The 57,671-nt window shown below is 37.9% G+C and carries 49 protein-coding genes (1 of these 49 running past the window's edge); 16 read left to right on the top strand and 33 right to left on the bottom strand.

What is annotated here, in order from left to right:
* From fdnG to AB4J89_RS17835, 7 genes are all read left to right on the top strand, one after another.
* Positions 1–955, top strand: the final stretch of a protein-coding gene (gene fdnG / locus AB4J89_RS17865) for a formate dehydrogenase-N subunit alpha (RefSeq protein WP_311755672.1). Its footprint begins 2,093 nt before the window's first position; 955 of the gene's 3,048 nt are visible here — the last part of the coding sequence; the start codon falls outside the window, past its left edge; its stop codon occupies positions 953–955.
* 11 nt (positions 956–966) lie between these two features.
* On the top strand, positions 967–1,905 hold the full coding sequence (fdxH, locus tag AB4J89_RS17860; protein WP_194951522.1) for a formate dehydrogenase subunit beta: 939 nt from the start codon (positions 967–969) through the stop codon (positions 1,903–1,905).
* Positions 1,902–2,558, top strand: a complete 657-nt coding sequence (gene fdoI / locus AB4J89_RS17855; protein ID WP_072070496.1) for a formate dehydrogenase cytochrome b556 subunit — start codon at positions 1,902–1,904, stop codon at positions 2,556–2,558. The genes fdxH and fdoI overlap by 4 nt, the downstream gene beginning before the upstream one ends.
* A 208-nt stretch (positions 2,559–2,766) precedes the next feature.
* The gene (fdhE, locus tag AB4J89_RS17850; protein ID WP_088494160.1) at positions 2,767–3,687 is read left to right on the top strand and encodes a formate dehydrogenase accessory protein FdhE; all 921 of its coding nucleotides are present in this window, start codon (positions 2,767–2,769) and stop codon (positions 3,685–3,687) included.
* Between the two features lie 15 nt (positions 3,688–3,702).
* A complete protein-coding gene (gene selA / locus AB4J89_RS17845) occupies positions 3,703–5,094 on the top strand; it encodes an L-seryl-tRNA(Sec) selenium transferase (RefSeq protein ID WP_368470161.1) in 1,392 nt (463 codons plus the stop codon).
* The gene (gene selB / locus AB4J89_RS17840) at positions 5,091–6,953 is read left to right on the top strand and encodes a selenocysteine-specific translation elongation factor (protein ID WP_368470159.1); all 1,863 of its coding nucleotides are present in this window, start codon (positions 5,091–5,093) and stop codon (positions 6,951–6,953) included. The genes selA and selB overlap by 4 nt, the downstream gene beginning before the upstream one ends.
* 109 nt (positions 6,954–7,062) lie before the next feature.
* Positions 7,063–8,712 carry an LTA synthase family protein gene (locus tag AB4J89_RS17835; RefSeq protein WP_088494163.1) on the top strand — a complete coding sequence of 550 codons (1,650 nt, stop codon included), beginning with the start codon at positions 7,063–7,065 and terminating at the stop codon, positions 8,710–8,712.
* 117 nt (positions 8,713–8,829) lie between these two features.
* Here AB4J89_RS17835 and AB4J89_RS17830 read toward each other — a convergent pair whose 3' ends face one another.
* From AB4J89_RS17830 to AB4J89_RS17790, 9 genes are all read right to left on the bottom strand, one after another.
* Complete coding sequence (locus tag AB4J89_RS17830) at positions 8,830–9,258, bottom strand: molybdopterin-binding protein (RefSeq protein ID WP_088494164.1); 429 nt, start codon at positions 9,256–9,258, stop codon at positions 8,830–8,832.
* A 306-nt stretch (positions 9,259–9,564) separates the two neighbouring features.
* Positions 9,565–10,593, bottom strand: a complete 1,029-nt coding sequence (locus tag AB4J89_RS17825; protein WP_368470157.1) for a glycosyl hydrolase family 8 — start codon at positions 10,591–10,593, stop codon at positions 9,565–9,567.
* Positions 10,594–10,666: 73 nt separating this feature from the next.
* Entirely contained in the window at positions 10,667–11,626 is a 960-nt protein-coding gene (gene galU, locus AB4J89_RS17820) for a UTP--glucose-1-phosphate uridylyltransferase GalU (RefSeq protein WP_227718961.1), read from the bottom strand.
* 183 nt (positions 11,627–11,809) lie between these two features.
* A complete protein-coding gene (locus AB4J89_RS17815) occupies positions 11,810–12,721 on the bottom strand; it encodes a sensor domain-containing diguanylate cyclase (RefSeq protein WP_088494166.1) in 912 nt (303 codons plus the stop codon).
* A gap of 39 nt (positions 12,722–12,760) precedes the next feature.
* Entirely contained in the window at positions 12,761–13,231 is a 471-nt protein-coding gene (gene bcsD, locus AB4J89_RS17810; protein ID WP_088494167.1) for a cellulose biosynthesis protein BcsD, read from the bottom strand.
* A gap of 15 nt (positions 13,232–13,246) precedes the next feature.
* Positions 13,247–16,948 (bottom strand): cellulose synthase subunit BcsC-related outer membrane protein, encoded by a 3,702-nt coding sequence (locus tag AB4J89_RS17805; RefSeq protein WP_311755668.1) that lies wholly within the window; start codon positions 16,946–16,948, stop codon positions 13,247–13,249.
* Between the two features lie 13 nt (positions 16,949–16,961).
* Positions 16,962–19,313 (bottom strand): cellulose biosynthesis cyclic di-GMP-binding regulatory protein BcsB, encoded by a 2,352-nt coding sequence (gene bcsB / locus AB4J89_RS17800; RefSeq protein ID WP_088494169.1) that lies wholly within the window; start codon positions 19,311–19,313, stop codon positions 16,962–16,964.
* A gap of 2 nt (positions 19,314–19,315) precedes the next feature.
* Positions 19,316–21,436 (bottom strand): UDP-forming cellulose synthase catalytic subunit, encoded by a 2,121-nt coding sequence (bcsA, locus tag AB4J89_RS17795; RefSeq protein ID WP_088494170.1) that lies wholly within the window; start codon positions 21,434–21,436, stop codon positions 19,316–19,318.
* A gap of 171 nt (positions 21,437–21,607) precedes the next feature.
* A complete protein-coding gene (locus tag AB4J89_RS17790; protein WP_088494171.1) occupies positions 21,608–22,006 on the bottom strand; it encodes a hypothetical protein in 399 nt (132 codons plus the stop codon).
* 1,365 nt (positions 22,007–23,371) lie between these two features.
* Between AB4J89_RS17790 and AB4J89_RS17785 the strand changes: the two genes are divergently transcribed.
* The 3 genes from AB4J89_RS17785 to AB4J89_RS17775 all read left to right on the top strand — a co-directional run bounded on the left by AB4J89_RS17785 (position 23,372) and on the right by AB4J89_RS17775 (position 25,673).
* Positions 23,372–23,923: an NADAR family protein gene (locus tag AB4J89_RS17785; protein WP_194951513.1), complete on the top strand. Its 552-nt coding sequence runs from the start codon at positions 23,372–23,374 to the stop codon at positions 23,921–23,923.
* Positions 23,924–24,081: 158 nt separating this feature from the next.
* Entirely contained in the window at positions 24,082–24,993 is a 912-nt protein-coding gene (nagK, locus tag AB4J89_RS17780; RefSeq protein WP_088494173.1) for an N-acetylglucosamine kinase, read from the top strand.
* Positions 24,994–25,088: 95 nt separating this feature from the next.
* Positions 25,089–25,673: a rhomboid family intramembrane serine protease gene (locus tag AB4J89_RS17775; protein WP_088494174.1), complete on the top strand. Its 585-nt coding sequence runs from the start codon at positions 25,089–25,091 to the stop codon at positions 25,671–25,673.
* Between the two features lie 19 nt (positions 25,674–25,692).
* Here AB4J89_RS17775 and satP read toward each other — a convergent pair whose 3' ends face one another.
* A complete protein-coding gene (gene satP, locus AB4J89_RS17770; protein WP_072065220.1) occupies positions 25,693–26,256 on the bottom strand; it encodes an acetate uptake transporter in 564 nt (187 codons plus the stop codon).
* A gap of 361 nt (positions 26,257–26,617) precedes the next feature.
* Here satP and AB4J89_RS17765 point away from each other — a divergent pair, with 361 nt between their 5' ends.
* Complete coding sequence (locus AB4J89_RS17765; RefSeq protein ID WP_088494175.1) at positions 26,618–27,013, top strand: YgiW/YdeI family stress tolerance OB fold protein; 396 nt, start codon at positions 26,618–26,620, stop codon at positions 27,011–27,013.
* A 497-nt stretch (positions 27,014–27,510) separates the two neighbouring features.
* Entirely contained in the window at positions 27,511–27,960 is a 450-nt protein-coding gene (locus AB4J89_RS17760) for a DUF411 domain-containing protein (RefSeq protein ID WP_088494176.1), read from the top strand.
* A gap of 106 nt (positions 27,961–28,066) precedes the next feature.
* Here AB4J89_RS17760 and AB4J89_RS17755 read toward each other — a convergent pair whose 3' ends face one another.
* Both AB4J89_RS17755 and AB4J89_RS17750 read right to left on the bottom strand, forming a co-directional pair.
* Entirely contained in the window at positions 28,067–29,602 is a 1,536-nt protein-coding gene (locus AB4J89_RS17755) for an MFS transporter (RefSeq protein WP_368470150.1), read from the bottom strand.
* Positions 29,589–30,689, bottom strand: coding sequence for an HlyD family secretion protein (locus AB4J89_RS17750; RefSeq protein ID WP_088494178.1), 1,101 nt, complete (start codon positions 30,687–30,689; stop codon positions 29,589–29,591). The genes AB4J89_RS17755 and AB4J89_RS17750 overlap by 14 nt, the downstream gene beginning before the upstream one ends.
* Before the next feature lie 118 nt (positions 30,690–30,807).
* On the opposite strand from AB4J89_RS17750, the gene AB4J89_RS17745 reads away from it, so the two are divergent.
* On the top strand, positions 30,808–31,440 hold the full coding sequence (locus AB4J89_RS17745; RefSeq protein WP_368470147.1) for a TetR/AcrR family transcriptional regulator C-terminal domain-containing protein: 633 nt from the start codon (positions 30,808–30,810) through the stop codon (positions 31,438–31,440).
* 56 nt (positions 31,441–31,496) lie between these two features.
* Here the strand turns inward: AB4J89_RS17745 and AB4J89_RS17740 are convergent, their stop codons facing one another.
* The 17 genes from AB4J89_RS17740 to asnC form a co-directional block, all read right to left on the bottom strand.
* On the bottom strand, positions 31,497–32,903 hold the full coding sequence (locus tag AB4J89_RS17740; RefSeq protein ID WP_102949440.1) for a YfcC family protein: 1,407 nt from the start codon (positions 32,901–32,903) through the stop codon (positions 31,497–31,499).
* 9 nt (positions 32,904–32,912) lie between these two features.
* Complete coding sequence (locus AB4J89_RS17735; RefSeq protein ID WP_088494180.1) at positions 32,913–34,046, bottom strand: M20 family metallopeptidase; 1,134 nt, start codon at positions 34,044–34,046, stop codon at positions 32,913–32,915.
* A gap of 833 nt (positions 34,047–34,879) precedes the next feature.
* Positions 34,880–36,706 (bottom strand): glutamine--fructose-6-phosphate transaminase (isomerizing), encoded by a 1,827-nt coding sequence (glmS, locus tag AB4J89_RS17730; protein ID WP_088494181.1) that lies wholly within the window; start codon positions 36,704–36,706, stop codon positions 34,880–34,882.
* A gap of 159 nt (positions 36,707–36,865) precedes the next feature.
* Positions 36,866–38,239 (bottom strand): bifunctional UDP-N-acetylglucosamine diphosphorylase/glucosamine-1-phosphate N-acetyltransferase GlmU, encoded by a 1,374-nt coding sequence (gene glmU / locus AB4J89_RS17725; protein WP_088494182.1) that lies wholly within the window; start codon positions 38,237–38,239, stop codon positions 36,866–36,868.
* Between the two features lie 152 nt (positions 38,240–38,391).
* A complete protein-coding gene (locus tag AB4J89_RS17720) occupies positions 38,392–38,808 on the bottom strand; it encodes a F0F1 ATP synthase subunit epsilon (RefSeq protein WP_006534340.1) in 417 nt (138 codons plus the stop codon).
* A 21-nt stretch (positions 38,809–38,829) separates the two neighbouring features.
* On the bottom strand, positions 38,830–40,212 hold the full coding sequence (gene atpD / locus AB4J89_RS17715) for a F0F1 ATP synthase subunit beta (RefSeq protein WP_023583323.1): 1,383 nt from the start codon (positions 40,210–40,212) through the stop codon (positions 38,830–38,832).
* Positions 40,213–40,246: 34 nt separating this feature from the next.
* Complete coding sequence (atpG, locus tag AB4J89_RS17710; protein ID WP_006534342.1) at positions 40,247–41,110, bottom strand: F0F1 ATP synthase subunit gamma; 864 nt, start codon at positions 41,108–41,110, stop codon at positions 40,247–40,249.
* A gap of 58 nt (positions 41,111–41,168) precedes the next feature.
* Positions 41,169–42,710 carry a F0F1 ATP synthase subunit alpha gene (gene atpA / locus AB4J89_RS17705; RefSeq protein ID WP_006534343.1) on the bottom strand — a complete coding sequence of 514 codons (1,542 nt, stop codon included), beginning with the start codon at positions 42,708–42,710 and terminating at the stop codon, positions 41,169–41,171.
* 14 nt (positions 42,711–42,724) lie between these two features.
* Positions 42,725–43,258: a F0F1 ATP synthase subunit delta gene (atpH, locus tag AB4J89_RS17700; RefSeq protein ID WP_006534344.1), complete on the bottom strand. Its 534-nt coding sequence runs from the start codon at positions 43,256–43,258 to the stop codon at positions 42,725–42,727.
* Positions 43,259–43,270: 12 nt separating this feature from the next.
* Entirely contained in the window at positions 43,271–43,741 is a 471-nt protein-coding gene (atpF, locus tag AB4J89_RS17695; protein WP_036914499.1) for a F0F1 ATP synthase subunit B, read from the bottom strand.
* A 61-nt stretch (positions 43,742–43,802) separates the two neighbouring features.
* On the bottom strand, positions 43,803–44,042 hold the full coding sequence (gene atpE, locus AB4J89_RS17690) for a F0F1 ATP synthase subunit C (RefSeq protein WP_004246596.1): 240 nt from the start codon (positions 44,040–44,042) through the stop codon (positions 43,803–43,805).
* 45 nt (positions 44,043–44,087) lie between these two features.
* On the bottom strand, positions 44,088–44,912 hold the full coding sequence (gene atpB, locus AB4J89_RS17685) for a F0F1 ATP synthase subunit A (protein ID WP_072071088.1): 825 nt from the start codon (positions 44,910–44,912) through the stop codon (positions 44,088–44,090).
* A 31-nt stretch (positions 44,913–44,943) separates the two neighbouring features.
* Positions 44,944–45,321 (bottom strand): F0F1 ATP synthase subunit I, encoded by a 378-nt coding sequence (gene atpI, locus AB4J89_RS17680; protein ID WP_098941545.1) that lies wholly within the window; start codon positions 45,319–45,321, stop codon positions 44,944–44,946.
* A 613-nt stretch (positions 45,322–45,934) separates the two neighbouring features.
* Positions 45,935–46,561: a 16S rRNA (guanine(527)-N(7))-methyltransferase RsmG gene (gene rsmG, locus AB4J89_RS17675; protein WP_088494184.1), complete on the bottom strand. Its 627-nt coding sequence runs from the start codon at positions 46,559–46,561 to the stop codon at positions 45,935–45,937.
* Positions 46,558–48,456, bottom strand: coding sequence for a tRNA uridine-5-carboxymethylaminomethyl(34) synthesis enzyme MnmG (gene mnmG, locus AB4J89_RS17670; RefSeq protein WP_088494185.1), 1,899 nt, complete (start codon positions 48,454–48,456; stop codon positions 46,558–46,560). Before mnmG ends, rsmG begins: the two co-directional genes overlap by 4 nt.
* A 377-nt stretch (positions 48,457–48,833) precedes the next feature.
* Positions 48,834–49,274 carry an FMN-binding protein MioC gene (gene mioC / locus AB4J89_RS17665; RefSeq protein WP_088494186.1) on the bottom strand — a complete coding sequence of 147 codons (441 nt, stop codon included), beginning with the start codon at positions 49,272–49,274 and terminating at the stop codon, positions 48,834–48,836.
* A gap of 100 nt (positions 49,275–49,374) precedes the next feature.
* Positions 49,375–49,836 (bottom strand): transcriptional regulator AsnC, encoded by a 462-nt coding sequence (gene asnC / locus AB4J89_RS17660; protein WP_023583317.1) that lies wholly within the window; start codon positions 49,834–49,836, stop codon positions 49,375–49,377.
* 159 nt (positions 49,837–49,995) lie between these two features.
* Between asnC and asnA the strand changes: the two genes are divergently transcribed.
* Positions 49,996–50,988 (top strand): aspartate--ammonia ligase, encoded by a 993-nt coding sequence (gene asnA, locus AB4J89_RS17655; RefSeq protein ID WP_088494187.1) that lies wholly within the window; start codon positions 49,996–49,998, stop codon positions 50,986–50,988.
* Here the strand turns inward: asnA and viaA are convergent, their stop codons facing one another.
* Both viaA and ravA read right to left on the bottom strand, forming a co-directional pair.
* A complete protein-coding gene (gene viaA, locus AB4J89_RS17650; protein ID WP_088494188.1) occupies positions 50,989–52,446 on the bottom strand; it encodes an ATPase RavA stimulator ViaA in 1,458 nt (485 codons plus the stop codon).
* Between the two features lie 7 nt (positions 52,447–52,453).
* The gene (gene ravA / locus AB4J89_RS17645) at positions 52,454–53,953 is read right to left on the bottom strand and encodes an ATPase RavA (RefSeq protein WP_088494189.1); all 1,500 of its coding nucleotides are present in this window, start codon (positions 53,951–53,953) and stop codon (positions 52,454–52,456) included.
* Positions 53,954–54,234: 281 nt separating this feature from the next.
* Here ravA and rbsK point away from each other — a divergent pair, with 281 nt between their 5' ends.
* On the top strand, positions 54,235–55,164 hold the full coding sequence (gene rbsK, locus AB4J89_RS17640; protein WP_088494190.1) for a ribokinase: 930 nt from the start codon (positions 54,235–54,237) through the stop codon (positions 55,162–55,164).
* Between the two features lie 65 nt (positions 55,165–55,229).
* Here rbsK and mdtD read toward each other — a convergent pair whose 3' ends face one another.
* Positions 55,230–56,624, bottom strand: coding sequence for a multidrug transporter subunit MdtD (mdtD, locus tag AB4J89_RS17635; RefSeq protein ID WP_088494191.1), 1,395 nt, complete (start codon positions 56,622–56,624; stop codon positions 55,230–55,232).
* An 82-nt stretch (positions 56,625–56,706) separates the two neighbouring features.
* Complete coding sequence (locus AB4J89_RS17630; protein ID WP_023583311.1) at positions 56,707–57,393, bottom strand: FadR/GntR family transcriptional regulator; 687 nt, start codon at positions 57,391–57,393, stop codon at positions 56,707–56,709.
* A gap of 40 nt (positions 57,394–57,433) precedes the next feature.
* On the opposite strand from AB4J89_RS17630, the gene AB4J89_RS17625 reads away from it, so the two are divergent.
* A partial coding sequence (locus tag AB4J89_RS17625; protein ID WP_088494192.1) for a hypothetical protein occupies positions 57,434–57,671 on the top strand: 238 nt, incomplete at its 3' end.

The following is a 57,671-nucleotide window of genomic DNA, read 5'->3' as shown; positions in this document are numbered from 1 at the left end:
TGGTAGAGCATTAGTCGATTTAAAAGACGCTGATGGCAATATCATTCTGAAAAAAGGTCAACTGCTTAGCTCGTTCGCTCAGTTACGTGATGATGGTACCACAGCAAGTGGCTGTTGGATCTTCGCTGGTAGCTGGACAGAGAAAGGCAACCAAATGGCTAACCGTGATAACTCCGATCCATCAGGATTGGGTAATACATTAGGTTGGGCATGGGCATGGCCTCTTAACCGTCGCATTATTTATAACCGCGCATCGGCAGACCCACAAGGTCAACCATGGGACCCTAAACGTAAGTTAATCGAATGGGATGGCAGCAAATGGACTGGTATTGATGTACCTGACTATAGCAACGCTGCACCGGGTTCTGATGTTGGTCCATTTATTATGCAGCCGGAAGGTATGGGACGTCTGTTTGCTATCGATAAGATGGCAGAAGGTCCATTCCCTGAGCACTATGAGCCAATTGAAACACCATTGGGTACTAACCCACTACATCCAAATGTGGTTTCAAACCCAGCAGCGCGTATTTTTAAAGATGACTGGAAAGATATGGGTAAAGCAGAAGATTTCCCATATGTCGGTACAACTTATCGTCTGACAGAACATTTCCACTTCTGGACTAAACACGCGCGCTTAAATGCGATTATTCAGCCACAACAATTTATTGAAATTGGTGAGCGTTTAGCCGCAGAAAAAGGCATTGTTCAAGGCGATACCGTAAAAGTCAGCTCAAAACGTGGTTATATCAAAGCTAAAGCGGTGGTTACTAAACGTATTAGAACCCTTGATGTTGATGGGCGCAAAGTGGATACCATTGGTATTCCTATTCACTGGGGCTTTGAAGGTGTCGCAGTGAAAGGCTTTATTGCGAATACGTTAACGCCATTCGTTGGTGATGCGAATACACAAACGCCTGAGTTTAAAGCGTTCCTTGTTAATGTGGAAAAGGTGTAAGGAGATAAATTATGTCACTGCAATCCCAAGACATTATTCGTCGCTCTGCTACCAATTCCCTCACTCCCGCGCCTCAGGTGCGGGATTACAAGGAAGAAGTGGCAAAACTTATCGACGTAACAACCTGTATCGGCTGTAAAGCCTGTCAGGTTGCTTGTTCTGAATGGAACGATATTCGCGATAAAATTGGCACTAACGTCGGTGTTTACGATAACCCAACTGACCTAACTGCGAAATCATGGACAGTGATGCGTTTCTCTGAAGTGGAAGAGAACGGCAAACTGGAATGGTTAATTCGTAAAGATGGTTGTATGCACTGTGCTGATCCGGGCTGTTTAAAAGCTTGCCCAGCAGAAGGTGCCATCATTCAATACGCTAACGGTATTGTTGATTTCCAATCAGAACACTGTATTGGTTGTGGTTATTGTATTGCAGGTTGTCCTTTCGATGTGCCTCGCATTAATGAAGAAGATAACCGTGCTTACAAATGTACGTTATGTGTTGACCGTGTAGAAGTTGGTCAAGAGCCTGCATGTGTGAAAACTTGCCCAACAGGTGCGATTCATTTTGGTTCGAAAGAAGCCATGATCAATCTTGCTAGTGAGCGTGTTTCTGAACTGCAAACTCGTGGTTACGACAATGCTGGTCTTTACGATCCACAAGGTGTGGGTGGTACACACGTGATGTATGTTCTCCATCATGCTGACAAACCTAACCTGTATCATGGTTTACCAGAAAACCCAGAAATTAGCTCAACCGTTAAATTCTGGAAAGGTATTTGGAAACCATTAGCAGCCGTTGGTTTTGCCGCAACCTTCGCGGGTGCAATTTTCCACTATTTAGGTGTCGGTCCAAACCGTACAACTGAAGAAGATGAAGAAGAAGCGCTCAAAGAGATGGAAGCATCTTCTAAAACACAGACCTCTGTGAATAAGGAGGAGCAGAAATGATGAAGAAGAAAGGCGATAAAATTCTTCGCCACACCGCTTCTGAGCGTATTAACCATTGGTTAGTAGTGATTGTATTTCTGTTTACTGCTATCAGCGGATTGGGTTTCTTCTTCCCATCTCTGAACTGGTTCATGAATATTTTAGGTACACCAGAACTGTCGCGTCTGTTACACCCATTCGTGGGTAGCGTGATGGCGTTCCTCTTTCTCTTTATGTTCTTCAGATATCTGAAGCACAACTTTATCGATAAAGATGACTTAGTCTGGGCTAAAAATATTCATAAAGTGCTGCAAAATGAAGAAGCTGGCGATATTGGTCACTACAACCTTGGTCAGAAAGGGATCTACTGGACATTAAGTATCAGTCTGATCTTACTGACAGTTAGTGGTGTTATCATTTGGCGTCCTTATTTCGCAGAGTATTTCTCGATCCCAGTAATTAGAATTGCCTTATTAGTTCACTCATTATCAGCAATCTTACTGATAATCACCGTATTTGTTCATGCTTATGCGGCATTCTGGGTGAAAGGTTCAATTCGTAGCATGATTGAAGGCTGGGTAACTCGTGGTTGGGCTAAAAAGCACCACCCTCGTTGGTATCGTGAAATTCTCGAAGAAGAGAAAAAAGAAGCCGAAAAGCAGTCACAGAAATAATGCCCTAAAGTGTATTTCTGAACAAACGGAGGCTTGATCAGCCTCCGTTTTTTATTCAATTTACGCCCGTTTTTAAGACGTAAAAAAACAATAAAATCACGCTATTATTACCCACTGTCATGGCTTCATGTTTGCTTTTGATTTATTCTGAAGCCAAATCCTGTGGGTATTCACTATAAAATTTATGATAATAGGAAGATAGAACGTTATGAGTATTCGCATCGTTCCTAAAGAGCAATTAGGTAAAGAGCAATCAGAAAAAGGGATCAGTTTTATTCCACCCGTATTATTCCCTAATCTAAAAAACCTTTATCAACGTCGTGCTGAACGATTTCAAACACTAGCAAAAGATAATCCTTTCGCAGACTACCTTGAATTTGCAGCAGAAATTGTCAAGGCTCAAGAAAAAGCACTTCATGACAATCCACTTGTCATTGATCTTGCCCCACTCCTTGCACAACAAGCCGGCGTAGCGCCTTTAGATAGAAAAACATTCAAACGCAGTAAACATTGGCATGCTTTATTAGCCTCAATTATTGCTGAATTACGCCCAGTTGTGCCTGAAAGTGCCACTATCACTTTAGAAAACCTCTCTAAAGCTTCTGAAACTGAATTAGAAGAGATGGCAACAGCATTACTTAATGACGAATATTCAAAAGTTTCAGCTGATAAATCTGTCTTTATTTGGGCAGCACTGTCTCTTTACTGGGCACAATTAGCAGCAAATATTCCAGGTAAAGCTAAAACAGAATACGGTGAAAATCGTCAATTCTGCCCAGTTTGTAACAGTATGCCAGTGGCAAGCATGGTACAAATCGGCACAACACAAGGTTTACGCTATTTACACTGTAATTTATGTGAAACACAGTGGCATGTTGTACGCATTAAATGCACCAACTGTGAATTAACAGGTAAATTAAATTACTGGTCTTTAGACAGCGAAAATGCCCCAGTGAAAGCAGAAAGCTGCGGTGATTGTGGAAGCTATCTGAAAATTTTATATCAAGAAAAAGATGCCAATGTAGATGCTGTTGCTGATGATTTAGCGTCTATTGTTCTTGATGCAAAAATGGAAGAAGAAGGCTTTGCTCGTAGTAGCATTAATCCATTCCTGTTCCCAAATGAATAATAATTAGGTATTAGCATGACAAATGATACGCGCTCACTTTATAGCCAACTGCCGTCTATTGATAAGTTACTGCACCAAGCAGATATTCAAGCCCTTGTGGCTTCTTATGGTCAGACATTTATTGCAGAGCATTTACGAAAGTTACAAGAAGAAGCGCGTATCATTATTCGTCAAGAAAACGAGTTACCACAATGGCACAACCATTGGGCTAATGAATTAAAAAATCGCATTACACTACAACGAAAATCCTCAATTAAACCTGTTTTTAATTTAACAGGTACTGTTTTACACACCAATCTAGGGCGTGCATTAATGGCAGAATCCGCCATTGAAGCCGTTAGCCAAGTTATGCGCTCACCAGCAACCTTAGAGTATTCTCTTGATGGTGCTTCAAGAGGACACCGTGATCGCGCTATCGCTGACTTATTATGTGAATTAACAGGGGCAGAAGATGCCTGTATCGTGAATAACAACGCAGCCGCTGTTTTATTGATGCTCGCAACGGTAGCACCCAATAAAGAGGTTGTTGTTTCTCGCGGTGAATTAGTTGAGATTGGCGGTGCTTTTCGTATCCCCGATGTGATGACACAAGCAGGCTGTACACTCAAAGAAGTCGGAACAACAAACCGAACTCACCTTAAAGATTATCGTAACGCCATTAATGAGAATACGGGTTTGCTAATGAAAGTTCATACTAGCAACTATTGTATTCAAGGCTTTACCGCTGAAGTGCATGGCGACGAACTTGCAGCGCTTGGTAAAGAGATGAACTTACCAACCGCTATCGATTTAGGTAGTGGCTCAATGACTAATTTAGCCGCCTTAGGTTTACCTTCAGAGCCAATGCCACAAGATTATCTGCAACAAGGTATCGACCTTGTTACCTTCTCTGGCGATAAACTATTAGGTGGTCCACAAGCAGGGATAATCCTTGGTAAAAAAGTGTGGATTGAGGCTATTCAACGCCATCCTTTAAAGCGTGCATTACGTGTTGATAAAATGACATTAGCCGCTTTAGGTGCCACATTACACCTTTATCAGCAACCTGAAAAAATGGCTGTTGAAATTCCGACATTACGTTTGTTAACTCGGACACAAACAGAAATTAATGATATGGCGCAACGGTTATTGCCTCATTTTCAGGCATATTATGGGGATAACTACCATATCACGATATCCTCATGTGCTTCTCAAATAGGCAGTGGTTCGTTACCTATTGAAAGTTTACCGAGTGCAGCACTTACCTTTGAAGCCAAAGATGGAAAAGGTAGCCAGTTAGATACGCTAGCTGCGCATTGGCGTAATTTAGAAAAGCCGATTATTGGTCGAATTACTGATGGTCGCCTGTGGCTTGATCTGCGCTGTCTTGAGGATGAAAATGCATTAATACAGGCACTTTTACTATGATTTTTGCGACAGCAGGTCACGTAGACCACGGAAAGACCACACTTATACAGGCCATTACTGGGGTAGATACTACCCATTTACCTGAAGAGAAAAAACGCGGCATGACCATTGATTTAGGTTATGCCTATTGGCGTCAAGATAATGGTACCTCAATTGGTTTTGTGGATGTTCCCGGCCATGAGAAATTCCTTTCAAATATGCTCGCGGGTGTCGGTGGGATCTCTCATGCACTATTAATTGTGGCTTGTGACGATGGCGTTATGGCACAAACCATCGAACATATTTCTATTTTACGTCTTGCTGGTTGTCCTCAAGTTACCGTTATTCTCACTAAAGCAGATCGCGTTACACCTGAGCGAATTGAAGAAGTTCGTTCACAAACAATCGACGTATTAGCCAATTTAGGCTGGCAACAACCTGATATTTTTGTCACCGCAGCCCCTTCTGGTGAAGGTATTTCATCACTTCGTGACTACCTTGTTGAGTTGCATCAGCAAGAGCAACAACATCCTCAATGGCATAAGCGTTTTCGTTTAGCAATAGACCGTGTTTTTAGCATTAAAGGGGCAGGATTAGTTGTCACAGGTACCGCACTTGCAGGGCAAATTTCTGTTGGCGATACATTTTGGCTAACTGGCGCAGATAAACCAGTAAGAATAAGAGCCTTACATGCACAAAATCAGCCCGTAGAGCGTGCTGGTGCAGGTCATCGTATTGCAATTAACATCACAGGTGATGTCAGTAAAGAAAACGTCTCTCGTGGTGATTGGCTGCTTTCTCAAGCACCTAACTATCAATCTCATAAAATATTAGTCAGTTTAATTGCAGATGAACCTTTAAAGCATTGGCAGCCTGTACATATTCACCACGGTACACGCCATATTACGGGTCGTGTTGCTCTTTTAAATGATGCTAATGAAACACCACAGTTAGCTGAGCTTATTCTTGATGAACCCCTTTGGCTAGTGGATAACGATAGACTTATCTTGCGTGATATCAGCGCTCAACGCACTTTAGCCGCAGCGAAAGTCTTACATTTGCACTCGCCACGTAGAGGTAAACGACAAGCTGAGTTCTTAACTTGGCTACACCAACTTGATAGCGCAGACAGCGTTAGTGCCAATTTAGCGTTATGTTTACCAAAAGGTGAGCTATCTCTAAGTCAGTTTGCTTGGGCTCAGCAATTAACAGAGAGTGCACTAACTCAGTTATTAGAAACCTTTGACCTAGTCAGCGTTGCAGGCGTTATTCTTTCTAAAGAGAATGCTGATAACGCAAAACAGAAATTACTCGATACCCTTGAGGAATATCACCAACAACATAATGATCAAATGGGTGTGGGTCGTTCTCGTTTAAAACGAATGGCACTACCTACTTATCATGATGAATTGGTCTATCACTTAATTGATCAATTACGTAAAGAAGGTGCTATTAGCCAAAGTCGTGGTTGGCTTCATCTTCCAACACATGGTCTTGCCTTTTCTCCAGAACAAGATGCGTTATGGCAAAATGCCAAAGTCTACTTTGAGCAATCTGAACCTTGGTGGGTACGTGATCTCGCCAATGAAATGAAAAATGATGAGAAGGTGATCCGCTCATTATTACGTAAAGCGGCGCAATTAGGTTTAATTATTCCGATTATTGCTGATCGCTATTATACACACCAAGCAATAGAAAAATTTGCATCTATCATTGTGAAATATAATGAAAGCAATGGCAGTGTTACCGCAGCGGACTTCCGTGATGAATTATCCGTTGGGCGTAAATTAGCAGTGCAAATTTTAGAATATTTTGATCGCACAGGTTTTACTCGCCGCAAAAAAGATCTTCATATTTTACGAGACAAAGGGTTATTCTAAATACAGATGTTAACTTAGGCTAAATAAAGTTATTTAGCCTATTTAAGGTTATCGCCTACAATATTTGTAAAATACCCCTTTATTCTTTATCGCTATACTCGGAAGAGATATGAAAAAAATATTAGGAAGTGCTTATCTTGCACTTATTCTTATAGCCTCACTCTTTATTGTTTTTGAGAAAACAACATTTATTTATACGGCACTTCTTTCAGTTGGTGCTTATTTTATTCTTTTCTCTCTTTGCTTTATTTTATCTGCTCGTGTCTTATTTTCGGCTATTACCACCGGTACACTCTTCCTGATAACTAAGTTTATTAATCAGCTCAAAGTCCATTATTACAAAGAAACATTAATGTTCTCTGACTTTGATTTGGCTTTTGATAGCTCGAATTTAGGGACATTAGGTCATTATTGGGAAGCCGGTGTTGCATTGGTTGCGATGCTAATATGGCTTCTTATCAATATGTCTATTGCTTGGCGTTTTTCCCAAAAATCACGCCCAGCCTTGCGTATAAGTAGCTTACTCTTAATAGTCATCGGATTTACTACCATCCATTTCACCGTAGAAAAATGGCAAGCCGAATGGGAAGGTACACTTCCGGGAGGACGAGGCACTGTTACTAATTTAATCATGTCTGGCTACCAAACGGCTTATCATCCTCCTTATTTCAAGGAAGATGCGAATTACTTCCTTGAACAAGCCAATAAAACCGTATTACCAGAAACACAGACAGACATAAAACCTGACATTGTCGTTTTATTACAGGAATCGACAGTTAACCCTCATATTTATCAATTTGATACCGATGTTGCACTGCCTGATCTATTTATGTTCCAAAAAGATGAAAATGTCAGTGCACAAAGCCCTTTACGTGTACAAACCTTTGGTGGTGGTACTTGGCTTTCTGAATTTTCTGTATTAACAGGGCTAAATACGGATGATTTTGGTGCGCGTAAAAACTCTGTATTCTATTTTGTTGTCGATAATCTTAATGAAAGTTTATTCCGCCAACTAAAAGCTGAAGGTTATTACACCGTTTTACTCACCCCATTTAATCGTAGTGCTTACCATGCTGGTTACGCTTATGAAAAAATGGGAATTGATGAAATCATTCAACCTCAAGAGCTTGGCTACCCGGGAACATTAGAGGAAAACCTCTGGAAAATATCGACAGTAGATATGCTGGGTTATGTTGAAGAGGTACTGAAGAAACGCACAGATAAGCCCTTGTTCATATTCTCATTAACCATGTATGAACATGGCCCTTATGATGAATCGCACAGAGATATGTACCAAATTGCAGGTCATACCGAAAGCAGTAATGCACCGGGTAAATTTAGCCACTATATGGAAAAAATCGTTACCAGTGATCCAGCAATTAAAGATTTCTCCAATTTTGTTGCACAAAGAGAAAAGCCAACGATGTTCCTCTATTTTGGTGATCATCAACCTAATATAGAGTTAAAAAATTATCAGTCACCTTTTAATAACCCTTCGTATATTACTCAGTTCACCTTAAGAGATAACCTGTCGCAAGGTGCGCCAATAACAACGGGTGAATTAACTGATATTAGCTTCTTAGGTGGCATGATCTTAGAACGCGCTCGTTTGCCATTATCTCCTTTCTACAAAGCAAACATTCAAATGCGCCATTTATGTGAAGGTAAATTAAATGACTGTGAAGACGAGAAATTAGTTAACAGTTATAAAAATTATATCTATGACAAACTGAAAGTCGCAGGTAGTACAGATAATTAATTTTTATTACCTGAATAAAAGATGATCGGGATAATAAATTCAAAAAGATAAGTAATATCAAAACGAAAGAGGCTAAATATTTAGCCTCTTTTTTTATTCCAAAAAATAAACCTGCAATTATTTGCGTGTCGCAACAATCACACTTGATGCTTTCACTAGCGCTAAAACATCACTGCCTTTTGCCAGTTTCATCTCTTGTAAGCTTTCATTTGTAATAACAGCAGTCAGTTCTAAACCTTTAGCTGTTTCTAAATGAACGGTAGAGTTCACCGCACCTTGTGCAATTTGAGTCACTTTACCTGCAAATTGGTTACGTGCAGAAAAATTTAAACCGCAATCAGGTAGTGCTAAGACAACCCACGGTGCTTTAATAATGGCAATTGCTTCGCCATCTTTTTTGATCTTTAAACTGTCACAGCTCTCTTTAGTGATAATTGTGGCAAGTTTTTCACCATGAGCTAAAGATAAAATCACTTCGCTATTAACGGCACCTTCAATAATATCAACAACTTTACCGACTAACTGATTGCGTGCTGAAACTTTCATTTATCCACCTCTATTATTGATGAGAAATTATATTAATAACACTATCAAGTCGCTGAGATAACTTTAGCATACATATCATTAAATAAATTATTCTTAGATCATGGTTTAACGTTTATTTATTATTTAAAAACATAGCGTTATAAATAGAGATAACGAATTACTATTAATTTATTAAAATTGAATAAGTATAAATAATTTAGAAAGTTATGTTTTTAGCACTATCGATATAAACAAAATAGATAGCTTAATACCTTTCTGTATTAAAAGGCATTTAAGCTATCTATCATTAAAATTAACTAAATATACTTATTGCCCGTTTTGAGCAAATGCCGCTAATAAGTGTAAAGCTGAAGAATAATAATCCGTATCTTTACTTAAATCGACATCTTCAATAGGTGTTTTCATCGTTAAATCTCTCACCGCCATCATACCGGGAGTAAGGTTATATTCAGCGCGCTCTTGAGCATCAATACTTACCCAAGCAGGCGTTTTATAACGATCAAATTGCTGCCAATACTGCACAAAAGGTTGTAGCGCTAATTCATCATGTGCCCAAGCTAAATAAAGCGGAATACGTATTGCATCAAAGCTAAATCGCGCAGGCCATTTTTCACTAGGCTCTATCTTTCCATCTGGATATAAACTTACCCAGTCAGTGGGTAATTGATATTCACCAAATCGCATATTTCTAAGTAAAGACTGGCTATCATTAATTAACACTTTCCAACGAACATCGTTGCTTGTACGGTAAAAATCTTTCCATGCAGGGAAAATAAAATAGGATGGATTAATAATAATTTCTTCTGGCGTTTTAAAACCATTAATACCAGGTAAGAGTACGGTATAATTTTTTGTCTTAACTAAAGTATGTTCCAAAATAGCGTGTTGAATAGAATCAGAAGCTGAAAGATAACTTTCATCATTCCATTTCTCACCCGCTTTTAATAATGCCCACGCAATTAAGATATCACCGTCTGTCGCATTATTAGGATCAGGGGTATGTTCACTATTTTCTGGCTCATAACGCCATTTAAATAAGCCTAAATCACCACGATAAAGAGAAGCAGCTGTCCAGCTCCATAACTTATTAAATGTTTCATGATCATCACTCATTACAGCCATTAACATGCCATAGCCTTGACCTTCAGAGTGTGAAATATTTTTGTTAGCGCTGTCTATAACTCGCCCATCATCCTTAATATAGCGCTCTTTAAATTGTTCCCATCCTACTTGAGTATCTGCTGCCTGTATTGAAGGAGAAACCATAAGCAACAAACCTAAAATAAAAAAGGTAGAAAATAGAAAATTACAACGAGATAAGTGCCTAAAAGACATTGCCTTTCTCTCCTGCTATTGCCGACCGCTATCTGAGTTCGGTCGGCAGATTGCATATTATTTCAAGATATACTCAAAAGATAGCAACTATCTTTTGTTCTTCACTTACTTCATCTTCTTCTATGACTTCTGTTTTGGGTAACAATGTTTTTTCACAAAAGTCCTGCATCCAAGAAGCAAATTCTTCTTTTAAGGCAGAATTATGTAAGCCATATTCAACAAAGGCTTTCATATATCCTAGCTTATTACCACAGTCATGTGATTTACCCACCAAGGTATATGCTTCAGCGACTTCTTTTTTCAATAATAAATCAATCGCATCCGTTAATTGAATTTCACCGCCTACGCCAGCAGGTAGACCATCTAATAATTCCCAGATAGCTTCAGAAAAAACATAACGACCAACAACAGAAAGGTTAGAAGGTGCATCTTCAGGATTTGGTTTTTCTACGATACGACGAATAGGTGCCCAATTACCTTGAGGACAGAAAACACCTTCACAATCTACAACACCATATTGTTGCACTTGGCTCATTGGCACAGGTTCAACCATGATTTGGCTACGTTCTGTTTTTTCAAAACGTTTTATCATTGCTGATAAATTATCATGTTGAGGATCGCAATAGTGTGCATTTAATAAAACATCAGGCAGTAAAACAATAAATGGATTATTGCCAATAACTGGACGTGCACAGCAAATTGCATGGCCTAAACCTAAGGCGTGACCTTGGCGAATTTGGACAATTTTGACATTGTCAGGACAAATTGAACGCACTTCTTCTAATAATTTATTTTTAATACGCTGTTCCAGCATATTTTCTAATTCAAAGCTGGTATCAAAGTGATCCGCAATTGAATTTTTAGAAGAGTGAGTTACTAAAATAATTTCCTCGACGCCTGCCTGAGCACACTCTTCAACAATATATTGAATTAAAGGGCGATCAACAATAGGCAGCATTTCTTTAGGAATTGATTTCGTTGCAGGTAACATACGAGTACCTAATCCAGCAACAGGGATAACCGCTTTCATCATAATAAAATCCTCTAATAAACATTTATCTAAAACTAATATTTAGTATTATTTTAAATTTACTCTTATATTTCATCAGGAATGCTAGATATATTTTAAAAACAGTCACCTCCCTCTTCGTTAAAAAGAGATAACGTTATTTTTAATATATCTTTACTAAAAAACTTTCTATTTAAAATCTTTTATTTAAAATCCGGAATAAAATCCATATTTGTTACCACCCATTTCTTTTATAGAATAAAGTGTTTCATCCGCAGACTTTAATAATTCAGATAATGTTTTTCCATCTTTAGGATATTCAGCAATACCTAAACTAATTGAAGGGGTTAACATAAAATCTGAATTAATATCGATGGGCTTTTCCATTGATTTCCAAAGTGATTCTATTATTTCTAACAAAATCACAGAACAAGAACGTAATCCTTTAGGGAAAAGCACAGCAAACTCATCGCCACCAAGCCGCCCACAATAGACTTCATTATTTTCTAATTGTGACAACCGTTTTGATATTTCACATAATACTTTATCGCCTGCATGATGCCCGAATTGATCATTGATAGATTTGAATTTATCGCAATCTATAATACCAAGGCAAAATGAAGATGGCTGTGAAATATTTAAGCGTTCATTTTCGATTTTTTCAACAATACTTAATCGATTAGATATTCCAGTTAATGAATCAATATAGCTTTTATTAAATAACTCGTTTCTTAGTTCTACCTTATCAGTAATATCTAAGCTAATAAACACATAGTGAGAAATTAAATTACTTTCATCAAATACAGGGATAATACTAATATCTTCCCATACATCTTGTTGTGTATCGTTATTTCTCTTGGCTTCTAATCGATATACTCCCTTATTATCATTATTGCCATTTACACAACAATTAATTTGATTCTCATCAATTAAGTTAAATAATCTGTATTTTTTACCTTTTATATTTTCAAAGTGAACATTATTAAATTCACAATATTTTTCATTTGCATAAATAATGATGCCATTAATATCTGTTACTAACATCATAAAAACATTATTAGTAAATTGCTTTATTAATAAGCATTTAGAATTATCATCGTTAAATATCATTTCATTCATTTTTGACCTCCTATGCTCATCAATAAAGCATATATATTATTATTCGGCTGATGAGTTATGCGCATAGCGGAAAATAAAGACATCTTTTGCATCAGTAGATTGACGATGCACTTGCATTTTGGCATTACCACCTTGATTCGTTAACCAGCCTTCATATAACCCTTCTAAAACACTGGCACTTGCAACACGCCACTGAGCATCATCTTGGCTTTGCGTAAAATGAGGCCATGCACAATGAACCAGTAAAAGTTCGCTCATTGCAGGAGATATCGTGACAAAACCCCATTTAAATAGTGTTAATACGCGATTAATATGTGATTCAAGTAATTGAATATTTTCGCTTTCAGGTAAAGGATAACGTAAGGCAATATCCTTACCTATATTTCTTAATTTATTTCCAGCAGTAGAAATATCATTGTCATTTAAGATTTGAAAAAATAATAATTGAGTTAGATCTTGCCAGCCACTTTCAAAAGGTAATTGTAAGATATCACTGTCATGCTTATTCATTATTTGTCTCCTTAATTATTTAGACAGGAAGTCTGGGGTATATTTTAAGTGTAACCACATATTATCTTCAGCATAATCACCCGATGTATCATGCGATAAGCTGACACCTAACTCGGTTTCTTTGTTTAAATAATATTTCGCGTCTAAACCTAATCTGTAAGTAAAATTCGTTTCGTCTTCTTCTGCGTACTGAGATTTAATACGAGGATCGCTCGCATTCTTTTTATTTAATGCGTTTTGCATATAACCATGCGTTGGGAAATAATCGCTGCCTTTTTGTTTGTAACTTTGTATCCCTATTGCACCATTTAATGAGACTTCACCTTTTTCAAAACGGCGGGTATAAGCAACAGGCAATGAAACAGACACATAGTCTTGTGGACTAAAGTAACCACCGTGTCCTAGTGAGAAGTAGTTCTGGTTATTTCTAAAGTTCATATAATCAACATGTACACCTGCTTTTACTTCTTGTTGATCATCTTTATAGAACTTAGCATAAGAGCCAATCCACGCTTTCACTTCATCATTACTCGCAACACTTTTACCTTCGTAGTTATAGAAACCACCACCAGCATAAGCCCCAATTTTTCCATCATCCCAAGCATATTGAACTTTAGCGCCGTTACGAGTTACACGACCCCAACTTTCGCCAGTCATTGGATCAGTACGCCCCATATAAGAAAGTAGACTATCTTTTATGGCTCTGCGCTCTGCGGTCAGTGTTAATTGCCCATTTTGGCTAATTTGAGGTGAATATGTGAGGCCACCGACAACCGTTGCCGTATCTTTACCTAATGGCGTTGAACCCACATCAAAGCTGATATCCTTGTCTGATAAACGCAGTCCTAATTCAACACCAGATGCACGTTGGCTACCTGCTTCATCGGCATTAATTTTGTTTTTCTCATCATGGTTATCGCTATTCTTAGCAAAGCGTTCAGCATGTTGAAGCTGACCAGAACCAAAGCGGTTAGCTCTTTCTCCTGAAACCGAACCACTTGTCATCGAAACTGGATTAACACTAAATTCCCAACGGAACTCTTCACCAGGTACACTTGAAATGCTCATTGGTGCTGAAATTTCAGTGACGTTTGATAATCCTTTATCACCATTACGATGACGTATAGCTACACCACCTTGTACCCAAGGTGAGACTTTTTCTTCTAGCTCACGAATAGTGCGTTGAACCGATGCCATCTCTTTACGTTCATAGATAGAACCCGCAATAGCAGAATTATCACTGCCCCCTAATGCACTTAATTGACCGGCAGAGGTATTCAGTGTGCTACCACTGTTTTGCCATTGCGCACTACGCAGTAACGTTAATGCTTTACGATTTTCACCATTTAATTGCGCAATTTGCGCGGCTTGTAATAAATAAGCCGGTTGCGAGGATGAAGGAATTTGCTGCAACAACTGCTGTGCTTTTCTTCCATCTTTCTGAGCTAATGCCACTTCGATTTGAGCTTGGATTAATTTGCTATCTTTTCCTTGCTCTTTTTCTAAGTAAGAAAGAATTTTGTTTGATTGTTCAGGCATTGATTGCGCTAAATAAACACGACTTAATGCCATTAATAAATCAGGATCATTTGGTGATGCTTTTAAAGCAACAACTAACGTGTCATAAGCTGCTTTAATTTCGCCTTTTTCACGTAAGCTATCGGCTTGCGCAACTTTAGTCGCAACTTCTAAACGTTTTTTCTCAACAATCGGTGTTTCTTGTTGTAAAGCGGGATCGTTAATCAAGCTAGATGCTTGTGTATAATGACCTAACTCATTGAGAACGTTGATATGACCTGCGTAATTACCTACCGAGCCTTTAGTGCCTTTTGCAATATCACTTTCAACTAATTGCAACGCTTCATCGTTTAATCCACTGTTAACCAATTTCTCTGCTAATTCACCCACATCATTTGGATAATCAGCGACTTGATTAATTAATGGACGTAAAATATTACGCATTGCTACAAGGTTTCCAGCCTGACGATAATGGTCAGCTTGCGCAAGTTGGCGATGAAAACGAGCACGCTGTAATAACTCTTTTTCAGCTTCAGTTTGTTGATTATGGCTACTTAGTAAGTTAAAAACTTTATCCCACTCTTTTTGCTCAACATAAAACAGAGATGCCACATAATCAGAATCTCTTGTTCTACGGTTTTGTAGCTGTGAAATAGTATTTTTTGCGCCAACACTGTCGCCGTCAGCTGCCATTAAGCGTGCTAAATCAAGGTAAACCCAGTTATTTTGCGGGTTTTTACGCTGTGCTTGTAAAAGCAATTGTCTTGCTTGAACACGATTACCATTTTCTAACGCTTTTTGCGCTTCACGGCGTAATTTCTCAGAAGGATCGGTATTCGCTGTTAGTTTTTGACGCAAAGAGGCAGATTGTTGTGCCAGTAATTGTTCTGCTTTCGTATTCTGTCCTTCCTGAACTAATAAATAGTAATAAGCAGAAATCACTTTTTCATTATGGCTATTTTGCTGATAAAGCCCTGACAACAATTGGTGAGCAGCTGGTAAATTACCTTGCTTACGTAATAAGTCAGCTTGTAATAAGTTGGCAGATAACCCCTTTTCACCTGAAGCACTGGTTAATGGGGCTAATTGTTCAATAGCTTGTTGAATGTTTCCTTGTTTGGCGCGTTGTTGTGCGCTGCGTAATTGCGCATAAAAACCCGCATCTTCCGCTTGTTGCTTCCATTTACTGCCTTGTTCGCCACCCGATTGCGCAGCTTGATTTAATAAACGCTGACCTGTGGTTAAATCACCTGAACGTAATGCGATATAACCTAAACCCGCTAAGGCTTGCGCATCATTGTTATCTGACGCTAAAGCTTGTTTGAAATAGCCTTCGGCTTCTTTCAATTTACCTTTGTTTAATGCGGTATAACCTGCTTGGCGTGCATTACCTTGAATAGCACCTTGGTAATGCTCTGCAACCGCTTTATCGTTCGGGTTTGCTTGCAAATAGGTTTTATATAACACGTCATCATCAGGACGGACATTCAACCATAACAAAGCTTGACGCATACCTTTTTTGGCTGACTCATCACCTGAGATATTACCTAAAATAGTTATCCCTTCACGACGAGTCTCTTCGTTATAAGTTAATGTTAATCCTAATGCTTTTTGCGTTTCTTTATTATCAGGCATCAATGCAGCACGTTGTTTTAATCCCGTAATGGCTTGAGGCAACATTGCAGGTACACCTGCCATTGTTTGATAATATTCTAACGCCAGTGTTTCAGGTGGCTCACTGCTCACAAATAAACGTTGGTACGCTTTTATCGCTTCTTCGTGTTGGCCTTTTTTCGCTAACTCTCTGGCATATCCTAATTGCTGTTCACTAAATTGTGATGATCGGATGTTTTTTAATCCATCAATTCGTGGATCTTGCGGTGCAATTTGCGCCAGTTTTTCTCGCCAATAGGTTGCTTGTTTTTCATTACCTTGTTGTGCAGTAAAGAACGCCATTAAATACAGCGCATCCTGATTATTGCTTTCCATAATCAGTACTTTTTGCAGTGCTTCTACTGCACGCTCATCGTGCGCTCTACCATGCCAATAGTTAGCTTGTTCAATAAGAGAACTGACAATATTTGGATCAGTTGCTGCTATATTTGCCTCAACCGCCGTTGCTTGTACTTGGCTTGAAGCCCCTAAAATGCAACCTGCGTAGATGACTTTAACGATGATATTAAGTGCGTGATTTTTCATCTTATATCCCCCCTTATTTGTCTGAACGATGCTGTGATATCTGATGTAAACGACGAGTTGAACGACGTTGTAACCAGTAATAAGTCACGAGGCCCGTCAACGCACAAAAACCAACAGCTAAAAGACCCAGCAAATAGACGTGTCTAGAGCTATACCAAAGGAATTGTTGTAAGAAAGGTAAGTCACCTTGCGAGAAGTGTTCACCTAAATGGAAACTTTTTACGGTGTCTTTGCCACTAATAAGTGTGATGTCACCTTTAATCGCCGCATTTATTTGGGCTAAATTTAAGTCATTGATAATGGTTTTTATCGAATCATTACCTTTAGCTGTAACTAATACGACAACCCTATCGCTTGCCCAAGGTGAGATAAAACTCATCATGCCACGCCAGTCTTTCACTGAAGATAAGTAACTTGCAGCATCACCACTTTGAGATAAATAATCGCCAGCCATCCAACCTTTTGCTTTATCGATCAATGATTGAGGTTTAATTTCGACGTTTTTATTTAAAAATGAGAAAGCTTGTTGTGAAAAACGAGCGGGTAAAAATCCTTCACTACTTAATGAACCAATCGCTAACACATCGTGTTGAGAGAGATTATTTTTCTCAAGCTCTTTAGCACCTAAGAAAACTGATGCATGAGAAACCGGTGTACCTGTGGCATAACCCGATCTCGCCATTAAGTTCACTAAGGTATAAAGTTCTTCGATTGTTGGATTTTCAGGTAATAGCAGTGTGGTTTGTGAAAAATCCGCACGACGGCTAAATGGGAATGATGCCCCTGAAAAATAAGCCAAGTTCGGCATTCTTGAGTAGTGCCAAGTATTTTTAAATTGCAGCGTTGATTGCGGATCAATTTGGCTAATTAAGCTACTGCCATCCGTTAAAATACAAGGAGCATCCTCAGGTTCACGTAAATCAAAATAAAACTGCAATTGATTCTGACTGTAGATCTGACGAGGATTTAAATAGAGCGTGCTATTTTGCTGCTCACTCTCCATTCCTAGCCATTGTCTTAACATACCTAAAGGTTCTGAACGCGCCGGATACAATGCACCTAAAAATTGGTTATTCAAAGAAGCAATCAATGAAGAACGACGACTATTTAGTTTATCCGAATGAGGGAAAACATATTTCAAATCTAAAGGCAGCGCATCACCATCCCACCAAAAGAGGTCGGGAGAAACACGAAACGAAAACTGATTCGGTGCATGGTTAATACCTTGACGTGAGAAGTCATCACTACCATTAGCAATTTGACTTAACGAAACAGGTTTATTGGTATTTAACCAACGAGGTGCATCATAATCTTTACGCATAGCAAGCGTTTGAGAAGGCACCACCAAGTGATCGTTTTGTGGCAATTTACCGTTGTTTAACGCCCATACAGCTTGGCGAAGAGATTTCTCATTATCACCACTGATCAGTAATAATTTGAAAACAGGATCGACCGGGTTATCAACAATGGTTAATTGCCCACTATTTCCTGAAGGTAATGTAATACCTGCAATAGTTTGTCCTGAATAGCCTACTAAAATACCATCACTTTCAGGCAACTGATTCATTAAGACAGGTAAATCAACTTGCTTAATATCATGGCTAAAACTGCCAAACCATGATGCAGCAATAGCTGCTGTTGTTACCTCTGCATGGTCAGGTTTATCTGACAATATGATAGGTAACGAGGTCGCTGTCATTCTGTCAGGGTCAAAGAACGGTAGGGGCAATCGTTCCAGACTATACCCGCCATTAATCCAGCGACCTCGATAATCTAATGATGAATCAGGTGAGATAACCAGACTTAATCCTTCAGCTAATGGAGGAATACATTGGTTTTCATCCAACGCATCACGATTGGCTAAACGAAAGCTAAGGTTATTCACATTCGTCAACATCATTTCAGGGATTTCTAAAACATATTCATGCTCTTGCCCACCTTCTTCTAAAGGTAGAAATCCCATAGGTTGACCATTTAGCATTAAGTGAAGTGTTTGATCGGATTGAATTAATCCTTGAGACGCTTTCACTTTCATCGTTAATGTGGCGTTATCAATAAATAAATCATTCGCCATATTAAACGTCACACCAGAAAGTAATTTTCTTCCTGATAACACGATAGGTGATGGATTTCCCATCTGTGCCAATGTTAATTGCTCTTCGATATTACGCGCTTCAGACAATACACCCTCTTCAAGTTGGATCGGGTTATTCGCATTTTGTTGCACAGGCGAATGTGTATAAGAAGTTGGGTCAGGTAAAAGCTCCCCTCCTAGCTCTAACATTCCGGTATCTGCTTGGGAAAGATTAATACTTGCGATAGCTATCGCCGTTAGGCTTAGCATTAATGTCAGTTTCTTTTTCATGCTTAGTCATCCCCGTTAATAGATTGCACAGAGAGTGAAGCTTTTGTTTTCGTTCTTGCTGCTGGTGCTTTCACTTTTTGGCGACGACCAAAGAACAATTCAAAAATACAACGCGTAATGCCTGCCAATTCTTTAAATGGTTTGTCTTTATAATCTGCTTGATGTATCCATGCATCAGCACGACCAAAGATAATGCGCACTAATTTACGGCGAAGATTTAAATCAATAGGTAAGAATTCAAGGCGTAGTTGATTACTTTCTAAACTCACCATATCAACAGGAACAGTAACTTCATCTCGTTGTACATTCAGAGTGATTGAAGTGACATTACGTTGGCGAAGTTCAGACATCTTATTTACGGCGATGCGAACGCCACCCATAGAAATATCTTCAGTGGTCGTCGTTAACTCAGCACCATCATCAAAATGTAATGTGATCGGTAGAGATGCGTTGATACGTGTATTCTTACGAATTTGTCGAGTTTCTTTACCTACCGCAATAGAGGCAAGAATGATAAATAAACTGTAAGTCGCCCAAGTAAGGTTTAAAACAATAACCAGTGGGTCAATACCTTGGAAGTCATTTAATAGATAACGAACAACAACCCATGAAATCCCAGTGATAAGAAGAAGTGCAGTAATAATTAATGGACGCACAGTGAGGTAATCCATATAGCTTTTATCAAGCAAATCACCTTTATCTGTTACGTTAAATTTACCTAATTTTGGTGAAACTAAGCTCAGTAAAGTAGGTAATACCAAACTAAATGCCATAACGGTTTCATAAATTTCACCCCAGAAAGAGTAACGGTATTTACCGATATTTTTCGAGTTTACATAAACCGACATGATTAAGTGTGGTAATGCATAGGCAAATATCATGCTGGCAGATGAAGCAATAATATTGAGGTTAAATAACATAAACAGTAACGGAGCAGTCAAGAAGATGATACGAGGCAAACCGTACTGAAAGTGGAGCATGGCATTGAGATAACATAAACGCTGAGGGAATGTTAAACCACGACCTAACATTGGATTATCAACACGGAATATTTGCGTCATCCCTCTAGCCCAACGAATACGTTGGTTAACGTGTAATGCTAAACGTTCTGTTGCAAGACCAGCTGCTAAAGGAATATCAATAAATGCAGAGTTCCAACCTAAACGTTGTAATTTAAGCGCAGTGTGAGCATCTTCAGTTACCGTTTCAACAGCGATACCACCGATTTCTTCAAGGGCACTACGACGCATAACAGCACATGAACCACAGAAGAATGTCGCATTCCAGTTATCATTACCACGTTGAACAGGACCATAGAAAAGTGCGCCTTCATGCGGTGCATCTTTAGCCGCACTTAAGTTACGTTCAAATGGGTCTGACGAGTAGAAATAGTGTGGTGTTTGGATCAGCGCTAATTTTGGATCTTCAAGAAAGCTTCCTACTGTTGCCTGCAAGAAAATACGTGTTGAGATGTGGTCACAGTCAAAAACGCAAATGAGCTCACCGTCTGTTAATCCCATCGCATGATTTAAGTTACCCGCTTTTGCGTGATCATGGACTTCACGTTCAATGTAAGTTACACCAACATCACCAGCGAATTGTTTAAATTCTTCACGGCTACCATCATCCAATATATAAACTTTCATTTTATCTTGTGGATAATCGATAGCTTGTGCAGCTAAGACGGTATCACGTACTACATCTAAGCTTTCGTTATATGTTGGAATATAAATATCAACAGTAGGCCATTGAGAAATATCTTTAGGTAAAGGTGCTATTTTTCTATTTAATGGCCATGATGTTTGGAAATATCCTAGGACTAATATTATCCAAGAATAAATTTCAGCCATAAATAAACCACTACCTAAAACAGCCTCAATAGTTGTATTAAAATTCAAGGTATTTGTTGCACGCCAGTAGAGATAACGCGTTGACATCAACAATGAAATAAAAACCATTGTTAACAATCGTTTTTTTGATTTTTTAAAACCGATAACAAATAACAGCAATATATTGATAATACCGAATATATATTGTTGTTCGGCACTCATTGGCATAACAATGAGTGAAAACATTGTTATCAATAGAAAAGCCGTAATTAATGTTTTAAATATTTTATTCATAAACCCATACCTTTGTCATCGCCATAGATCTTTTCTTAAGACAAAGGCACCCCATCGACATTAATAAATATCGAAAAGAAATAAACCTATCTTAAAAAATAAAACAACAATGGCTAAAGATTGACACCAGTCAATATTATTTATTTACACAAAGAGTTTTGCTTATTTAGATTAGACAGAGGCAATAAATGACAATATATCTTTTAATGATATATTTTCATGAGCATGAGCTCTATCCGTTTCTTTGCTATCAAATATTTTATTATCTGCTAACAAATTTTGCTTACTCTTAATTAAATTGTCTTTCTTTGCTTTAACAACTAAAGCATCCTGGTGATAAGAAGGGATAGACGATGAAGTAACAGGCTGTTTTGGTTCGTTTTTCACAACAAGTGAAGTTTCAGAAAACGTATTATTACTTAAATTACTAATTTTATTATTATCTTCTTTATTTATAACTACTGGTTCTATTTTGTTATCAATATCTTGTATTGTAGAGGAAGAAAAATCCTGAAAAGCAAAGGCATCTTCCTGAAACTTATCTTTTAGGTTACTAATATCATCATACATAGTGTGGCCCCTTTAATAACAGTACTCTAAACCTTGTTCAATAATTTGATGCTCATCCAAAATAAGGAAGAGAGAACCTTATAGATAATTTTCACAATAAGTTAAAAATATATCTTTATAAATTCATATTTAAACTCTCATTAAATCATCAATTAATGAACATCAACTATGTAGGGTAAAATAATCTTATAAATACTGATTTATTTAATTACAAATAAGCATCATCCGATTAGGAGCAATGATTATTTAAATTAAATTGTATAATTATTTTAATGAAAAAGACAACATCAAAAAAAGTGTAAAAAGTAAAACAGCACTCATTTTCATTTTATAAAAATGGGTATTTTTACTTAATTTTACATTTATTATCACTATCAAAAATAGCGTCTTTTTCACCCCAAAAAATGGGTTTTAAAACCAGATAATAACTAGAGTTAACTAATAACAATTTGTATAAATTTTATAAAAATAAAATTCTAAAATAATTATTTATTGATATTATTTCTTCTAAAAATAAAAGAACCCATCAAGATCAATTTTAATATTCCCTCATTTTTACACTCTAAAAAAGACTAAAAAATAACAATTAAAAATATAAAGGATTATTTATCCATATTGATCATCATCAAAATAGGTTTCTTTTTTACACCTAAAAGGTGACTTTATTGCTTTTTATCATATTACGACCGTTGTATTTTATTGAGATACAATAAAATACATCAGCGTTGGTTAAGTTTTAGAAAAAAATACCCAAATAAAAAACAAAAATAGATTATCAATCTATGATGTGTTTTATTCTTTACTTATAGTAAATACCGCTAAGAATAACCTGTATTCCAGAATAATTAACTTAAGCAATATTTTACCTATAAAATGATATTGTTAATTTAGCTTAACAAATGCACAAGCGTGATGTGGTTCAAATAATAAATGTAACGATGAAAATTAGCACACCAATCACACTAAGTTATTGAATTAATTATATAATAAGTATTCTATTAGTTATAAATACTAACAATTAGTACAAATACCGATATTTACGCTTTTTTATATTAAAAATACTTAATTAACTACACCTTTCTACTAAGCAAGCAGTATCGTTTTAAGATTATCTTTTTATGTAACAATATAAATAAAGATATTCTTTAGATGAATTCTTTTAAGAGTAATCCTAAGAAACTAAGTTCTATTTTTTTTATTATTCAGCAAAAACCAATCAAATTAAGACTAATTTAATAAAAATAATTTAAAATAGCGGAATCGCTTCACCTACTCACAGAATAGCAAAAAGGCACTCTATCCTTGTTTACTTCTATGCTATCTTTATTAAATGAATTAGGAGTATTCGAGATAACTGGAAAAAAGATGGATTTAGAACAATTAAAAAAAGAATTTCGTACAGGCAAGAAAATAAAGTTCATTTACTTTTGGGGACACAAAAGTAAAGGTAATGACATAGCAAAAAGTTGCTTTAGCCAATGGTATCCAGCACCTTTTATATTAGATGAAGTACGTTATGCCAGCGCTGAGCACTATATGATGGCTGAAAAAGCAAGGTTATTTAATGATATAGAAGTCAGAGAACGCATAATTACCACCTCTAATCCAGGTTCAGCAAAAGCATTAGGTAGAGAAGTAAAAGGATTTGACCAAAACATTTGGGAACAACACCGCATGGATATTGTTATCCGTGCCAATGTCGCTAAGTTTTCCCAAAATGAAGAACTTGGTAAATTTCTGATTTCAACAGGCAATCGTGTGCTTGTTGAGGCAAGCCCCGTTGATAAAATATGGGGCGTCGGATTAAGTGAGCAAGATAACGAGATTAACAACCCTCTTCTTTGGAATGGATTAAATTTATTAGGCTTTGCTCTAATGAAAGTACGTAGTGTTTTGATTGAAGGTAGTAATCAATAGATAAAGAAAACTCAACTGTCACCAATCACTGTTCTTCTTTAACCTAGTGTATATAAGCAGTAGAGATAACTTAAGTATTGACTGAAATAGAAATGGCCACGTAACGACAACCTTGTCGTTGCTATAAATAATATTTACAGAATAATTAAGAGACTGATATGTATTATGGTTTTGATATGGGCGGCACAAAAATTGAGCTTGCCGTTTTTGATAAAGATCTGACTCAAGTATGGCAAAAACGTGTTCCTACACCTAAAAATGACTATCAGGCATTATTGAATGTTTTTAAGGACCTGACTTTAGAAGCTGACAATGAACTAGGTTGTAAGGGAAAAGTGGGGGTAGGTGTTCCCGGTATTGTGAATTCTAAAGAAGGAACGGTATTTACTACTAATGTTCCAGCAGCTAAATACAAACCAATGGTTCACGATCTCGCACATATACTCAATAGACCCGTTAAAGTCGAAAATGATGCTAACTGCTTTGCCTTATCAGAAGCTTGGGACCCTGAGTTTCGCCATCACCCTTCTGTATTAGGTCTTATATTAGGCACGGGCGTGGGTGGCGGTTTTGTTATTGATGGCAAAGTATTGTCTGGCAAGAATGGGATTGCTGGTGAAATCGGTCATATGAATCTGAATGTGGATGCAGATAATGTAATCGGTGAAACGATGCCAAAAATTATTTGTGGTTGTGGTAAAAAAGCGTGTTTTGAAACCTATTTATCTGGTCGTGGCTTTGAGCGTATGTATAAAGCCTTCAATGATGCACCACAAAGAGCCGTTGATATTGTTGAACAATATTATGCAGGGGATGCAAAAACACAAGAACATGTTGATCGCTATATGAAAGTACTTGCGATTTACCTTAGCAATATTCTTACTGTGCTTGACCCGCATTTAATTGTTATTGGTGGTGGATTATCTCAATTTAACGCGCTGTATGAGCTATTGCCTGAATATCTTTCACGCTGTGTTTACGGAAATGCACAAATCCCATTAATAGAAAAAGCACGTCATGGTGATGCAGGTGGCGCTCGTGGGGCTGCTTGCCTTAATTTATTAGACTAATAAATAAAAAAGAGCCTTTCTTCTTTTATTAAAGGCTCTTCTATTTATAGCTTATAGTGTTTTACCAGCGTCATCACATTATTAAGGCTATCGTTATGGATAAGATTTGGTTTAAAAAAAGACTAACCTTTCTTGGTGGATTAACTATCACATTAGTCTTACTTCAACTTATTAACTCACTACTCTCCATCTCTCTTCTTCAATGGGGTATTATTCCAAGAACAGGAGAAGGTTTAATTGGTATTTTTATCGCGCCTTTTATTCATGGATCTTGGTCTCATCTATTTAGTAATCTACTCCCACTTCTTATTCTTAGCTTTTTATCCATGACGCAATCTCTACGAGAATATGTCTTATCAAGTATATTTATTATTATCGTAAGTGGTTTATTGGTTTGGATTTTTGGGCGAAATGCCATTCATGTTGGTGCAAGTGGATGGATTTTTGGATTATGGTCTTTGCTTATTGCTCACGCTTTTACTCGCCATAAAATTATCGATATCGTGATCGCACTCTTTGTTTTATTCTATTATGGATCAATGGCCTATGGCTTAATTCCAGGACAATTAGGTGTATCAACAGAATCACATATTTCAGGTGTCGTTGCAGGGTTACTTTATGCATGGTGCGCAAGAAAGCTAATTCGTCGTAAAAGCCAAGTAGTAGAAGTGGCTAAATAGCCACTTCTCTATAAAACGGTTACTTATGACCAATTGGCAGTATTGTTCTGCCATACATCTCATTTAATACTTCAGCCATTGCAAGATAAAAAGCACTGGCACCACAAATAATACCTTCAAAACCAGCAATTTTTAAAATCAGTGCATTACCAGTGATATTTCCAATCGCCAATAAAGCAAATAAAATTGTCAGACTTAAAAAGACAAACTGTAGTGCTCTATTGGCTTTTAACGTGCCAATAAACATGAAAAAGGTAAATATTCCCCACAGCGCTAAAAACACACCTAAAAATAGAGGTGTTGTTGGCTCGCTTAAGCCCATCACTGGTAATAACCAAATTCCTACCAATGTCACCCAAAAGAAGCCGTAAGAGGTAAATGCAGTGGCGCCAAAAGTATTGCCTTTTTTGAACTCAAAAATTCCAGCAATAACCTGAGCTATTCCACCATAAAAAATTCCCATACTCATAATGACTGAGACTACTGGGAAAAAACCGGCATTATGTATGTTCAACAAAATCGTTGTCATACCAAAACCCATTAAACCTAATGGACCCGGATTGGCAATGCGTTCGTTAGTCATAAAACCTAAAACCTCTAAAAATAATAGGGGAAAATTAAAAAAAATTTGAAGGCGCTGGATGATAAGAGGTAATACATCTAAAAACAATGATCCCAAAGGGTATATTTTTGAATAACCGCTAGCACCGATCCCAAGGGTAAATAACCAGTGGATTTAACTTAGAGAAAAGAAGTATTTAGTGATAGATGCTTATATCACCAAAAAGAACAATGAAAAATAAAGGTCTATAATTTAAAGGTTAATATTAATCAGTTGATATATTAATACTTAAATTTACCTTAAAATGCGGTTTTATACATAGAAATGAAATAAAATCTAACATATTAATTAGTTGAATTATTAACCTATAAGCGAGCTTGTTATGAAAAAAATACTTGTATTATTAATCGGTAGTACTTTGGCTTTTGCATCTCAAGCAAGTACAACACATGAAGGTGGCTTTCAAGGCTCTATTCAAGCATCCACAATTGAACAAGGTGGATTCAAAGGCCCTTCTATTAGTGAAACAACAGTAGCTAAAGCAAAAGATCTTTCTGATGACACTTGGGTTATCTTAACGGGAAAAATTACCAAAAAAATTGGTGATGAACTGTATGTTTTTGAAGATACCACTGGCGGTATCAATGTAGATATTGATAATAAAAGATGGCGCGGACAAACAGTCACACCAGAAAATACTGTCAGAATTGAAGGTAAAGTTGATAAAGAGTGGACAAGTACAGAGATCGATGTAAAACAAATTACCATTATCAAATAATGACCATCAAATAATTTGTCTTTAAATTAAATATAGCCTGATTATTATAAAAGCTAATATATTGAAATATATTAGCTTTTTATTTTTCACTTTTTTATATTTTAGTTTAATCAATAAAATTGGACCCTTTATACAAATTTCTCCGCTTTAACCTCAAGCTAAGTTTAGGTTTATAGTTATTACCAGTTAAAGCACAACCACTCTTCGCAAGAGGTGCTTTAACTCATGAGATACCCTCATAGTCGTTTACATCCTAACTACTCTACGTTTACCCTGTTTTCTCCATTTTAAGCCTGCTATGCAGGCTTTTTTTCTACTTATATCAAGTAATACTCTCACAAAACATCAAAAAAGGATAAACGAAGTATTATTTATACCTTTGTTTTCTATAAATATTTTTTTACAAAACTCTACGCGTTTATACCTTAATTAAATTGACCTTCCAGTAGGGGGAAAGATTATTGTTTCGTCTATCAACTTAATGAAAGGAATGAACAATGAAAAAGTTATTACTGCCTTCTATCATTGCAATCTCTGCTTTTACAAGTACAGCTTATGCTTCTAATCATAATATTGTAGAAGTTTATAAAACAGAGAGTTGTGGATGCTGTACTTTATGGGCTGATGGTGTAAAAGAAGCTGGCTTTAACGTTAAAGTGAATATCGTTTCAGAAACACAATTAATGGAAAAGTACCAACAAGCAGGTGTACCCAATAATTTATTAAGTTGCCACTTTGCGACTTATCAAGGTAAAGACTTAGTCGGACATATCCCAGTTGATAGCTTAAAAAATATCGACTTAGTGGATAAATCTAAATCGGGTATTGCGGTTGGGGGAATGCCTGCAGGAAGTTTAGGTATGTATGCCGGTGATTATAAAGAGCCTTACCAAGTTATTGCTTTTGATAAATCAGGTAATCAATCCCTATTTAAGTCTTACAACTAGGTTTTTCTTAGTTAGTTTTATTCTTACTGTAGTGTTGTTTTAATAGCGATATATCTCTCCGATAGTGCTATTTTCCTCTGCCTGTATTCCGTTTACAGGCAGAGTTTTATTTTTGAATAGTAAATAATGTTGGCACAATAGGATTAGCGGGTGAAGGTTTTAAAAAAAATAGACAAATCAATCCTAAAACAACAAACCATGTTATTAAATGAAATCCATCTATAAAGGATGCGACATGAGACTCCCTTGTTATTAAAGCCATAACATCTTGAACGTTATCAAGCCCCTTTCCTAATAATTTTTGTTCCCCTGTTTGTACATAACCCCTTAGTGATCCTTGGTGTGTATCATAAGATATTCTTAAATACGTATTCATTAAGGCTCCAGCTAGCGCTGGCATTAATACTCTTGCTATTGAAATATAAGCCCCAAGGTGTAACGCTTCACTGGGTTTAATATTGGTCACAAATGAAGCAATTAAACCAATTAATAAAATACATTCTCCAATAGCTTGTACCACAATAAGCAAAAAGAAATCATCCGATCTCCACTGATAAGTAATTTGATGACCAAGTAAACAAGAAGCACCAATAATAGTTATTCCGATCATCATCACTAAACGAGGCTCTAGCCGACGTGCGATAATAATGGCTAAAGGACTACAAAGAAGATAGGTAATAAAACCAACATTGCTTATTTCTCCTATTTGTTGTGCTTTTAAACCTGCAACAATACTCAAAAAAGAAGGCACAAATAATGAGTTGGGCAACATTAAAAAACCGTATAAACAAGCAATGACAAAACAGACCCTTAAATTATAATTTGTCAGCCAATTTAGATATCCAAAACTTTTGCTATAAGTTACCGCTCTAATAATAAAAGTCAGTATTAAAATAGCACTACCAAGTAAACAAGAAATAATTAGCCCAGAGTCCCACCATCCAAGTAATTCACCTTGAACAACACTAATATATAATAGAGTTAAACCTAGGCATTTTAATGTCATTCCTCCCCAATCACTTTGTGCAAGTTGCTCTTTATTGATAGGTGTAATTGGCATTCCACGCCAAGCAAAAAACATAATAGCTAACGAAAATAACATTGAAACCCAATAGAGCCAGCGCCAATTTAAGATCTCAAATATTGAACCTGAAATTCCTATTCCTGCATCCATTCCTACTGAAACACGTAGGCTATAAGCCGCCATAACGATTAACCAAACATTAGGGTTTAAACTTCTTAATGCCAAAGAAATTGTCATTGGCAAATAGACACCCAAACAAAAACCAATCAAAAAATGCAGTATTAATAAAAAAGGTAGCCCAATAAAATCGCCATAACTAGAGACAAAAATACAACAGACAAAAAGTAATAAGCTTGAACTAATTAATATTTTCTCAGCACCATAAATCACCATAAACCAAGGTACTAATGTCATACTGATTAACTGAGCAGAATTAATTGCCACGTTTAACCAAGATCCTTGGACTACATCTAGAGCAAAAATGCCTCGTAGATCAGCCAAAGAAATAGAAAACATACGAATAAATAACGTAGATAAAATAGCACCAAGAAAAACAGAAAATACGATAAATAAAGGTCTATTTTCTTGTGCGCCAGACAAAAAATTAAGCGTCACCATCAACCTCCTCTATAGATAAACTTTCTGTGTCTATTTTTACCTCGACAGACATGCCAGCACGCAATTTAGCTAATAATTTATTATTACTATCAAAAGTGATGTAAACAGGGATACGTTGAACAACTTTAGTGAAATTACCACTCGCATTATCGGCAGGAATTAGTGCCGATTCGCCACTACTTTGCGCGCCAATATAACGAACTTTTCCTTGATATATTTCATTAGGAAAAGCATCTATATTGATAGAAACAGTTTGTTCAGGAAGAATTTTTTTTATCTGTGTCTCTTTTAAATTCGCAATGATGTAAATATGATTTAGAGGAGTCAGTGTGACAATTTCTGTGCCAGGAGTAACTAAACTACCAAGATTGACTTTTATTTTATTTAACTGAGCATCAAAAGGGGCTTCTATTCTTGTATAAGTAAGTTCTGTTTCTGTTTGTTGATAACGTGTTTGAGCAATATTTTTTTCTGTTAGACGTATTTCTTCTTGAGCTTTAAGTAATACCAATGATTGTTTAGCTTGCTCCCATTCATTTTTAGCTGCGCTTTGTAATTTTATTAAACGTTGTAAATCAGATTGAGCGTCAAGGTAATTTTGTTGAGTTATAGCCCCACTTCGAATCAAATCTTTTCGTAATAAAGGATTTCTTTTCGCTTGAGCGACATCAATAACTGTCGCTTCATAGCGATTATGTAAAGTTTCGATATTAAGTTCAGACGCTTTTATCTCTTCTTTTAAATTATTAAACTGTAATTGTGCCTTTTTAAACTCGGCAATAGCGGTCTCTTTACTAAGTAACTGTTCGTTATCATTAATAATAGCAATAACATCTCCTTGTTTAACAAACTGATAATCCTCCTTTTTTATTTCAGAAATAAATCCCGTCATTCTTGATTTTAATATTGTAGGGTCTGTTTTTATGTAGGCATTATCAGTGGATTGATATCGTGCATCACTCCACCATTTATCCCAATCTAACGTTGCAGTTGTAATCAATACAATAACTAAAATGACAGCAATCCAAGGAGTATAAGTCATTATAAATTCTGTTATTTTTTCTTTTCTTGATGGTATGTTTTTCATATTTCATTCCCAAATAACGATATTTCCACTCACTTAACCAGCAATCTAACATTGTTAGGTTGTGTAAATATGGTAAACTAACACTGTTAGATATAAAAGAGGGAAATGAGAATTATTTATGAAAACACCTAAAATTGAACGGCTGAAAGTAGTAGATACCGCCCTTGCATTACTAGAGACGGAAGGTATTGAAGGCTTAACAATGCGTAAACTAGCGGATGCTTTACAGATAAAAGCAGCCTCTCTCTATTGGCACTTTGATAACAAACAGACGTTAATTGAAGGGATCGCGGATAGAATAGTCAGCGATGTTGCCGTAAATTTTGAATTTCATAATGATTGGAAAAAAGATATAACACGCCTTTCTTATGATTTAAGAAACGCATTTTTACATCATAGGGACGGTGCCAGAGTATTTGCAGGTACTTATGTCATTTCTGAAAATGTATTACGTATAAATAATACTTTTATTAATGCAATTATGCAGTCAGGTACTTCAGCTCAATTAGCCAGCAAAATGACAATGGCTTTACTCTATTTTATTTTAGGATGTTGTATAGAACAACAATCCGTCATGCTCATTGAAAAAGCAGAATTAATGGATAAAAGAGAGGCATTTGAGCAATTAGTCCAAGATAAATTTCCTCAAACTTGGCAAGCAAGAGAGGTTCTTTTTGCTGATGATTTTACAAGTCGCTTCGAATTTGGATTAGAGCAATTATTGCTCGGTTTTCAACATCAAATTAATTAGAATTGAAAAAATAGCCGCTTATTATATGCGGCTATTTTATTTTCTTATTTTATAAATCAGACAGGGCCATAGCTAATAGCGGTTGCGATACCAATCGCCGCCATACCAATCACGGTCCAAACCATCAAGATTGGGAAAACAAATTTAACCCAACGAGTCCAAGGCACTTTTCCTACGGCCAATACTGCCATTAATACGCCAGATGTTGGTGTAATTATGTTAGTAAATCCATCGCCTAATTTAAGGATCAATACACCAGTTTGGCGAGTGAGATCCAAGATATCTAAGATAGGTACCATAATTGGCATCACTATAGAAGCTTGTCCGGTTCCTGATGTTACCAATAAATTAAATAATAAATTAAAGAAATAAAGTAACTGCGCTCCCCAAAAATGAGAGGTTTGCTGTAATGGAACGAGTGTGGCTTGAACAATAGAATCCAGTACACGACCTTCATCTAAAATAACAATCACAGCTCTTGCAATACCGACGACTAATGCACCATAAACTAAGGATTGAGCACCTTTCATAAAGGTTTTTATATAGTCATTAGGGCCAATTTTAAACATCGCCGCAACCACAACACTCATCATAATAAAGATGGCAGATAAGTGCTCAATTCCCCATTTATATTCAAATGCACCGTATAAAAACAATCCAATAAATGCAATAAAGACCACAAGACTCAATTTCTGCATTAAAGAGAAAGTACCGTCCACGGTTTGATCTTTGTTAGCATCATAATCAGGATCATCTGTTGCTAGTCCATACATATAACTTTTAGCTGGATTATTCGCGATACGTCTTGCATACCAAACAATATAAGCAATAGTGACCACAATCAGAACTGAGAATAATACAATTCTAAAAATCACACCTGAAAATAAAGGCACTTCAGCTAAGGTTTGTGCTGTACCTAAAATAGTAGGATCTAAAACACCAACTGCATTTCCTGCATAATATCCTAGGTAAACAACAGCAACTCCCGTTATGGCATCTAATTTCATCGAACGCGAAAGGGCTATTCCTATTGGAATAAAAGCAATAACCGCATTTGCAGCTAATCCTAATGATGAAAGCATTCCAAATATAAACGCAACGGTAATAATCAGTGCTTGATAATTACCTTTTGTTTTGACAATTAACGCATTGATCCCTGAATCAATAGCGCGAGTTCTATCATAAATAGCAATCGCACCACCAATCATAAAAATCAGAAAAATAATACTCGCTGACTGCTTCAATCCCACAGGAATGGCATAAAAAACATCCATTAATGATGCAGGGTTTTGGTCAACATAACCAAAACTACCCGGTACAACTCGATTTAGTCCATTTACTGTTTCGCGTTCGTAAGTGCCTGCAGGAATTAAATAAGTTGCAATAGCGGCTAAGATAACGATGCCAAAAATAATAATAAAAGCATCAGGCATAGCCCATTTTATTTTTTTATTCTTATCCATACATTCACCTTATTGAGACAAGCGCTTTAAAATATTGGCAAATAGCACCGTTCTTTCGGTTAATGAAGGCAAATCAATATATTCTTTATCGCTGTGTTGATATCCCCCAATAGGGCCTAAACCATCTACACTAGGTGTGCCAACCCCTGCTGTAAACGAAGCATCAGAGCCACCACCTGTTGAAATATCTTCAATATCAAGACCAAGCAGACGAGCTTGCTCTTTGATGATGTCAATTAATGCACTACTTTCAGGTGTTTTAACCATAGGAGGGCGATTAATACCACCATTAAGTGTAAGTTTAATTCCTTCTAATACAGGTTTGCTGCATACTTCTCTTACAAGTTTATCAATTTCAACACCTTGCTCATCGGTTGAAATACGAACGTCAATCTCAGCACGCGCATTAGGTGCGACGGTATTAACGGATGTACCACCAGAAATCAATCCTACGTTGACAGAAAGGCCGTCATCATGACGAGAAAGTGCGTGTAATGCTTGGATTTTATAAGAGAGCTCTTGAATAGCGCTAATTCCCGCTTCTGGTGCAATACCAGAGTGAGATGCTTTACCTTCAATTAAAAGCTCATAAGTTCCCACACCTCGACGCGCACTCACAATCGCTCCATTAGCACGAGCAGGCTCCATCACTAAGGCATAGGATTTATTTTTGGCATACTGTTCAATCAGACCACGAGAAGTTTTTGAGCCAATTTCTTCATCACAATTTAAGAAGATTTCAACATTTTTATAAGCATTATTACCTGATTGCATAAGTGCATTGATAGCATAATAAGTCAGAACATGGCTGGCTTTCATATCAATAACACCAGGGCCATAAGCACGAGTATCTTCGATACTAAATGGGCGTTCTGCCACTGTTCCTTTAGGAAAAACAGTATCAAGATGGGCAGCAATGAAAATCTGTGGATCTTTGGCTTCTTTATGAACTAAGCGATAATTATTGCCCAGTTTTTCATTATTAAAAACCTCAACAATAAAGCCTAATTGCTCATAACGTTGAATCAGTAAATTAGCAACGGCATCAACGCCCTCTTTATCATAAGATCCGCTTTCTGTGTTCACTAATTCTTTTAAAAATTCAACCATTTCATTGTATTGTGAATTAATTGTGTTTTGCATTTCTCTTACCTCTTGTAATTATAATTTGCAGTTTTTCTTAGCTTACTTTTGAGCTTTATTTCTCCTGAAAGAACTCGCTTATAAACTGCAATAAAACGCTAAAGAACGATCATTAGCGCTAATTTGTAATTTTCATTATTTATTAATAAATAAAACAACCTTAAACTTTACATATATTTAATATGATTGCATCTATTTTTTAAAATCATAACAACAATTAATTAAACTAGCGATAAACCGTAATTTGAAGAAATATAACTATTGAATAAGAGATCGGATGAGATAAGAGAATTAACCTGAATATTACTTGACTATTTAAATAAGAAATTAGACAAATAAAACCAAATAAAACATAAATTAACACTTCTCTAAATCAAATTAATACAGAAAGAATAAAACATAAATATAATAAAAATTTAAATTAAAGCATAATATTTATAAAAAATTATTTTAATAAAAAAACAAATACCATTAAAAAACAATGGATTATAATAAATATATTTATTTATTTATTTATTTTTAAAATATAAAATATATTTTAGATTTTACTATTTAATATTCTATTCCTAGAAAAGGTAAATAAACACGCCTATTGAATAAGCGGTTTAACTTTAGTGATTTATTCTATAAGTTAAGCCTTCTTCATCAATAATTATTAAACATTATTATTACTAAGATTGTTGTTAATTCGTAACGCTAGCCTTATTTAATAAATATTATTTATAACTAAAGGTGAAAAACACTATAAATATAATAAAAAACCCAGTGATCCAATTAAGGCTTCACTGGGTTTAAGTATAAATAACAATAAATTATTTATAAAAAGCTAATTTTTATTCAACTGTAACCGATTTTGCTAAGTTACGAGGTTGGTCTACGTCTGTGCCTTTAATTAAAGCAACATGATAAGACAACAACTGTAATGGTACGGTATAGAAAATCGGCGCGATAAGCTCTTCAACGTGAGGCAGTGAAATTAACTTCATCGTTTCGTTTTCTTCAAAGCCTGCATCTTGATCTGCAAACACATACAGTAAACCACCACGTGCCCGAACTTCTTCGATATTAGATTTTAATTTCTCTAATAACTCATTGTTTGGAGCAATGATAATAACCGGCATATCTGCATCAATTAAAGCTAATGGACCATGTTTTAATTCACCAGCAGCATATGCTTCAGCATGAATATAAGAGATCTCTTTTAGCTTTAATGCACCTTCTACCGCTATTGGATATTGGTCGCCACGACCTAAGAATAAAGCATGGCTTTTTTCTGAGAAGTCTTCAGCTAACGCTTCAATCACTTTATCTTTCGATAACATGCTTTCAATGCGGCTTGGCAATGCATGTAATGCTGTTGAAACTTCCTGTTCTAATGTCGCAACACCTTTAATACGTCCCATATATGCCACCAGCATTAATAGAACGGTTAACTGTGTTGTAAATGCTTTGGTTGATGCAACACCAATTTCAGCACCTGCTTTAGTCATTAAAACAAATTCAGACTCACGAACTAAAGAAGAGCCAGCAACGTTACAAATTGCTAAAGAAGATAAATAACCCAACTCTTTAGATAAACGTAGTGCAGCTAACGTATCTGCTGTTTCACCTGATTGAGATAATGTGATCAGTAAGCTATTACGGCGAGTTGCTGGTTTGCGGTAGCGATATTCTGATGCAATTTCAACATCACAAGGAATACCTGCTAAAGATTCAAACCAATAACGAGAAACCATACCTGCGTTATAAGAAGTCCCGCAAGCTACAATTTGAATATGTTCAACTTTAGATAAGATCTCTTCAGCTTTAGACCCTAACTCACTGAGATCGATAGTTTCTGATTTTAAACGACCTTCAAGGGTATTTTTAATCGCCAGAGGCTGTTCGTAGATCTCTTTTTGCATGTAGTGGCGATAAACACCTTTATCACCCGCATCGTATTGAACATTTGATTCAATCGTATCACGATTAACTTCATTGCCATTCACATCAAAAATATGAACGTGGCGACGAGTAATTTCAACAATATCCCCTTCTTCAAGGTAGATAAAGCGACGGGTAACAGGTAATAATGCCAATTGGTCAGAAGCAAGGAAGTTTTCACCTACGCCAAGACCTACCACCAGCGGGCTACCAGAGCGAGCAGCGACTAATAACTCTGGTGTACGGCTATCCATAATCACAGTGCCGTAAGCACCGCGTAATTGAGGAATAACGCGTTGTACAACTTCACGTAATGTACCACCTTGACGCTGTTCCCAGTTAACAAGGTGAGCAATCACTTCAGTGTCAGTTTGAGAAGCAAACTGATACCCTTTTTTAATTAATTCTGCTTTCAGTTCTTGGTAGTTTTCGATAATACCATTGTGTACCACGGCAATAGTGCCAGATACATGAGGATGTGCATTATCTTCACAAGGTTCACCATGTGTTGCCCAACGTGTATGAGCAATACCTGTACCACCAATCACTTGTGTCTTTTCTGCTTCTTCTGCCAGCATTTGTACTTTGCCAGCTTCACGCAGACGTGTCATTTTACAGTCATTATCCACAACCGCTAAACCCGCAGAATCATAACCTCGGTATTCTAAACGACGTAAGCCTTCAATTAAGATTTCAGCGATATCGCGTTGTGCAACTGCACCTACTATTCCACACATTGTGTTATTCCTAAAACTGTGCGTTTATTCGCACTTGGATGTCTTATACCTGATTGGTTTATTCCCCAAGCCATTGTAGAAAGCGAGGATATTTTTTGTTTTTAGAATAATAGCGTACAAGAAAAGGGCGCTAATTAAATATACGCCCTTATCTTAAAATTATTGTTTTTTCTTCACTGGACGTTTCCATCCGCTGATATGAGTTTGCTTAACTCGACTGATCACTAATTCGTTTTCATTCACGTTTTTAGTGAGCGTTGTTCCTGCACCAATGGTTGCTCCATTAGCAACCGTCACTGGCGCTACTAATTGGGTATCAGAACCAATAAAGACATCATCACCAATAACTGTTTTGAATTTATTCGCACCATCGTAGTTACAAGTGATAGTACCTGCACCAATATTAACGTTAGCGCCGACTTCAGTATCGCCTAAATAAGTTAGATGACCAGCTTTAGAGCCAACACCTAAACTTGCTTTTTTCATCTCAACAAAGTTACCAACGTGAGCTTTATCCGCTAATTCACTACCTGGGCGAAGACGTGCAAATGGTCCAACAGTACACTCTTGTGCTAAGTTTGCATCCTCGATCACCGTATATGGGCTAATAATCGAGTTATCACCAATCACACAGTTTTTCAGAACACAACCTGTACCAATTTCAACGTTATTTCCTAAAGTTACATCACCTTCAATAATAACGTTAGTATCAATCACGACATCTTTACCGTGAGTTAATGTGCCACGTAAATCAAAACGTGCAGGATCAAGTAACATAACGCCTTCTAATAATAAGCGTTCTGCTTGTTCTGTTTGGTAAATACGTTCTAATGCAGCCAGTTGTAAACGGTTATTCACGCCTTCCATTTCACTATGATGACGAGGGTGAGCCGTTTCAATTTTACGACCTTCTTTATACGCTAACGCGATAATGTCAGTAATGTAATACTCTTTTTGTGCATTATTATTATTGAGTTTACCTAACCAACGTTTTAAATCACCACCGTTTGCTACTAAAATGCCCGTGTTGATTTCAGTAATTTTGAGTTGTTCTTCAGAAGCATCTTTTTGTTCGATAATGCCAGTCACTTCGCCATTTTCACGAACAATACGACCATAGCCCGTTGGGTTATCTAAAATAACCGTTAATAAGCCAATACCACCTTCTGGTTTTACTTCAATTAAACGTTCTAACGTTTCTTTGGTGATAAGTGGAACATCACCATAAAGCATCAGGATATCTTCATCATCAGCAAAGAAAGGCGCAGCTTGTTGCATTGCGTGACCTGTTCCTAGTTGCTCTGCTTGTAGTACCCAATTAACAGGTTGTGAACCTAATTTTTCTTTCATTAGTTCACCGCCGTGTCCATAGACAAGGTGTGTTTGTTGAGCACCTAATGACTTGGCAGTATCAATCACATGTTGAACCATGGATTTACCTGCAAGTTTATGAAGAACTTTAGGTAACTGTGAATACATGCGGGTGCCTTTTCCCGCAGCAAGAATAACAACGCTTTTAGCTGAATTAGACATAATTAACCCGATAACTCCCGTAAAGAATGGCAAGTAAACCTGTTTATGCCAAATAATACTACATATTTCGTCACACAAAATATTTCATGACGCAAAAAAGCCAGTTAGCTAAGAACCAACTGGCTTTTTTATTCATAGACTGCCTATTTACATCAACGACGAGTCAATTCGATTACACGTAGTTTTGCAATCGCTTTGGCTAATTCTGCTGATGCTTGAGCATAATCAACATCACCATGAGAGGATTGAATGTGTTCTTCAGCTTTACGCTTAGATTCCAACGCTTTCGCTTCATCCAAATCACGACCACGGATAGCTGTATCTGCCAGTACAATGACGCCAGTCGGCTGAACTTCGAGAATACCACCTGAAAGGTAGATAACCTCTTCTTCGCCCGATGTTTTAACGACACGTACCATGCCCGGTTTTATGGCAGTTAATAACGGGGTATGCTGCGGATAAATACCGAGCTCACCTTCGCTACCAGTTACCTGAATTCGTTTGACTTCGCCGTCATATAACTGCTTTTCAGCGCTGACAACTTTCAGGTGGAACGATGTATCGGCCATATCAACCTCCCGTCAGCCGTATTAAAGCTTCTTAGCTTTTTCTACTGCTTCTTCGATAGTACCAACCATGTAGAACGCCTGCTCTGGCAGGTGGTCATAATCACCGTTCAGAATACCTTTAAAGCCACGGATAGTGTCTTTCAGGGAAACGAACTTACCTGGTGAACCGGTAAATACTTCAGCAACGAAGAATGGCTGAGATAGGAAGCGCTGGATCTTACGCGCACGCGCAACAACCAGTTTATCTTCTTCTGACAGTTCATCCATACCTAAGATAGCGATGATGTCTTTCAGTTCCTGATAACGTTGCAGGATAGACTGAACACCACGAGCGACATCATAGTGCTCTTGGCCAACTACCAGTGGGTCTAACTGACGACTGGTTGAATCCAGTGGGTCAACCGCAGGGTAGATACCTAATGAAGCAATTTGACGGCTCAGTACAACTGTCGCATCTAAGTGAGCAAACGTAGTTGCTGGTGATGGGTCAGTTAAGTCATCCGCAGGTACGTATACAGCCTGTACAGAGGTGATTGAACCCGTTTTGGTTGAAGTGATACGTTCTTGCAGAACACCCATCTCTTCAGCCAATGTTGGCTGGTAACCTACCGCTGATGGCATACGACCTAACAGTGCTGATACTTCAGTACCTGCTAAGGTGTAACGATAGATGTTATCGACGAATAACAGTACGTCACGGCCTTCATCACGGAATTTTTCAGCCATAGTCAGACCAGTCAGTGCTACACGCAGACGGTTTCCTGGTGGCTCATTCATCTGACCATAAACTAACGATACTTTGTCAAGAACGTTAGAATCTGTCATTTCATGATAGAAGTCGTTACCCTCACGAGTACGCTCACCAACACCGGCAAATACAGAGTAACCTGAGTGCTCGATCGCGATGTTACGGATCAATTCCATCATGTTAACTGTTTTACCAACACCCGCACCACCGAACAGACCTACTTTACCACCTTTAGCAAACGGACAGATTAAGTCCATTACTTTGATACCGGTTTCAAGCAGTTCTTGTGAGTTTGATAACTCTTCGTAGGTTGGTGCTTCACGGTGGATAGACCAACGTTCTTCAGTTGCAATATCACCTTTCATATCGATAGGTGTACCCAGAACGTTCATGATACGTCCCAGTGTTGCTTTACCTACTGGTACTTCAATTGGGTGGCCCAAGTTTTCAACTTTTAAGCCACGGCTTAAACCGTCTGATGTACCCATTGCGATACAACGAACGATACCACCGCCTAACTGTTGCTGAACTTCCAGCACCAGTTTTTCTTTACCATTCATAACCTCAAGAGCGTCGTATACTTTAGGGACGCTATCCTGAGGGAACTCGGCGTCCACTACGGCGCCGATTACCTGGACAATCTTTCCAGTAGCCATCTTGAATCCTCTACGTAATTCGTAAACCTAGCTGTTATACCGCGGCTGCACCAGACACAATTTCTGTAAGTTCCTGAGTAATGCTTGCTTGGCGTGCTTTGTTGTACACCAATTGCAGTTCTTTAATCAGGTTACCACCGTTATCTGTAGCGGCTTTCATCGCGACCATTCGGGCGGCCTGCTCACTCGCTAAGTTCTCTACGACGCTCTGGTAAACTTGCGATTCGATATAACGACGCAGTAAAGTATCCAGTAACGCCTTAGGATCAGGTTCGTACAGATAATCCCAAGATTTTTCTTTCAGCTCTTCGTCATCACCTGGTGGTAATGGTAAAACCTGAAGAATTTTAGGCTCTTGAGCCATGGTATTGATGAACTTATTTGCCACCACATACAGTTTATCTAAACGACCTTCGTCATAAGCCTGCAACATGATATTGACTGGACCGATAAGGTCTGACAGTTTTGGATCATCACCCATACCAGTTACTTGACCAACAACATTCCCGCCTACTGAGCCAAAGAATGAAGCGGCTTTAGAACCGATTAGTGCTAAATCTACCTGCACACCTTTTTCAGACCACTCTTTCATGTCTGCCAACAGTTTTTTGAACAAGTTAATGTTCAAACCACCACACAAACCACGGTCGGTCGAAACAACCAGGTACCCGACACGTTTAACTTCACGCTCTTCGAGGTATGGATGTTTATATTCCAGATTCCCTAACGCAAGGTGACCAATCACACTGCGCATGGTTTCTGCATAAGGACGGCTGGCTGCCATGCGTTCCTGCGTTTTACGCATTTTCGACGCGGCGACCATCTCCATCGCTTTAGTGATCTTCTGTGTGTTTTGCACACTGGCGATCTTCGAACGTATCTCTTTTGCGCCGGCCATTTCTGCTTCTCCTCATGAACCAGACGGCCTAATGTTTAACTATTAGGCCGAATAGTTATTACCAGGACTGAGTCGCTTTGAAGTTTTCTAGCACGCCTTTCAGCTTCGCTTCGATTTCTTCGTTATAAGTACCAGTCTGGTTGATTTCTTTCAATAAATCAGCATGTTCACGAGAGGCATAAGCTAATAAAGCCGCTTCAAATGGCACAACTTTTGAAATTTCAACATCTTCCAGATAACCACGTTCTGCTGCAAACAGTGATAAAGACTGTTGTGCGACAGACATTGGTTCGTACTGTTTCTGTTTCAGCAATTCAGTCACTTTCTGACCGTGGTTCAATTGTTTACGGGTAGCATCATCCAGATCTGAAGCGAACTGTGAGAATGCTGCCAGCTCACGATACTGCGCAAGTGCAGTACGGATACCACCAGAAAGTTTCTTCATGATCTTAGTCTGAGCTGCACCACCCACACGAGATACGGAGATCCCTGGGTTAACAGCTGGACGGATACCTGCGTTAAACAGGTTAGATTCTAAGAAGATCTGACCATCGGTAATAGAGATTACGTTCGTAGGAACGAATGCAGAAACGTCCCCTGCTTGCGTTTCGATAATTGGTAACGCAGTCAGAGAGCCGGTTTTACCTTTAACTTCACCATTAGTGAAAGCTTCTACGTACTCAGCATTAACGCGAGCAGCACGCTCCAGTAAACGGGAGTGCAGATAGAAAACGTCACCAGGGTATGCTTCACGTCCAGGTGGACGACGAAGTAACAGTGAAATTTGACGGTATGCGACAGCCTGTTTAGACAGGTCATCATAAATAATCAGGGCATCTTCACCACGGTCACGGAAGTATTCACCCATTGCGCAACCTGAATAAGGAGCTAGGTATTGCAGCGCTGCTGATTCTGATGCAGAAGCAACAACAACAATGGTGTTTTCTAACGCGCCATGTTCTTCTAATTTACGAACAACGTTCGAAATAGTAGAGGCTTTCTGACCGATAGCGACATAGATACATTTAATGCCAGAGTCGCGTTGGTTGATGATCGCATCGACAGCCAGAGCAGTTTTACCTGTTTGACGGTCACCGATGATCAATTCACGCTGACCACGACCGATTGGGATCATGGCATCGACGGATTTGTAACCTGTTTGTACAGGCTGATCAACTGATTGACGGTCGATAACACCAGGAGCAATCATCTCAACAGGTGAGAATCCATCATGCTCTACTGCACCTTTACCATCAATCGGCTCACCCAGTGTGTTTACCACACGGCCAAGCAGACCACGCCCAACAGGTACTTCCAGAATACGACCTGTACATTTAACTTTCATGCCTTCTGCTAAGTCAGCATAAGGACCCATCACAACCGCACCAACAGAGTCGCGCTCTAAGTTCAGTGCGATAGCGAAACGGTTACCCGGCAGTGCGATCATCTCACCCTGCATAACTTCGGCTAAACCGTGGATACGAATGATACCGTCACTAACGGATACAATCGTACCTTCATTGTGAGCTTCACTCACTACATTGAACTGAGCAATGCGCTGCTTGATCAGTTCGCTGATTTCAGTGGAATTCAGTTGCATATGCTCCAGTCCCCTTAAGACTGCAAGACGTCCGTTAATCGCTCTAAACGGCCACGAATACTGCCATCGATGACGAGGTCACCGGCGCGTATAATCATGCCTGCGATAACAGACTTATCAATTTTGCAATTCAGCTTCACTTTGCGTGATAGACGTTTTTCCATCGCTGCAGAAATGTTAGCTAGCTGCTGTTTAGTTAGCTCAATGGCAGAAGTTACTTCAACGTCAACCGTTGACTCTAGTACTGCGCGCAATTGAATAAATTGGCTCAATACTTCAGGCAACGTTGATAAACGGCCATTATCAGCCATAACACGAATTAAATTCTGAGCATGACCATCTAATTGTTCGCCACAAAGGTCGACAAAGATGTCAGCCAGTTTTTCTGATGCTAAAGAACCAGAAAGTAATTCGGTTACCTGCTCATTGCGTGCTACTTCAGCGGTGAACGCCAGCATAACCTGCCATTTATCGACAGCCTGGTTTTCCACAGCAAAGTCAAAAGCTGCTTTGGCGTAGGGGCGAGCTACCGTTGCTATTTCAGACATGCCCCTCCCTCCTTACAGTTCAGCGACCAGTTTATCAACGATGTCGCTATTAGCAGCTTCATCCACGGAACGTTCAATAATTTTCTCGGCACCTGCGATAGCCAGCATTGCGACTTGTTTACGAAGTTCTTCACGAGCACGTTTACGCTCTGCATCCAATTCGGATTGAGCTTGTGCAACGATCTTACTACGTTCTTGCTCTGCTTCTGCTTTAGCATCTTCAATCATTTGAGTGCGTTGTTTATTCGCGGATTCAATGATTGCTTGAGCTTCTGCTTTTGCTTTCGCTAGCTGATCGCCTGCATCGGCTTTCGCTAAATCTAAGTCCTTTTTAGCACGTTCTGCAGATGATAAACCGTCAGCAATTTCTTTTTGACGTTTTTCAATGGCCGCCATAATTGGTGGCCATACGAATTTCATACAGAACAAAACAAACAGGACAAATGCGACGGCCTGGCCGAGGATTGTTGCATTTAAATTCACAGCACAATACCTCTTTCTTGGTTATTAACTAACTTGATGCTTTTACTGCTCATTGCCATCATTAGGCAACAGCAAACATCACGTAAAGGCCCAGACCCACAGCAATCATTGGGATGGCGTCAACCAGACCCATAACGATAAAGAACTGTGTACGCAGAAGAGGGATCAGATCAGGCTGACGAGCAGCACCTTCTAAAAATTTGCCTCCGAGGATTCCGATACCGATTGCAGCACCGATTGCAGCTAAACCCATCATAATAGCGGCAGCCATGTACAGCAGATCCATACTCAGGTTTTCCATGACAGTCTCCAGTTTGTTTCAGTTATTTCTTCAAAGAGTTAATAATTAATGTTCTTCAGATGCCATCGACAGATAGACAATCGTTAGAACCATGAAAATAAATGCTTGTAACGTAATAATCAGTATGTGGAATATTGCCCAAGGAAGGCTTAATAACCACTGTGACCACCACGGTAACAGACCAGCAATAAGAATAAAGATCAGTTCACCTGCATACATGTTACCAAACAGTCGAAGACCGAGGGAAACAGGTTTTGATAGCAGGCTTACCCCTTCCAAGATTAAGTTGACAGGAATAAAAATTGGGTGATTAAAAGGCTGTAAAGTCAGCTCTTTTGTAAACCCTTTTATGCCTTTCATCTTAATGCTATAGAAAAGGATCAGGATAAATACACCAATTGCCATCGATAGAGTAATACTCACGTCCGCAGTCGGAACGATGCGTAACGCTGGTAACCCTAAGATGTGTTCACCGATATAAGGGATGAAGTCGATTGGTAATAAATCCAGGGCATTCATTAACAGCACCCAAACGAACACAGTCAATGCCAAAGGTGCAATGACCTTGCTCTTTCCGTGATACATATCACGGACGCTGCTATCAACGAAACCGATGATCATTTCTACTGCAGTCTGGAATTTTCCCGGTACGCCACTGGTTGCTCTTACTGCTACTTTTCTAAACAGCCATAGGAATAGTGCTCCCATCAGTACTGAAAAGAAAAGTGAGTCAATATTTAACACCCAGAATGATGGCGCATTTTCAGCATGGGGATTGACCAACTCGAAAGTACGCAGGTCCAACTGAAGGTTATTCAGGTGGTGACCTATGTAGTCTCTAGTGGTTAATGCTTCTCCTGATGCAGACATGATGCCAATTACCCTTTTGTTGTTAAAAACGCTAACCGTTAATGACGGCTGGTGCAACGACCTGCATAACAAGCACCGCTAAGTAGGTCATGACCAGTGGTGCAAATGCCGCTTTAAACACTCCTAAAGCAACAATCAGCAAGGCTATTGATAATATAACCTTCAACCCTTCACTGAAAGCAAAAAGCCAGTTTATGCGAACTGGAGCTTCTTCTTCGTTGACTTTTTGTAAGCGCATTAACAAAAGAAAAGCAATATTGGGTAACCAACATGCCAATCCGCCTAAAAAAGCCGAAAAACTCCAGTCTGTACTCTTTAAGTAGAAACTCGCACTGAGAATAACAAAAGTCATAAACTGCAAAAATAACAGTTTCAGTGCAACTTTCCCGTTGTAGAGGGAGACAGACATGACGTTTGTATTCTCCAGACTAGCTATCGTAAAAGGTATTACTGAATGATGTATCAAACTGTCTTTGCTATAAAGTGTCAAGTGACAAAAACGAGCAAATTATACGGGGCGTGGCAATGAATTCAATCAATAAGTAGCGAAAAAGTGAAGATTAATTTAAATTTCTTACCAAGGTTCCATTTATGAAAAATGATTAAGAACAAAAAGAGTAAAAATAATAGTGCTGAAGAAAATAAATAGCGTGATATACATCACAAATATAAAAGTATAAATAAAGCTTATTTCATAAAATATATAACAGAGTTAACAATTAAACTCCCTTTTATGAACAATTTAGTGGCAATTGAAAAATAATTAGCCAATTTTCAATTAAATAAATTCAATATTTTTATAATGCACAGAATTATTAATTTATTTTGGAAATAAAAAGAGAAAAACTGAGGTTACAAAGAGAATTAAAGTAAAAGATAATAAATTGTTAATTTATTGTTTTATTGAGGTGAATTTTAATGACTCTCATAAATCCCCATAAAACAAATGGCGATAACATTGTAAATATTATCGCCAGAGCACAAAAAATGAAAAAAGGATCTGTGAGACTCAAGACATTTGATTAAATAATCACCAAATGTCTTTGTTCATTCAATTCAGGTATCGATAAGCTAATCACTTTTTCAGGCATTTTTAACCCATTATCAGCAAGTTCATCTAACTCTTCTTGATGAATTTGTCCTTTCAATGCATAAAAACGACCGTGTTCTTCAGTCACTAAATGAGAGCACCAAGAGAGCATATCGTTCATAGAGGCAAATGCTCGACTGATAACGCCATCAAAAGGCTTCTCTGTTTGGTATTCTTCAACGCGATATTGAACAGGTTCGATATTATCAAGTCCTAGTTCATGTTGAACTTGCTTCATAAAACGAACGCGTTTACCTAAGCTATCCAATAATACAAAGTGGTGATCGGGACGCATTATCGCCAATGGAATACCGGGCAATCCAGGACCTGTTCCCACATCAATAAATCTTTCACCTTCAAGATATTGACTCACAACAATGCTATCCAAAATATGACGGATAAGCATTTGCTGTGGATCTCTTACAGAGGTGAGGTTGTAAGCTTTATTCCATTTATCAAGCATCGCGACATAACCCGTAAGTTTTTCAGCTTGAATATCTGTAAGCTCAATATTGGCTTGCTTAGCCAGCTTTTTTAGCCGATTAAGTAAGTCACTCATGATGCGCTCCTGCGTAATAGGCCTTGTTTTTTCAACCAAACTAATAAAATGGAAATAGCAGCAGGTGTGACTCCTGAGATCCGCGATGCTTGTCCGATCGATGTCGGTTTGTGATCGTTAAGTTTTGCAATAACTTCGTTAGATAATCCGCTGACTTGTTTATAGTCCAGATCAATCGGTAACGCGGCATTTTCATTGCGTAGCTGCTTTTCGATCTCTTCTTGCTGGCGATTAATGTAGCCTTCGTACTTAACTTGGATCTCAACTTGTTCAGCAGCTTGCGGTTTTGAATCATCAATACCCGGTGCAAAACGAGTGATATTTTTCAGTATGTCGTAAGTCATTTCTGGGCGACGTAATAAATCTTCACCATTAGCTTCTTTAGATAATGGCGTATTCAGCAATTCATTGATTTCTGAAAGATTATCAGCTTGTGGATGAACCCAAATATTTCTTAAACGTTGACGTTCTTTTTCGACAAGCTCAACTTTTTCACTAAATTGTGCCCAACGGTTGTCATCAACCATACCTAATTCACGACCAATTTCAGTTAGACGTAAATCAGCATTATCTTCACGTAACATCAAGCGATATTCAGCACGAGAAGTAAACATGCGGTATGGCTCTTTTGTACCAAGAGTACAAAGATCGTCAACTAACACACCAATGTATGCTTGATCACGACGTGGGAACCAACCTTCTTGATCGAAGGCATAGCGTGCCGCATTAAGACCTGCAAGCATGCCTTGAGCAGCGGCTTCTTCATAACCGGTTGTACCGTTAATTTGGCCAGCAAAAAATAACCCGTTGATAAATTTGCTTTCTAGAGTTTGTTTTAGATCTCTAGGATCGAAGAAGTCATATTCAATAGCATAGCCAGGTCTAATGATCTTCGCATTTTCCATACCTTTCATTGAGTTTACTATTTGCATTTGAACATCAAAAGGTAAGCTCGTTGAAATCCCATTTGGGTAAATTTCGTTACTTGTTAAACCTTCAGGCTCTAAAAAGATTTGATGTGAGTTACGATCAGCAAATCTCATCACTTTATCTTCAATAGATGGGCAATAACGAGGCCCTATTCCTTCGATGACACCGGCGTACATTGGGCTACGATCGAGGTTATTACGAATAACATCGTGCGTTTTTTCGTTTGTGTATGTGATATGGCAAGGCATTTGTTCAGGATGCTGATCCACATTACCTAAAAACGAGAAAACAGGCATTGGAGTATCACCCAACTGAACAGCTAATTGGCTGAAATCGATAGTTCTCGCATCGATACGGGGTGGTGTACCTGTTTTTAAACGACCTACACGTAGAGGTAATTCGCGTAGTCGGTGTGATAACGAAACTGATGGAGGATCACCAGCACGACCACCACTGTAATTTTCTAAACCAATATGGATTTTTCCATCAAGGAAAGTACCAACGGTTAAAACAACAGATTTAGCACGGAATTTTAAGCCCATGCGAGTGACAGCACCTGTCACTTGGTCGTTTTCAACAATGAGATCTTCAACAGGTTGTTGGAAGATCATTAAATTAGGTTGATTTTCAAGAGTAGTACGAACAGCTTGGCGATAAAGAACACGGTCAGCTTGTGCTCTTGTTGCTCTTACAGCTGGGCCCTTACTTGCGTTAAGGGTTCTGAATTGGATCCCTGCATGGTCAATAGCGGTTGCCATTAATCCACCCATGGCATCGATCTCTTTTACCAGATGCCCTTTACCAATCCCACCAATAGCTGGGTTACAAGACATTTGGCCCAAAGTATCAATATTGTGGGTCAGTAATAGGGTTTGACGCCCCATACGAGCTGCAGCCATAGCGGCTTCTGTACCGGCGTGACCACCACCGATGACAATGACGTCAAAGTGTTCTGGATAAAACATGTGTGAACCTTAAATGTTACGAATGCTGAATGTGTTGCATTGGGAAAACGAATTCTACTCAACTTTTTGACAGATACAAGCGAGCAGATCCGCAGGTAATTATTTAAAGATCTTTTTATTTAAAGATCTCTTTATTAGATCTTTTATTAGGGAAGCGATCCTCTGTGGATAAGTGGATTTTCTATTTAAAGATCATAAAAGTGTAAAGGATCATATACTGTGAATGATCCGTGATCTATCTGCTGATAAGCTGGGATCAAAATGACGACTTATGCACAGGTCATTTCTTGATATAGCCTTATACAATGGATAACTACGGGTTAACCCCTGCTTTTAAGCAGAGTTATCCACATTCGTTTGCTGCTTTTTTGTGCAAATTAAAGTAAATTTTTCCAAGAAGCTATCCATTCTTCTGCTGGATCTTCCGGAATGTCGTACTTTTGAATATCAATTTCGAGACGATCGCCAAGGCGAGTTGCCCCTTTTTCCACCAATTTTTGATCCAATGTTCTGATCGCACCGCAGAAAGTGTCATATTCACTACTTCCTATGCCGATCGCACCAAAGGTGACATTACTAAGATCAACGGAATCAGCAGATATCTCATTAGCAAAAGGCAGTAAGTTGTCAGGAATATCACCCGCACCATGCGTTGATGTGACCACCAGCCAGATCCCTTCATTTGGAAGATCATTAAGAGAAGGTCCATGGTGCAGATCTGTCTCAAATCCTTCATCAGATAAGATCTCTGCAAGGTGTTCTGCGACATATTCAGCACTACCCATGGTACTGCCACTAATAAGAGTGACTTTTTTCATTAATGATCTCCTTATATTCAAGACGCGCTATTGTACGCTGTGAATCACTTGGGATCTACCTGTGGATAATGTGGTTATAAAAAAAAATAAGAATTTACCCTTATGGCTTGATCGTCCTTATTATCGGGTTTTGCAGAGAGATCAGGGTTTCTGTTGACTGAATTTCATCGATTGTCTGGATTTTGTTGATAAGTACGTCTTGTAAGGCTTCTATACTTTTACACATAACCTTCGTAAAAATACTGTATTGCCCTGTTGTGTAGTACACCTCTACAACTTCATCTAACTTATCTAGTTTATCTAATGCAGTGTGATAGTCTTTTGCGCTCTTAAGAATAATGCCAATAAAGCAGCAGACATCAAAACCGAGTTGCTTTTCACTAATATCAACTCGAGTTCCTGTAATAATTCCCGCCTGCTTCATTTTCTCAACTCGAACATGAATTGTGCCTGGGCTAACTTCGAATTTTTTGGCCAATTCAGCGTAAGGTGTTCTCGCATTCGCCATTAATGCGTGAAGTATGTCACGATCGAGATTATCGATCTGATAAATATTGTCCATAAATTCCCTCTGTTTTTAACGATAATACATTTTTATAGCGTTATTTTTAACGATTTAAAACAAGCAAGGCTATTTTTAATGAAGTATATTGAATTTAGTACCCATTTTGTTGCTTAATCTATATCAGCGAAACACGACATCACCACTAGGGATACAAAAATGGAAAAATCATTCATCCAGACTCAACAGCAAATTAGCTTTGTTAAATCTTATTTTTCACGACTGCTGGAAAAAGAATTAGGACTGATTGAAGTTCAAGGACCGATCTTAAGTCGCCTTGGTGATGGAACTCAAGATAACTTATCTGGTCATGAGAAGGCAGTACAAGTTAAAGTCAAATCTTTACCAGATTCTACTTTTGAGGTTGTCCATTCATTAGCTAAATGGAAACGTAAAACATTAGGTCGTTTTGGATTTAGTTCTGGGCAAGGTCTTTATACTCATATGAAAGCTTTGCGACCAGACGAAGATCGCTTAACTCAAATCCACTCAGTTTATGTTGATCAGTGGGATTGGGAAAAAGTGATGGAAGATAAAGAGCGTACAGTTCCTTATCTTAAACAGACAGTGGGTAAAATTTATCAGGCAATAAAAGAAACTGAAAAAGCCGTCAGCGAAGAATTTGGTCTGGTACCGTTCCTGCCAGATCAAATTCAATTTATCCACACTGAAGAGTTACTGCGTCGTTATCCTGACCTTGATGCTAAAGGCCGTGAAAAAGCGATTGCAAAAGAATATGGCGCTGTTTTCTTAATTGGTATTGGCGGTAAGCTTTCTAGTGGTGAATCTCATGATGTGAGAGCGCCTGATTATGATGACTGGACGACACCAAACGAAGATGGATTTGAAGGTTTAAACGGTGACATTCTTGTCTGGAACCCTATTCTGCAAGATGCGTTTGAATTGTCATCAATGGGTATCCGTGTCGATCCTGAAACATTAATGCGTCAGTTAACATTAACAGATGATACTAAGCGTCTTGAGTTGGATTGGCACAAAGCATTAATGCATGGTGATATGCCACAAACTATCGGTGGCGGTATCGGCCAATCTCGTTTAGTGATGCTACTGTTACAAAAAGAGCACATTGGACAAGTACAATGCGGCGTGTGGGAAAAAGACACCCGTTTAGCTTTCGCCGATATGTTGTAATTATTGCCGCCAGCGTCGAAGTAAACGACTTTTTAATCCAGTATCAAAACGCCATATATGGTCAAAGATTTTCATGATGCTGGGTTTACCGTAATTGGATAGGGTAACCGCATGGAAGCGATTGTGCTGTTGCTGTTGGCTTTTTTTGATTTTGTTGATTAGGTTTTCGGGTAACCTTTGGGCGACAAAGTCAGAAATAACAACAGCATCAGCATCTTTCCATGCTGGGCTATTGAGTTTTTCTGCGACATTATCTAAACAAGCACTTAAGTCCGTCCCCCCTCTAAATGACTGATTCAAAAACTTGATAAGATCTTGCAGGCCATTAGACGATGACAACTGATAATGTACAGTTTCAGTTGAAAATAACATTACATGGCATGAACGATTATCTGCTAGCGCTATTTTCATCAATGCTAGCCCAAAAGCTTTAGCACATTGCTCGTTAAATCCTCCCATCGAACCTGATGTATCAATACATACAATAAAAGGTCCTCTCGGTCTTTCTTCATCATGATGATGAGTTACTGGACGCAATACAGTACGCTCTTGCCAATTGTCTCCTTGCAACCGATAAGTATTGAGTTGTTTTTCTACCAGCTTTCTATAAAACTCATATTCGATTTCATTAATACCTAACAAAGCGAGTTCAGCAGGAAGTAAGCGCAAGATATCATCACTGAGCCCTATTCCATTGACTTGCTCAGGTGTTGTATCGGGTGCTTTCTCAACAATAGTCACAGGTTCAAAAATCACACTCTCTTCAGGAAGTGATTTGGCTGTTTTGCTACGCCCAAGCAAACTTGCGAGTTTATGTAACTCAGGTTGTTGATCGAGAAAGTCGCTATAACGTTGAATAATTTTCTCATCGAAAGGTGTTTTTGTTAAAACGCCTTTGCTCATATCCCATAAACGCCCTGCTGCACGCTCATTTTCTGAGAATGTATTACTTAAGCTTCCACTTAACGCCAAACGTTCTTGTAATTCAGCAAGGAGTTGCTCTTGCTCTTGGTCAAATAGGGCTTTGTGTAATGCAGTGACTTGGAAAATTAAACTTATCCGCCAATGTTGAATAAACAAAGCTTGTTGAGCTGGTGAAAAAGGCTTATTGGTTTTGATCAGCTGCGATGCTTCTTCAATAAAAGAGGAATCTAGCTTGTTTAATTCAGCCAGTATTTGCTCTACTTGCTGATTAAATATGGCGTTACCTAATGACTGTGTTTGTTGATAAAGGGCAAATTCATCAGCAATCATGGTAGGTACTAAGGTTTCTTTTACTCTTTGCTGTAAGCTTTTTTTCCATTGGTGGATATCTTTAAGTAAGGCTTTTTTGAGTCTTGGGTGTTTTTCAAAAAATACCGCTAATTGAGGCGATGCAAGTACAGCAATAATAACTTCCTCAATAAGCTGCCCTTCATTTATGGCTAAAAGCATATCTAATGTTGAAAGTGTCAGCATAATATCATTACTTTATTTGGCTTTTTAATTGCGATAATTTTTCATTAAGCTGAACAAAACTTTGCTCGATGGAAATAAGCCAATCATTATCAATAAATAAATTTGGTTGATGATGATTAAATTTTTCCTGCTCACCATAAATTTGTTGAGTCAGATCTTTTAATTTATCTAGCCACTCTTTGTTATCTTCAATAGGAGCAGCGGGCGCTGTCTCTTTTTGCTGATAAAGAGATGTTGTTCGACGACTCACATCTAAAATTTCTAATACACCATCTTGGCGTATTTGCGCATTAATTGATTGTGGGAAACCAATACCATTTAAACGCGCTAATAATTCATCCCCTTTAGCTAAAAAGTTTTCTAATGCTTTTTGCTCGATAGTAATAAAGTTAACTTGAATACTATGGATATGCAGAGGGATGTGTAAAAACAACGTGAATTTATCAGCCTGCATTTTTTCTGATAGGCTAAAATGTGCATTTCGCCCAAACATTCCACTTTGTTTTTCAAAACGAAAGGCCTGTTGATCTTGTTTACTTCTTGTTGATTGCATCCACTCAGCCCATAAACTTTCTGTTTTTCTAATTAACTCTAGCTGGTGGTAGGCTTGTTCTGTTAAAAGGCTTTGTAATAGTTTATCTAATAACGCAAATGATGCTTGGTCATGCCACAGGCAATCTTTTAATAAAATAAGATCTAACGGTGAAATAGCACTACGACCATTAAAAAAGGCACTGGCTTGTAAAAGGCGTACCGCTTTTTTCCAGCGTCTATCTGAAACATAAGGTGCTGCATCACTTTTATCTAAAGACTCACGAAGTTGATAAATTAAATCAAATAAGTGGTCATCTAAAGTGATCTTTTCTAATTCAGATTGCCAACGTGAGAACTCTTCTGCGGTAATTTGAATATGTTCTGGAATATGAAAAGAGCCTACTTCTTTATTAATAAGTAATGCACGAAAGTTTTTCTTATCTTGTACTTTGGTTAACCAAATACGAATAAGCATTCGGTCATATAGTGCTTCAAGACTACTGTCTGAATCAGGTAGTTCATTAGAGGCGGATACTAATAAACGCATTGGAATAGCAACTTCAGCCTCTCCATTTCTAAATTTACGCTCATTAATCGCTGTTAATAACGTATTAAGAATAGCAGGTCCTGCTTTCCATATTTCATCAAGAAAAACAACTTCAGCATCAGGTAGATATCCTTCAACCAAACGCTGATATTTACCTTCATCTTTTAAAGCTTGAATAGATAAAGGGCCAAAAATTTCTTCAGGGGTTGAAAAACGCGTCATTAGGTATTCAAAAGCTTTAGCCTCTTTAAAGGCTTCTTTCATTCTTCTGGCTATTAAACTTTTAGCAATACCAGGAGGACCAAGTAAGAAAACACTCTCACCACTTAGTGCTGCAAGTAGACAAAGACGGATAGCTGACTGTCGCTCATAAAGCCCAGTTTCAAGATATTGGCTAAGTTGTGAAATCCGCTCTGCAAGTTGCATAAACACTCCTAATAATGGGTACTTATTTTCGTCATCACCCTGAAAATATCAGAAAAGGATTGCTGACATATAGTCAAACATTCTATTAGCACACAAATTGTTTATAACAAAAATCGATTCAGCTTCCTACTGCTTATTTTTGGTTCTTTTTTGTTTTACTAGCGAAACGTTTCGATGGTGATCACGTTTTTTCATTAATGTTGCTGAGATGATCGGTTTAAAATATTGAATGTCATTTATGCAATACATCTAGAATTTATTACTGAAAGTAAGGAAAAATCATGGAAGCGAAGAAACTTGTGATTTTAGGTAGTGTTAATGCTGATCATATTCTTAATGTTGCCCATTTTCCGCTTCCTGGTGAAACTATTTCAGGTAACCAATTTCAAATGGTCTTTGGCGGTAAAGGTGCTAATCAGGCGGTTGCCGCTGGGCGTTGTGGTGCGAATATTTCATTTCTTGCTTGTTTAGGAAATGACGATATTGGTAAAAAAGCTAAAGCTCAATTAATAACAGATAACATTGATACTAATAGCATTGAGTTAATTGATGATGTAGCAACGGGTGTTGCGCTGATTTTTGTTAATCAGCAAGGCGAAAATGTTATTGGTATTCATGCAGGTGCTAATGGACGATTAGATACAAGTTATGTTCAGCGCCATGGGAATATAATAAAAGAGGCTGATGCGCTGTTAATGCAATTAGAATCGCCCCTTGATTCTGTTTTGAAAGCCGCTGAAATTGCTAAACAAGAAAATGTGCAAGTAATATTAAATCCAGCACCAGCTCAACCATTACCTGATGAGCTGTTATCTCTTGTCGATATTATTACTCCAAACGAAACAGAGACTGAATATCTGACTGGAATTAAAGTTATAGATGATGAAAGCGCTCAACAAGCAGCGGATGTTCTACATAATAAAGGTATTAAAACGGTTCTTATTACATTAGGAAGCCGTGGTGTTTGGGTAAGCGAACCAAATAGTAAAGGTTGTATTGTTCCTGCATTTAAAGTGAAAGCGGTAGATACCATTGCGGCAGGTGATACATTTAATGGTGCATTAATCACTGCTTTATTAGAGGGACAATCTATGATGCCAGCAATTAAGTTTGCTCATGCGGCGGCAGCCATTGCCGTTACCCGAGCAGGAGCTCAACCATCAGTACCATGGCGTCATGAAGTGGATGCTTTTTTAGCTTCATCCTTGTAGCGTGTTTCTTCTATATATAAAGAAAAAGAGAGCATAAGCTCTCTTTTTTAGTTTGAATAAAGCTATTAGGCTTTTTTCTTTTTATTAGTTAGGTTATCGCCATCATGTTTATCAAGGAGTAAGAATACAAAGGAAGACAGCAATGTAATGATACCAACAGTAATAAAAGTATAATGGAAGTTATCAACCGTAGTACCCACATTCTCTGTATCAAAATATCCTAAAATAGATGCACTCACTGCAATACCAAAACTAATTGCCAATTGTTGGGTGACAGCCAAAACACTATTTCCTGAGCTTGCATTGTTGTCTGTTAAATCAGCCAATGAAATTGTATTCATTGATGTAAATTGTATAGACATGACCACTCCTAATAAAAAGAGTGGAATGACAAGATAGTAAATAGACATATCCGGTGATTGAAGTGAGAACTGAGCTATCATCAAACCAATAATAATTGTGATAGCAAAGAGTGTTCGACGATAGCTAAATTTCACTAAGATCTTTGTGACAAATGATTTTGCTAAAATAGAACCTAAAGCCATTGGTGCCATCATCATACCGGAAATTATTGCAGGGTAACCAAAACCCACTTGCAACATAAGTGGCATTAAGAAAGGAATACACCCTGTTCCTAATCTTGTTGCAATATTCCCTGCAATACCGACAGAGAATGTGCGTGTTTTAAATATATTGAGGGGGATTAGTGGTTGCTGGTGGCGTCTTGCATGATTGACGTATAATCCTAGTAAAGAAAATCCCCCTAAAATAATGGCAATAGGAATATAGCGAGAGATATTTTTATCACCAAAAAGATCAAGACTGACAGAAAGCATGACTAAGCCAAAACCAAAGAAAATAAAGCCAAGTAAATCAAACTTGCGTTTTGGCATGGTGAAATTAGGCATATGCTTGATGGCATAGAAAATACCTAATAGTCCAATAGGAATATTTATAATGAATATCCAATGCCAAGAGGCATAAGTCACCAATACTCCTCCTAAAAGAGGTCCTGCTATGGGACCTACTAATCCTGGCATTGTGACAAAGTTGAGAATGGGCAGTAATTCGCTGCGTGGATAAGCTCTTAATAAAGCAAGGCGTGCAACCGGCATCATCATTGCACCACCTATACCTTGTATAATTCGTGAAATAACAAGAAAAGTGAGGTTAGGAGAAAGTGCGCATAATAAAGAGCCACCAGAAAATAAAGAAACCGCAATAATAAAAATTTTACGCGTTCCGAATCTATCGGCTAACCATCCACTGACGGGGATTAATAATGCAACAGTTAATGTATAGCTGATAACAGCTGATTGCATAGCGAGAGGAGAATGATTAAGGCTTTTTGCTATGTCTGGTAATGCCGTATTAAGAATGGTTGCATCGAGAGCCTGCATAAAAAAAGCCATTGCAGCAATCCAAGGCAACCCAGACATATTTTTGGCGGATTTCAACATGAAGCATATACCGTCTTTGTTCTATATTTTGATTATCGCTTCATTATAAACAGAAAACCTATAAAATTTGTATTAAAACTATTCAATCACTCGTTAATAAGATTAAACAGAGATCACGCGCCTTATTTCCATCTTTATCAATAATTGCCTGAACAATTTGATTATGTGTTTCCGGTTGAACAGTTTCATTACCCACAATAAGATCGAAATACTTTTTATAAGCAGAAAGAAATAATGAGCCAAAAGAGGCAAAGAACGGATTGCCACTTGCTTGATAAATGAGATAGTGAAATTGAGTATCGATATCTAGCCAATGTTGTCTATCAAAATTCTCATCAAGCAACTGCATTTCTCTACCAAATAAAGCAAGAGACTGTTTTTGGCTTTCGGTTGCATTAAATGCGGCTAAATAACAGGCTTGGGGTTCTATTGCTAAACGGACATGATGGAAATAATGGCTGACTTTATTAAATTCACCACTGTCTATCCACCAATTAAGAAGATCATTATCTAATAGATTCCAATTTTGCATTGGAGTGACACGAGTACCTATTCTTGGACGAGGTAAAAGCATTCCTTTAGCTGCAAGCATTTTTATTGCTTCTCTAATAACAGTCCTGCTGACGGAGAGTAATTCTGCTAATTCTATTTCTCCTGGTAACAAAGATTCAGGTTCATAGTGACCAGAAAGAATTTGTTTACCTAATTTTTCAGCAACTATATAAGAAAGATTCTTTTGAGAAGCTGAACGTTGTTCGCTAAATTGCATAATAAAGGTTACCTATACCATAATTTATCTTCTATCTTACGTGAGTCAGCTAGAGAAAGCTGTTCGGATTTTACGCTATCAGCATAAAATTAGAGCGTTTTTCTTTATTTTGTTGAAAAAAAAAGCGAACAGAAAAAAAGTTGAAATAAACACTTGCGCTAATCCGAGAACTCCCTATAATGCGCATCCACTGACCGACGATGAGCTGACAACAGCCACGAAGGACAGCGAAGAGAAAAGAAAAAAGTTTGAAAAAACTCTTGACTCTTCAGAGGAAT

Source organism: Proteus sp. STS61-E (assembly GCF_040932335.1).
GTDB classification, from domain to species: domain Bacteria; phylum Pseudomonadota; class Gammaproteobacteria; order Enterobacterales; family Enterobacteriaceae; genus Proteus; species Proteus mirabilis_B.
This window is presented reverse-complemented; position numbering and strand designations above follow the sequence as displayed.

What these genes read in the sequence shown, in the direction of transcription:
- fdxH (WP_194951522.1), top strand. Translation starts at nt 967, where the DNA reads ATGTCACTGCAATCCCAAGACATTATTCGTCGCTCTGCTACCAATTCC.
- fdoI (WP_072070496.1), top strand. Translation starts at nt 1,902, where the DNA reads ATGATGAAGAAGAAAGGCGATAAAATTCTTCGCCACACCGCTTCTGAG.
- fdhE (WP_088494160.1), top strand. Translation starts at nt 2,767, where the DNA reads ATGAGTATTCGCATCGTTCCTAAAGAGCAATTAGGTAAAGAGCAATCA.
- selA (WP_368470161.1), top strand. Translation starts at nt 3,703, where the DNA reads ATGACAAATGATACGCGCTCACTTTATAGCCAACTGCCGTCTATTGAT.
- selB (WP_368470159.1), top strand. Translation starts at nt 5,091, where the DNA reads ATGATTTTTGCGACAGCAGGTCACGTAGACCACGGAAAGACCACACTT.
- AB4J89_RS17835 (WP_088494163.1), top strand. Translation starts at nt 7,063, where the DNA reads ATGAAAAAAATATTAGGAAGTGCTTATCTTGCACTTATTCTTATAGCC.
- AB4J89_RS17830 (WP_088494164.1), bottom strand. Translation starts at nt 9,258, where the DNA reads ATGAAAGTTTCAGCACGCAATCAGTTAGTCGGTAAAGTTGTTGATATT.
- AB4J89_RS17825 (WP_368470157.1), bottom strand. Translation starts at nt 10,593, where the DNA reads ATGTCTTTTAGGCACTTATCTCGTTGTAATTTTCTATTTTCTACCTTT.
- galU (WP_227718961.1), bottom strand. Translation starts at nt 11,626, where the DNA reads ATGATGAAAGCGGTTATCCCTGTTGCTGGATTAGGTACTCGTATGTTA.
- AB4J89_RS17815 (WP_088494166.1), bottom strand. Translation starts at nt 12,721, where the DNA reads ATGAATGAAATGATATTTAACGATGATAATTCTAAATGCTTATTAATA.
- bcsD (WP_088494167.1), bottom strand. Translation starts at nt 13,231, where the DNA reads ATGAATAAGCATGACAGTGATATCTTACAATTACCTTTTGAAAGTGGC.
- AB4J89_RS17805 (WP_311755668.1), bottom strand. Translation starts at nt 16,948, where the DNA reads ATGAAAAATCACGCACTTAATATCATCGTTAAAGTCATCTACGCAGGT.
- bcsB (WP_088494169.1), bottom strand. Translation starts at nt 19,313, where the DNA reads ATGAAAAAGAAACTGACATTAATGCTAAGCCTAACGGCGATAGCTATC.
- bcsA (WP_088494170.1), bottom strand. Translation starts at nt 21,436, where the DNA reads ATGAATAAAATATTTAAAACATTAATTACGGCTTTTCTATTGATAACA.
- AB4J89_RS17790 (WP_088494171.1), bottom strand. Translation starts at nt 22,006, where the DNA reads ATGTATGATGATATTAGTAACCTAAAAGATAAGTTTCAGGAAGATGCC.
- AB4J89_RS17785 (WP_194951513.1), top strand. Translation starts at nt 23,372, where the DNA reads ATGGATTTAGAACAATTAAAAAAAGAATTTCGTACAGGCAAGAAAATA.
- nagK (WP_088494173.1), top strand. Translation starts at nt 24,082, where the DNA reads ATGTATTATGGTTTTGATATGGGCGGCACAAAAATTGAGCTTGCCGTT.
- AB4J89_RS17775 (WP_088494174.1), top strand. Translation starts at nt 25,089, where the DNA reads ATGGATAAGATTTGGTTTAAAAAAAGACTAACCTTTCTTGGTGGATTA.
- satP (WP_072065220.1), bottom strand. Translation starts at nt 26,256, where the DNA reads ATGACTAACGAACGCATTGCCAATCCGGGTCCATTAGGTTTAATGGGT.
- AB4J89_RS17765 (WP_088494175.1), top strand. Translation starts at nt 26,618, where the DNA reads ATGAAAAAAATACTTGTATTATTAATCGGTAGTACTTTGGCTTTTGCA.
- AB4J89_RS17760 (WP_088494176.1), top strand. Translation starts at nt 27,511, where the DNA reads ATGAAAAAGTTATTACTGCCTTCTATCATTGCAATCTCTGCTTTTACA.
- AB4J89_RS17755 (WP_368470150.1), bottom strand. Translation starts at nt 29,602, where the DNA reads ATGGTGACGCTTAATTTTTTGTCTGGCGCACAAGAAAATAGACCTTTA.
- AB4J89_RS17750 (WP_088494178.1), bottom strand. Translation starts at nt 30,689, where the DNA reads ATGAAAAACATACCATCAAGAAAAGAAAAAATAACAGAATTTATAATG.
- AB4J89_RS17745 (WP_368470147.1), top strand. Translation starts at nt 30,808, where the DNA reads ATGAAAACACCTAAAATTGAACGGCTGAAAGTAGTAGATACCGCCCTT.
- AB4J89_RS17740 (WP_102949440.1), bottom strand. Translation starts at nt 32,903, where the DNA reads ATGGATAAGAATAAAAAAATAAAATGGGCTATGCCTGATGCTTTTATT.
- AB4J89_RS17735 (WP_088494180.1), bottom strand. Translation starts at nt 34,046, where the DNA reads ATGCAAAACACAATTAATTCACAATACAATGAAATGGTTGAATTTTTA.
- glmS (WP_088494181.1), bottom strand. Translation starts at nt 36,706, where the DNA reads ATGTGTGGAATAGTAGGTGCAGTTGCACAACGCGATATCGCTGAAATC.
- glmU (WP_088494182.1), bottom strand. Translation starts at nt 38,239, where the DNA reads ATGTCTAATTCAGCTAAAAGCGTTGTTATTCTTGCTGCGGGAAAAGGC.
- AB4J89_RS17720 (WP_006534340.1), bottom strand. Translation starts at nt 38,808, where the DNA reads ATGGCCGATACATCGTTCCACCTGAAAGTTGTCAGCGCTGAAAAGCAG.
- atpD (WP_023583323.1), bottom strand. Translation starts at nt 40,212, where the DNA reads ATGGCTACTGGAAAGATTGTCCAGGTAATCGGCGCCGTAGTGGACGCC.
- atpG (WP_006534342.1), bottom strand. Translation starts at nt 41,110, where the DNA reads ATGGCCGGCGCAAAAGAGATACGTTCGAAGATCGCCAGTGTGCAAAAC.
- atpA (WP_006534343.1), bottom strand. Translation starts at nt 42,710, where the DNA reads ATGCAACTGAATTCCACTGAAATCAGCGAACTGATCAAGCAGCGCATT.
- atpH (WP_006534344.1), bottom strand. Translation starts at nt 43,258, where the DNA reads ATGTCTGAAATAGCAACGGTAGCTCGCCCCTACGCCAAAGCAGCTTTT.
- atpE (WP_004246596.1), bottom strand. Translation starts at nt 44,042, where the DNA reads ATGGAAAACCTGAGTATGGATCTGCTGTACATGGCTGCCGCTATTATG.
- atpB (WP_072071088.1), bottom strand. Translation starts at nt 44,912, where the DNA reads ATGTCTGCATCAGGAGAAGCATTAACCACTAGAGACTACATAGGTCAC.
- atpI (WP_098941545.1), bottom strand. Translation starts at nt 45,321, where the DNA reads ATGTCTGTCTCCCTCTACAACGGGAAAGTTGCACTGAAACTGTTATTT.
- rsmG (WP_088494184.1), bottom strand. Translation starts at nt 46,561, where the DNA reads ATGAGTGACTTACTTAATCGGCTAAAAAAGCTGGCTAAGCAAGCCAAT.
- mnmG (WP_088494185.1), bottom strand. Translation starts at nt 48,456, where the DNA reads ATGTTTTATCCAGAACACTTTGACGTCATTGTCATCGGTGGTGGTCAC.
- mioC (WP_088494186.1), bottom strand. Translation starts at nt 49,274, where the DNA reads ATGAAAAAAGTCACTCTTATTAGTGGCAGTACCATGGGTAGTGCTGAA.
- asnC (WP_023583317.1), bottom strand. Translation starts at nt 49,836, where the DNA reads ATGGACAATATTTATCAGATCGATAATCTCGATCGTGACATACTTCAC.
- asnA (WP_088494187.1), top strand. Translation starts at nt 49,996, where the DNA reads ATGGAAAAATCATTCATCCAGACTCAACAGCAAATTAGCTTTGTTAAA.
- viaA (WP_088494188.1), bottom strand. Translation starts at nt 52,446, where the DNA reads ATGCTGACACTTTCAACATTAGATATGCTTTTAGCCATAAATGAAGGG.
- ravA (WP_088494189.1), bottom strand. Translation starts at nt 53,953, where the DNA reads ATGCAACTTGCAGAGCGGATTTCACAACTTAGCCAATATCTTGAAACT.
- rbsK (WP_088494190.1), top strand. Translation starts at nt 54,235, where the DNA reads ATGGAAGCGAAGAAACTTGTGATTTTAGGTAGTGTTAATGCTGATCAT.
- mdtD (WP_088494191.1), bottom strand. Translation starts at nt 56,624, where the DNA reads ATGTTGAAATCCGCCAAAAATATGTCTGGGTTGCCTTGGATTGCTGCA.
- AB4J89_RS17630 (WP_023583311.1), bottom strand. Translation starts at nt 57,393, where the DNA reads ATGCAATTTAGCGAACAACGTTCAGCTTCTCAAAAGAATCTTTCTTAT.